The following is a 56,929-nucleotide window of genomic DNA, read 5'->3' as shown; positions in this document are numbered from 1 at the left end:
GTTGCCGCCGCGCACGTGGATGCGCACCTTGTCGATGAACATGGGACCTCCTTCGGCCCGTGGTAACGAAAAGTGCCCCCTGGCGAGCAGAGGGCACCTATATAACAGAGATGATACGCAGTCGTTCGGGCTGGATGCGTTTATGCCTGCGGACGGACGTGAACCTTGCGCTTGACGCCCTTGGTGAACTCCAGGGTGCCGTCGCACAGGGCGAACAGGGTGTCGTCGCTGCCACGGCCGACGTTCTCGCCGGGGTGGAAGTGGGTGCCGTGCTGACGGACGATGACGTTGCCCGTCTTCACGAACTCGCCGCCGAACTTCTTGACGCCCAGGCGCTGAGCGCGGGAGTCGCGGCCGTTACGGGTAGAGCCCAAGCCCTTCTTGTGTGCCATGTCTAAACCTCCCTTGCCCTTCTACTCGGCCTTAGCGGAGCCGACGGACTCGATCTTCACGCGCGTGAGCTGCTGGCGATGGCCGCGCAGCTTCTTGTAGTTCTTGCGCTTCTTGAACTTGAAGACCAGCTGCTTCTCGCCCTTGAACTGCTCGAGGACGGTGGCGACGACCTTGGTGGCCGCGGCCTTGGCCGGGTCAGCCTCGACCTTGTCGCCGTCGACGACGCAGATGGCCTCGAGCTCCACCTTGTCGCCGGGCTCGACGTCGAGCTTCTCGATGTTCAGCTTGTCACCGGGGGCGACCTTGTACTGCTTGCCGCCCGTCTTTACGATTGCGTACATGTTATATATCTCCTTGAATGTGACTAAACGCAAGGCGATATCTTACCAGCTGAAAGTTAGCCCGTCAACAGGAAGATCCGCTTTTTTAGTGGGCTTCGGCCCAGGTGGGCCCCCACGACACGTCGACGTCGAGCGGCACCGCCAGCGACACCACGTTCTCCATCACCTCGCGCACGAGCGCGGCCAGGCGCTCCACCTCGCCCTCGGGCACCGAGAAGTCCAGCTCGTCGTGCACCTGGATCATCAGCTTGGCGGCCAGCCCCTCCTCGCGCAGGCGCCGGTCGACCTCGTTCATCGCCATCTTGATGATGTCCGCGGCGCTGCCCTGCATGGGGTGGTTCATGGCCGTGCGCTCGCCGAAGCCGCGCTGCTGGGCGTTGCGCGCCTTGAGCTCGGGGATATGGCGCTTGCGACCGAACATCGTCTCGGCGAAGCCGTCCTCGGCGGCTCGGGCCACCGTGTCGTCCAGGTAGGAGCGCACGCCGGGGTAGGCCTCGAAGTAGCGGTCGATCATCTCCTTGGCCTCGCCGAAGGGGATGTCCAGGCTCTGGGACAGCCCGTAGGCCTGCTGGCCGTAGACGATGCCGAAGTTGACGGCCTTGGCGCGGCTGCGCAGCTCGGGCGTCACCTCCTCCACCGGCAGCCCGAAGACGCGCGCCGCCGTCGAGGCGTGGAAGTCGGCGCCGGAGTTGAACGCCGCCACCAGGTGCTCGTCGCCGGAGAGGTGCGCGAGCAGCCGGAGCTCGATCTGGGAGTAGTCGGCCGATAGGAACAGCTCACCGGGCTCGAGCGGCACGAAGCAGGCGCGGATGCGGCGGCCCAGCTCGGTGCGGACGGGGATGTTCTGGAGGTTGGGGTCGGACGACGACAGGCGCCCGGTGGTGGTGACCGTCTCGTTGAAGCGGGTGTGCACGCGCCCGTCGCCGGCGCGCATGCGCGGCAGGGCGTCGAGGTAGGTGGACTTGAGCTTGGCCTGCTCGCGGTAGCGCAGCACGAGCGCCGGCAGCTCGCTTTCCTTGGCGAGCTCCTTCAGGACGCTCGCGTCGGTGGAGTAGCCGCGCTGGTTCTTCTTGAGGGGCGTGAGCCCCAGCACCTCGAACAGGATGCGCGCGAGCTGCTTGGGCGAGTCGATGTTGAAGGGCTCGCCGGCCAGCTCGAAGATGCGCTGGGACAGCTCGTCCAGCTCGGCCTGGGCGGCGCGGCCCATCTCGGCCAGGCGCTCCACGTCGATGGCCGCGCCCGTGCGCTCCATGGTCGCGAGCACGCCCACGAGCGGCAGGTCGATGTCGCGGTAGGCCTTAAGCGACCCCTCGCGCTCCATGGCGGCGCGCAGGGGCTCCACCAGGTGGCGCGCGGCGGCCGCGGCCACGGCGGCGCGGGCCTCGTCGCCCTCGGCCTCGGGCAGCGCCCCGCCGCCGTGGGCCTCCATCAGCGCCTCGAGGGTGTAGGCCGATACCGACGAGTTGAGCACGTAACCGGCCAGCCCCAGGTCGAAAGCGTCCATGGCGGCCAGGTCGTCGGCGGTGACGAGCGCCGGCAGCGACGTGTCGGCCGGGAAGACGCGGTGGACGGCCTCCTTGGCGTCGAGCACGGCGAAGGAGCCCTCGCGCACCACCTGGGCGAACAGGGCCAGCGCCTCGTCGCCGGCGAGCACGGCGGTGCCGCGCGAGGTGGCGAAGGCGCCGGTCACGGCGTTGTCGAACAGCGACACCTGCTCAGGCTCCATGAGGGCCACGCCCACGGTCTCGCCGGCGCGCAGGGCGTCGGCGACGAGGGGGCCGGCCGCCTCCCCGGCCACCACCGGCTCCCACACGAGCCGCGCCTCGGCGCGCGTGGCCTCGGCGCCCACCAGCTTGAGCACCCGCGCAAGGTGGCTCGTCAGCTGGTAGCGCCCGAAGGCCTCCTCCACCGCCTCGGCCGAGAACGAGGGGAAGGCCGCGTCCTCCAGGTCGAGGGCGAAGTCCAGGTCGCGCACGATGGTGGCGATGTCGCGGCTGAGGAAGGCGGCGTCCTCGTTGTCGCGCAGGTTCTCGAGCTGCTTGCCCTTGAGCTCGGAGAGGTGCTCGTAGATGCCCTCCATGGTGCCGAAGCGCTGGAGCAGCTTGGCGGCGCCCTTCGCGCCGATGCCCGGCACGCCGGGGATGTTGTCGGAGGAGTCGCCCATGAGCCCGAGGAAGTCGGGGAACTGCGCCGGCGTGACGCCGTAGCGCTCCTCCACCTGGTCGGGGCCGTAGATGGCGATGTCGGTGACGCCCTTCTTGGTGGTGACGATGCGCGTGGCGCCGCTGGCCAGCTGGTAGGCGTCCTTGTCGCCGGTGACGAGCAGGGTCTCGAAGCCCAGCTCCTCGTCGCGGGCGGCGATGGTGCCCAGGATGTCGTCGCCTTCCCAGCCCTTCACCTTCACCACCGGCACGTTCATGGCGCCGAGCAGCTCCTCCATGATGGGGAACTGCACGCGCAGCTCGTCATCCATCGGCGGGCGCTGGGCCTTGTACTGCTCGAGGGCCTCCATGCGGAAGGCCGGCTTGCCGGCGTCGAAGGCGCACACCAGCGCGTCGGGCTTGGCCATGTCGATGAACTTGAGGAGCATGGCGAGGAAGCCGAAGACGGCGTTGGTGGGGGTGCCGTCGGGCGCGTTCATGGTGGGCGGCACCGCGTGGTAGGCGCGGTGCATGAGCGAGTTTCCGTCGATGACGGCGATCTTCTTCGTCATGGGCATCCTTACGGGTCGCGTGCCAGTCGAGCGTCCAGTATAGCGCCCCGGGCCCCCGCCCCGCCCCGCGCGCCCCAACCCCCGCGGGAAAACCTTCCGAGAAGGAGAAGGCGCCCCCGGAAACCGAGGGCGCCTTTCTGCGCGGATGATGGCAACCCCGTCGGCGGAGGCGTCGTTTGCGACGGAGGAGGGGCTACATGCTCCAGAGGTAGCCGACGCCGCGGACGGTCTCGAGGCGCTGGGCCAGCTCGGGGCCGAGCTTGGCGCGGACGCGGCGGACGTGGACGTCCACCGTGCGGCTGCCGCCGTAGTAGTCGAAACCCCACACGCGCCGCAGCAGCGCGTCGCGCGAGTAGGTGCGGCCCGGGTGCGTCACCAGGAAGGCCAGAAGCGCGTACTCCAGGTAGGTGAGGTCGAGGGGCTCGCCGTCCACCTTCACCTGGTAGGTGGCCAGGTTGATGGTCATGGAGTCCACGGCGATGAAGTCGCCGGCGCCGCCCTCGTTGCCGGGCCACAGAAGCTGGCGGATGCGCGCCGCGCACTCGTCGGCCGAGGCGCCGTGCACCACGAAGTCGGACTTGACCTGCACCGGCAGCCGAAACTCGCCGAGCTGGTCCTCCCCCACTATCACGAGCATCGACGCCGACCCGTCCTCCACCAGCGTCGACTCCACCGACGCCACGTTGGCCAGCGCGTCGCCACGCGCCTCGTAGATGACCAGGTCGTGGCTGGGATGCTGGGCGAGCAGCTTCTTGAACTGCACTGACGAGCCCGCCGCCACGTCCACGTCGAAGCCGGAGAGCACCTGCTGGAACTTGTGCGCGTTGTCCAGGCTGTCCGCGATGAAGATGACCGTCTTGCGCTGCATGGCTAGAGCACCGCCAGGTTGCGCTCGAGCTCCCAGGGGGTCACGGCGCGCTGGTACTCGTCCCACTCGCGGCGCTTGGCGGCCACGAGGTAGCCGTGGATGTGCTCGCCGAGCGTCTCGCGCATGAGCTCGCTGCCGGCCAGGAGCTCCACGGCCTCGCCGAGGGTCTGGGGCAGAAGCGGCACGCCGCGCTCGCGCAGCTGCTGGGCCGTCATCCGCGAGAAGTCCTCGTCGTCCACGGGGGCGGGCAGCTCGAGCCCGTCCTCGATGCCCTTGAGGCCCGCGGCCAGCATGGCGGCGAAGGCCAGGTAGGGGTTGGCGGCCGGGTCGGGGCTGCGCAGCTCGATGCGGCAGCCGGCCTCGCTGTCGGGCCGGTAGCCGGGCACGCGCACCACGGTGCCCCGGTTGCGGCGCGACCACCCGAGGCACGCCGGGCCGCCGCTGCCGGGCACGAGGCGCTTGTAGGAGTTGACGTGCTGGTTGGTGACGGCGCAGAACTCCGGGGCGTAGCGCAGGATGCCGGCCAGATAGCGCTTGGCCACCTCCGACAGGTTGCAGCCCGACGGGTCGTCCGGGTCGAAGAAAGCGTTGGCGCCGTCGAGGTCGGACAGGCTCTGGTGGACGTGCATCGACGAGCCGGGCGCGTCGGCCATCGGCTTGGGCATGAACGACGCGTACACGCCGTGCTTGAGCGCGATCTCCTTGACCACCAGCTTGTAGGTCATCACCGCGTCGGCCATGGAGAGCGCGTCGGCGTAGCGCAGGTCGATCTCGTGCTGCGAGGGCCCCACCTCGTGGTGCGAGTACTCCACGGGAATGCCCATCTTCTCCAGCGTGAGGACGGTGTCGCGGCGCAGGTCGGACGCCGAGTCGAGCGAGGTCAGGTCGAAGAAGCCGCCGCGGTCGAGCACCTCGGTGGCATCGGGGGTGCGGAAGTAGTAGAACTCCAGCTCGGGGCCCACGTTGAAGACGTAGCCCATGTCGGCGGCCTTGCGCACCACGCGGTCGAGCACGTGGCGCGGGTCGCCCTCGAAGGGCGCGCCGTCGGGGGTGCGGATCGAGCAGAACATGCGCGCCACGCCGTTGGCGGCCGGGCGCCAGGGCAGCACCTGGAAGGTGTCGGCGTCGGGGAAGGCCAGCATGTCGGACTCGAGGCCCGACGAGAAGCCCTCGACGCAGCTGCCGTCGAAGCCCATGCCGACGGAGAACGCGTTCTCCAGCTCGCTGGGGATGACGGCGAAGGACTTCATGGTGCCCAGCACGTCGGTGAACCAGAAGCGCACGAAGTGCACGTCGCGGCCCTTGATCGTCTTCAGCACGAAGTCTTGCTCGGGGTTCGTCACCATGGCAGTCCCTTCCCTCGGTACAAGCCCCGATTATAGCCGTTGCTGTTACCGTCAGGTTTCAGAAGGGGAAAACAGGCGCGCCCGCGCGGGGCGGCGCGGGCGCGAGGGCAGACGGCGCGGCTCGATCAGACGCGTCCGCGGAGGGTGCGTGAGGGCGGGGGCAGACGGCGCAGGGGTGGGCGACGAACGCGCGCGACGGGCACCCGCCCCCGGACGCAGGACGACCCGCCGGCTGGCGGGTCGTCTTCGCGGGCGCCCGGCGGGCGTCCCGTGCCCTATGCGGTGTCGCGCTACTCGGCGGCGCCGTCCACGGCGGCCTCGGCGGCAGCGGCCTCGGTGGCCACGTCGCCCTCGGTGGCGGCAGCGGCGGCCTCGGCCTCGGCGGCCGTCTCCTCGGCGCCGCGCTCGGCCTCGACGGCGCTCTCCTCGACCGCGACGGCCTTGGCGGCCTCGGCGGCGAAGGCGGCGGCACGCTCGGCCTTGGCAGCGGCCTTGGCCTCGCGCTCGGCCTTCTTGGCGGCCTCGCGCTCGGCGGCCTTAGCGGCGCGCTCGGCCTTCTTGGCGGCCTCGCGCTCGGCGACGACGTCCTTGGCGGAGCCGAAGCGGTCGGCGAAGCGCTGGACGCGGCCGCCGGTGTCGATGAGCTTCTGGGTGCCGGTGTAGAAGGGGTGGCACGCGTTGCAGATGTCGATCTTCAGCTCGGGCTTGGTGGAATGGGTGGTGAAGGTGTTGCCGCAGCTGCACTTGACGACGCACTCCACGTACTCCGGATGAATTCCCTGCTTCATTGGTTTCTCCTAGTCTCCTTGGTTTCCGACCAAGGAATCGATGCCTTGGTTTCCGACCAAGGCGAGACACAAGCCTTCATATAATAGCACCGCCCCCGCATAATGCAAGGGCGGTGCAAGGGGAATCCTCACCTGGCGGGCGGCCCGTGGGCATGTGCGGGGCTTCGCTCAGAAGCTGCGCAGCCCTCGCTTCGCCCCGCGCATGCCCACGGGCCTCCCCTGCATGAAAAGGCGCCCCTCCGGAGAGGGGCGCCCGAGACGACGGCTCGCCTACAGCTCGGCTACCCAGAGGCCGTGGAGGTTGCAGTACTCGTAGACCTTGAGGGGCGTGACGCCGGCGGCCACGTAGAAGTCGGTCGCGGGCGGGTTCTCCGGGGTGAGGGGGTGTACCTCGTAGCCCTTGTCGGTGACCAGGCAGATGAACTGGATCCAGTGCTCGGGGAGCATCGGGTGGTCGACGCTGCCGACGTTGACGTGGATGTGGCCCTCCTCGCGGGTGACGGCCGGCACGTGCTTCTCGGTGGCGGCGTCGGTGCTGTCGGCGACCAGCTCGGTCATCTTCTCGCCGCAGCAGAACAGCGGCACGTTGTGGTCGACGACCTTGACGGCGATGTTGCCGCAGTGCTCGCACTTGTAGAACTTGATGTCCATGGCAGACCTCTTTCTCGGCAGGTCCGGGGCAGCCCCGGGTTGACGCGACCCGCCGGCGTCGGGCGCGGCGGGAAGGGCGGCGTGGCCCTCAGCCGAGTATTGTACGGCGACGCGCCCCCGCCCGGGAACCCGCCGCGCGACCGATTACACGCCGTAACCTCAACCGCGCGGGGCGCGCGGGGCTCCCGCGGGGCCCGCGGCGGGCTCCACGCCGCGCTGGGGCAGCCGGCGGCGCCACGCGAAGGCGAGCACGACGACGCCCGCCAGGATGAGCGGCGCCGAGAGCACCTGGCCCATGGTGAGCCAGCCGCCCCAGAGGTACCCCAGCTGCACGTCGGGCTCGCGCACGAACTCGATGAGGAAGCGGAAGGCGCCGTACATCACCAGAAAGGCGCCGAGGAAGGTGCCGCGGGGCCGCGGGGGCACCCGGCGCGACAGGGCGTAGAGCACGCAGAAGATGACGACGCCCTCGAGCAGCGCCTCATAGAGCTGCGAGGGATGCCGGGGCATCATCCCCGCCGCGCCGCCGAAGACGACGCCCCAGGGCGCGTCGGTGGGCGCGCCCCACAGCTCGCCGTTGACGAAGTTGGCGCAGCGCCCGAAGAACAGCCCGACCGGCGCCGCGATGCAGCCCAGGTCGGCCAGGGTGAGGAACGGGATGCGCGTGAGCCGCGCGGCGGGGATGCCCGACAGAAGCGCGCCCAGAAGGCCGCCGTGGAAGCTCATGCCCCCCTGGTTGAACGCGAGGATGTCGAGCGGGTGGGCCAGGTAGTAGCCGTCGCCGTAGAACAGGACGTAGCCCAGCCGGCCGCCGACGATGATGCCGATGATGACGCAGATCATGATGGTGAGCAGCGAGTCGACGTCCACCTCGACGCGCCAGCGGCGCGCCACCCGCCAGATGATGAGGGCCGCGCAGACGAAGCCCAGCACGTAGGCGATGCCGTACCAGCGGACGGTGAGGGGCCCCAGCGAGAAGGCCACGGGGTCGATGGCGTGGTAGAGGGCGTCGAGCATGCTAGCCCTGCCCCATGCCGGCGCCCAGCTCGATGGCGGCGAAGCGCACCTCGTCGCGCAGGGCGGCGGGGATGGGCTGGAGCGACGACACCTTGGCGCCGCAGCGCGGGCAGGTGAGCGAGAAGAGCGCCACGTCGGGGCGCAGTACCATCATGGAGTCGTAGGAAGCCACGTCCAGGCCGCCCTCGCCGCACGCGGGGCACGTCACCGCCTGATGCACGTCGCTACCTCCTCCCGCTCGATCGCCGTCTGCGGCCCATTGTAGCAGAAGGCCGCGGCCCCGCGCCGGGGGCTCGCGGCCGGGCCCGCGGGGCCTACAGCAGGAAGCGGTTGGGGTTGCCCGGGCGCTCCACCTCACCCTCGCGGTCGGCCAGGTCGGGGCCGTGGACGAGGAAGTGCTCGCAGATGCGGCAGACCTCCTTCACCGCGGCCGCGTAGTCGCGGTCGGGGTTGAGGATGAGGTCGAGGTCGTCGGTGACCACGTGGGTCTTGCGGACGCAGGCGGCGAAGTTGCACTCCGACGGGCACGGCTCGCCGGGCTGGTTGTGGGGGCAGCGGCCCTGCATCTCCTCGTCGCACCCGCGACGCTCCCAGCACTTCTCCATTCCTCCCCTTCCTTCCATGACGCGAGGGGCGGGCCCGCAAGCCCACCCCTCGCTCTCAGATCGGTATGACGCGGCCTACAGGTCGGCCGGCACCACGCTGGTCACGCCGGGCACGCGCTCCTTGAGGATACGCTCCACGCCGTTGGCGAGCGTCATCTGCGACATCGGGCAGCCCTTGCAGGCGCCCTGCAGCTCCACGGTCACCACGCCGTCGTCGGTCACGTCGACCAGCTGCACGTCGCCGCCGTCGGCCTGCAGGCTGGGGCGGATGAGCTCGAGCACGGCGGCCACATCGGACTTCTCTACCATGGTTCTTCCTTTCGAAGGGGTTCGTCAATTCCTGCGCATCATAGCACAGCGGGCCGGCCCCCTACACCACCGGCACCCAATCCTGGCCCACCATCACCAGAACGTTATCGCCGAACGTGTAGAAGTCGCCGCCGTTCACCACGCGGCCCGCCCCCACGTCGGCCACGATGGCCTTGGCGGCGGCCTCGTAGGCCGGGTCCTTGTAGACGACGAGCGTCTCGGTGTAGACGCCGCCGTCGTCGGCGTTGCCGATGTCGGTCACCTGATAGCCGTCGGCCGTGAGCAGCTCGCCCATCTTGGCGCCGGCGCCGGTCACGCCGCCGCCGTTGCGGATCTCCACGGTGATCGACGCGCGGTCGAGCGCGGCCACGTCGGCGTTGGGCTCCTGGGGCGAGCCGCCGGCGCGCACGGCGTCCATCATCGCCTCCCACTCGGCGTCGCTCACCACGTAGCGGGCCTGCCCGTCGCGGTCGACCACGCGGCCCGGGACGAGCCCCGAGTAGACGGTGGCGGTGCCAAGCGGGCGCAGGGCGTCGCCGAGCGCCATGATCTGCGACGAGCTCCAGTCGGTCTCCACCCACTCGGCCATGTCGGCCAGCCGCGCGGCGAACCCGATGCCCTCCGAGGACAGCGCCTCGTCGGCCAGGCTCACCGAGAACGCCACCTGGTTGGCCGCCTGGCGCTCGATGCCCGTGGCGTAGTTGGTCGCCCGGAGGAACGCGAGCGACTCCTGGGCGTCGAGGGTGCGCTCCCCCGCCTCGATGAGGCGGGTGGAGGCCCGCGGGTCGTCGACCTCCTCGGCCACGTCGACCGTCACGCCGTCCACGATGTCCACCAGGTGCGTGATGCCCGCGGCGTCGGTGCGACCGAAGTGCGCGATGTCCACGCCGGCCAGGGCCGCCACGGCGCGCACCAGCTCGGCGTCGCCGCCGAGGGCGGTCGCCTCGTAGAGCGGGTGCGCCTCGCCGTCCGACAGGCGCACCTCGGTCATGCCGGGGATGGCGAGGAAGGTGAGCACGCGGTTGGCCGGGTCCAGGCGCACGAGCAGGTAGGACTCGGTGTCGGCGCCACCCCGCGCCGTGGCGGTGCCCAGCTCGGCGGCGGCCAGCAAATATGACGGCTCGGCCTCGCCGGCGGCCACGAGGGCCTCGGAGGCGTTGGAGTGGGCCAGCGACAGCCGCGAGTCCGACGACGCGAAGTACGTGAAGACGCCCACGCCGACGGCCACCACGGCCACCAGCGCCACGGCCGCCACGGCGAAGGTGACGCGCCGCACGCGCTTCTTGTGCTGGATCTCCTGGACGTAGCCGCGCCGCCCCGTGCGCCGCGCGTAGGCCTCGTCGCTCTCGCGGGTGCTCGTGGCGGGCGTCACCTGGTCGACGTAGCCGCGCACGGCCCGCTGGCGCTTGCGCGCGTTAGAGAACTCGACGCTCTCGGCGTTGGCGTGGCGGCCGCCCGGCCGCCCGGCCCGCGGGGCGCGGCCGTCGCGGGCCACGTGGGTCCCGATGGTCGACGCGTGCATCGAGCGCGACATCCGCTTGGACTGCGAGGGCGAGAACCCCCTCTTCTTCCTCCGGAGCATCGGCCGGGCCGCCTACGCGCCGACGACCACGCGGCGCACGTCGGCGCCGAGCGACGCCAGCTTGCCCGCGTAGTCCTCGTAGCCGCGGTCGATGTGCTCGATGTGGTGCACCTCGGTCTCGCCCTCGGCCACGATGCCGGCCAGGACGAGGGCGCCCCCCGCGCGCAGGTCGGTGGATGACACCGGCGCGCCCTGGAGCCGGTCGACGCCGCGGACGATGGCGTGGTGGTCCTCCATCTGGATGTCGGCGCCCATGCGCATGAGCTCGGCGGCGAACATGAAGCGGTTCTCGAAGACGTTCTCGGTGATGACCGAGATGCCGTCGGCCCGCGAGGCCAGCAGCATGAACTGGGCCTGGAGGTCGGTGGGGAAGCCCGGGTGCGGCAGGGTCTGGATGTCGGTGGGGGCGAGCGGATCCACGCGGCTCACGCGCACCCAGTCGTCGCCCGTGTCGACCACGCAGCCCATGGCGCGCAGCTTCATGATGGCCATGCGCAGGAAGGCCGGGTCGATGCCGTGGACGGTCACCGGGCCGCCGGTGAGCGCGCCGCCGGCCAGGAAGGTGCCCGCCTCGATGCGGTCGCCCACCGTGGTGTGCTCGCAGGGGCGCAGCGACTCGAGCGGCACGCCCTCCACCTCGATGATGGAGGTGCCCGCGCCGCTCACCTTGGCGCCCATGGCGCAGAGCATCGCGGCCAGGTCCTCGATCTCGGGCTCGCGGGCGGCGTTCTCGATGACGGTATGCCCCTCGGCCACCACGGCGGCCATGAGCAGGTTCTCGGTGGCGCCGACGCTGGGGAACTCGAGGGTGACCGCCGCGCCGTGCAGGCCGTGAGGGGTGCGGGCCTCCAGCACGCCGTGGGCCACGTCGAACTCGACGCCGAGGGCCTCGAGCCCCACCAGGTGCATGTCGATCTTGCGGGCGCCGATCTGGCAGCCGCCGGGCATGGCCACGTGGGCCTCGCCGAACCGCCCGATGAGCGGGCCCAAGACCGCGATGCTCGCGCGCATCTTCGACACGAGCTCGTAGGGGGTCTCGCAGCGGTCCACCGGCGCCGTGTCGATGATGAGCTCGTGGTCGTCGCGGCGCACCGTGGCGCCGAGGCGCTCGAGCACCTCGGCCATGATCTCGATGTCCGAGATGAGCGGCACGTTGCGGATGACCGAGGCCCCGCGTCCCAGAAGCGACGCGGCCATCAGCTTGAGCGCGGAGTTCTTCGCCCCCGAGACGGTCACGTCCCCGGTGAGGACGCCGTTGCCGCGGACGATGATGATTTCTTCAGCCATGCCCTGCTCCTCCATACGATAAGGCCCCCGGATGCCGGGGGCCTGGTTGCGCGACGGTGCGGGGAGGGGCTACTCGCCCTCGCCCAGGGCGAAGCGCACGAAGCCGGTGATGGCGATGGTGCCGCCCAGCTCCTTGCCGCACTGCTCGACGTACTGGGCCACGGTGACGTCGGGGTTCTTCACGAAGGCCTGCTCGGTGAGGCAGTTCTCCTTGTAGAACTTCTCCATGCGGCCCTCGGCCATCTTCTCCTGGATGTGCTCGGGCTTGCCGGACTCGGCGGCCTGGGCCTTGTAGATCTCCTTCTCGTGGGCGACCACGTCAGCCGGCACGTCGTCGCGGGTGGCGGAGACGGGGTTGACGGCGGCCACCTGCATGGCCACGTCGCGGCCGCACTTCTGGAACCCGTCGGCGGTGGCGGCGATGCCCTCCAGCGCGAAGGTCACCAGGACGCCGATCTTGCCGCCGCCGTGGATGTAGGCGGACACGCCGTCGGCCTCGACCACGGAGAAGCGGGCCAGGCTCGTGTTCTCGCCCATCACGTGGATGCAGTCGGTGAGGATGGCGGACACGGCCTCGCCGTCCACCTCGGCCGCCTGCAGGGCGTCCAGGTCGGCCGGCTTGGCGTCGAGCGCCGCGCGGGTGATCTTCTCGGCGTAGGCCTTGAACTTGTCGTTGATGGCCACGAAGTCGGTCTCGCAGTTGAGCTCGATCATGGCGCCGGAGGTGCAGTCCTCGGACAGCACGGTCATGACGGTGCCCTCGTTGGTGGCGCGGCCGGCCTTCTTGGCGACGGCGGCCAGGCCGCGGGTGCGCAGGACGTCGACGGCCTTCTCCAGGTCGCCGTCGACCTCGGCGAGCGCCTTCTTGCACTCCATCATGCCGGCGCCGGTCATCTCGCGCAGCTCCTTGACCATGGAAGCGGTGATGTTAGCCACGGTGGGCTCCTTTCTCGCGATGCGTTCGGAAGGTGAGGGGCGCTCGCGCGCCCCGGGCAGGGCGGTTACTCGGCGAAGGTCTCGGAGGCCTCGACGTCCTTCGGGCCCTCCTCGACGGCCTCGACGGCAGCCTCGGTCGCGGCCTCGGCGGCCACGTCGGCGGCGGTCTCGACCGGCGCGGTCTCGACCTCGGCGACGACGGCGCCGTCGGCCATCTCGGCCACGGTCACCTCGGCGCCGGAGCCGGCGATGACGGCGTCGGCGATGAAGTCGGCCAGCAGGCGCACCGAGCGGATGGCGTCGTCGTTGGCCGGGATGCCGTAGTCGACGTCATCGGGGTCGCAGTTGGTATCGAGGGTGCCGACCACGGGCACGGCCAGGCGCTGGGCCTCGTGGATGGCGATCTCCTCGCGGTTGGTGTCGATGATGAACACGGCGTCAGGCACGCGCTTCATGTTGCGGATGCCGTTGAGGTTGGCCTGGAGCTTGGAGAGCTCCTTGCGCAGCAGGATCTGCTCCTTCTTCGGCAGCAGCGCCATGCGGCCGTCAGCCTCCATGGCCTCGAGCTCCTCCATGCGGTTCACGCGGGTGCGGATGGTCACGAAGTTGGTGAGCATGCCGCCCAGCCAGCGGTTGTTCACGTAGGGCATGCCGCAGCGGTTGGCGGCGTCGGCGACGGCCTCCTGGGCCTGCTTCTTGGTGCCCACGAACAGGATGGTGCCGCCCTTGCGAGCCAGGTCGGACACGAAGCTGTAGGCCTGGTCGAGGCCGATGAGCGTCTGCTTGAGATCGATGATGTAGATGTCGCCGCGGTTGCCGAAGATGTAGGGCTTCATCTTCGGGTTCCAGCGACGGGTCTGGTGACCGAAGTGGCTGCCCGCGTCGAGCAGCGTGGTGATGCTGACTTTCGCCATTGCTTTCTCCATTCGTTAGTCCTCTGCCCGCGGTCATCCCCGATACCGCAGCCTTTTCCGGTGGCCACTGGCGGCTCGGGTCGCGCGAGCATGCGTGATAGTTTTCGCCGCGCGTGAACGCAGCCCGCCTAAGATAGCAGGACGGGCCCCCGAATGCAAGGAGAAGCGGCTCCTACGCGGCCAAAGCGCACAATCCCGCCACGTCGCGCTCCCGACGCCCGGAGCCGCGGCGCGCCGGGGCGCGGGCCTAGCGGAAGAACACCGACGAGGCGCGGTCGTAGAACGCGTCGCCGCCGACGCGCAGCAGCGTGACGGGGTGGGCCGATCGGCGCACGTAGACGCGGCGCACCGGCCGCTCGAACAGCAAAAGCTCGCCGTCGGCGAACAGCGTCGCCTCGCGGAAGGCGTCCTTGTCGTCGAGGGTCACCTCCACCACGTCGCTCTCGCCGGTGACGATGGCGCGGGTGTGCAGGGTGTGGGGCGCGAGCGGCACGGCCACGAGCCCCTGGAAGCCCGGCGCCACGAGCGGGCCGCCGGCCGACAGGGCGTAGGCGGTCGAGCCCGTGGCCGAGGCCACCACCACGCCGTCGCCGCGCATCTGGGCCACGGTCGACCCGGATATCCCCAGCGAGAACTCGATGATGCGCCCCATGGCGCCGCGGGTGACCGCCAGCTCGTTCAGGGCGTAGAAGGTACGCGCGCCGCACAGTCCCAGGCGGCTCACGCCGAAGCCGCCGTGGGGGTCGGCCTCGCTGGCGCGGGCCGCCTCGGCCCGGCAGGCCTCGTCGCAGGCCGCGGCCAGGGGCTCGTCGGGCAGCTCGCCCTCGCCGAAGGGGTCGGGCTCGCCGTCGCACGCCACGTCCACCCGCAGGGCGGCCCGGCGCTCGGCCGTGGCCTCGCCGGCGAGCGCCGCGGCCACGAGCGGCACGACACCCCCGTCGCTGCCGTTGGCGAGGAAGCCCAGGCGCCCGAAGTTGATGCCGAGGACGGGAACCTCCGCCCCGGCCAGGAGGTGCGCCGTCTGGAGGATGGTGCCGTCGCCGCCGAGCACCACCGCCAGGTCGGCCGCCTGGGGCAGCCGCTCGCGTACCGCGGCGCGCAGCGCGTCGTTGCCCAGCTCGCGCGAGTCCACCAGCGCGTAGCCGATGCCCTGGCTGCCCAGGTAGGCGCCCAGCAGCAGCGACGCGTCCGTGGCCTGGGGATTGGAGTTATTACGCACGATGAGGATGAACATGGGGGCCGTCTTTCCGCTTTTGCTATGATGGGGCATTATATCCGATGCGCGCGAAGGCCCCCACGATGCCACAGACGCCCCTGCGAGGCAGACATACCCGCGGCGATGACACCGCCCGCGCCCCGCACGCGCCCGCGGGCCCGCGCAACAACCCCCGCCTCAACGCCGAGCGCGCCGCCGACGCCCGCCGGGCCCGCCATGCCTCCCCCGGCCCCGCGGGCCCCGGCGTGGAGGGTCCCGCGGCGCGCGGGCGCCACCGCGGCCCCGAGCGGCCGCCGCGCGCCGCCGCGCCGGCGCCGGGCCTCACCGGCGCCATCCCCATCATCGGCAGCCACGCGGGGCTCGACCGCACCGACCCCGACGGCACGCTGCGCCAGCAGGCCTTCGACCTGGACGAGGTCGAGCTGCTCGACTTTCTGGCCGAGCGCGAGGCGCGCCACGCCCGGCGCCCCTCCCCCGCCCCGGCCCCCATCCGCGAGCCGGAGCCCGCCCGGGCCGCCGACGAGGCCGAGGAGGCCGCCTCCCGCGACGTGGGGGCGTCGGCCGCGCTCATCAGCATCTGCGTCATCATATCTCGCGTCACCGGCTTCGCCCGCACCTGGGCCATGGCCTTCGCCCTGGGCGCCACCTTCGTGTCGAGCTCCTACCAGGTGGCCAACAACCTGCCCAACATGCTCTACGAGCTGGTCATGGGCGGCATGCTCGTCACGGCGTTTTTGCCGGTGTACCTGAGCGTGAAGAAGAAGCTCGGCGCCGAGCAGGGCAACGCCTACGCCTCGAACCTGCTCACCATCGTCGTCGTGCTGCTCGGCGTCGTGTCGGCGCTGTGCATGCTCTTCCCCGCCCAGGTCATCTTCACCCAGACGTTCTACTCCGACCAGCAGGAGATGGCGCTCGCGGTGTTCTTCTTCCAGTTCTTCGCCATCCAGATCGTGTTCTACGGCTGCTCGTCGGTGGTGTCGGGCCTGCTCAACGCCAACCGCGAGTACTTCTGGTCGTCCATCGCGCCGGTGTTCAACAACGTCATCGTCATCGCGTCATTCATCGCCTACGCCGCCATCGCCCCGCACGACCCCGTCGGGGCCTTCTACGCCATCGCCATCGGCAACCCGCTCGGGGTGTTCGTGCAGATGGCCATCCAGGTGCCGGCCCTGCGGAGAAACGGCATCCGCATCCGCCCGCGCCTCGACCTGCGCGACCCGGCCCTGCGCGAGACGCTCGCCCTGGGCGCGCCGGCCCTCTTCGTCACCGTGTGCTCGTTCGCCACGGTGTCGGCCCAGAACGCGGCGTCGTACTGCTTCGCCGACAACGGCCCGTCGGTCATCGCCTACGCGCGCCTGTGGTTCACCTTCCCCTACTCGTTCCTCGCCGTGCCCGTGACCACCGCCATGTTCACGGAGCTCTCGGACATGCAGGCCGACGGCGACGAGCGCGGCGTGGTGCGCGGGATCATCGACGGCACGGGGCAGATCACCTTCCTCATGGTGCCCATGGCGTTCTGCCTGGCCGTGTTCGCCACGCCGCTCGTGACGCTCTACCACATCGGCGCCTTCACCGAGGACAGCATCGCCCAGATCGCCCGCTACCTGGCCGTCATGGCCGTGGCGCTGCCGTTCTACGGCGTGAACGCCTACCTCAACAAGGTGTTCAGCAGCATCCGCCGCATGGGGGTGTTCTCGATCGTCAACTTCGTAGCCGTGGCGGCCCAGGTGGCCGTCACCGTGGGGGCGGCCTGGGGCGTGCAGCACGGCTACCCCGTCACGCTCGAGGCCATCGCCGCATCCACCGTCGTGTCCTACGTGGTGGGCGACCTCATCGCCTTCGCCTACCTGCGCCGCCACTACGGGCCCATGGGGCTCGGCGCGCTGGCGGCGGCCGCGCTGCGCAGCGTGGGGCTCGGCCTGGCCGGCGCCGTGGCGGGCGGGGCGGTGCTCTGGGCCCTCCAGGCCGCCTTCGGGCCGCTCACTGGGTCGGTGCCTCAGGCGCTGGCCTACCTGGCCGCGGGCGGCGTGGCGGCGCTGGCGGCCGCCTTCGGGCCCGCCATCCGCCTGAACCTGCCCGAGGCCGCCTTCGTCACCGCCATCGCCGCCAAGGTGGGCCGCCGCCTGCATCGCTAGGCGCCGTCGCCCCGACGGGGCGACGGGCCAGGGGGACTCGGCGATACGCCGCGGCCGGCGCGTGGCGAACCGTGGCACGCGTGCGCCCGCCTCGGCGCCCGGGCGCGTCCCTACACGGGACGGCGGTGCCCCTCCTCGGTGGTGAGGATGACCGGCCCGTCCTCGGTGATGGCGACCGTCTTCTCGAAGTGCGCCGAGGGGCGCCCGTCCCGCGTGCAGACGAGCCAGCCGTCGGGCATCTGCCGCGTCTTGTGGGTGCCGGCGTTGACCATGGGCTCGATGGCCAGCACCATGCCCGGCTCCAGGCGCACGCCGGTGTGCCTGCGGCCGTAGTTGGGGACGTTGGGATCCTCGTGCATGTCGCGCCCGATGCCGTGGCCGACGTACTCGCGCACCACGCCGAAGCCGGCCGCCTCGGCCACCGACTGCACCGCGTGCCCGATGTCGCCCAGGCGGTTGCCGGGGCGCGCCGCGTCGAGGCCCGCCCACAGGCTCTGCTCCGTCACCTCCAGCAGGCGCCGCTTCTCAGGCGACACCTTCCCCACCGCGTAGGTCCAGGCGTTGTCGCCCACCCAGCCGTCCACGATGGCCCCCGTGTCGATGGAGATGATGTCGCCGTCTCTGAGCACCACCTTACGCGAGGGGATGCCATGGACGATCTGGTCGTTCACGGACGCGCAGATGGAGCCGGGGAACCCGCCGTAGCCCTTGAAGGCGGGGATGCCGCCCTCCAGCCGGATGAGGGCCTCGGCGAACTCGTCGAGCTCGGCGGTGGTGACGCCCGGCTTGATGAGCGCGCCCACCTCGCGCAGGACCTTGGCGGACACGCGGCCGGCCTCGCGCATGGCCTCGATCTCGGCCGGCGACTTCTTGATTATCATGGCGCTCCCCTCCCGAAGGCTGGGAGGGGCGCCCGCAGCGCCCCTCCACGTCGCGGGATAGTATAGCACCGGGCCCCGCCCGCCCCGGGGCCGCCGTCACGCTCGCCCGCCCCGTTCGCTCCGAGAGCCGGCGGCGGCCGCCCCCTGCGTGCCGGGCCGGCGGCGACCGCGCGGCCCGCGCGCCCGGCGGCCGCCGGTGCCGCCGCGGGCGCATCCGCCCCCGAACGCAGGAAGGCCCCGCATGATGCGGGGCCTTCCCAGGTGATGTGAGAGGTATTCGCTACTCGGCGGCCTCGGTGTAGGCGCGGGTGATCGAGGAGTCCACGGCCACGCCCGGGGTCATGGTGCCCGAGACGGTGATGGACTTCACGTACTTGCCCTTGGCCGCGGCCGGCTTCATGCGCAGGATCTCGTCGTAGACGGCGCCGTAGTTCTCGGCCAGCTGCTCCGGGGTGAAGGAGGCCTTGCCCAGGATGACATGCGCGATGCCGTAGCGGTCGGCACGGTACTCCACGCGGCCGCCCTTCAGCTCGTTGATGGCCTTGACCACGTCGTTGGTCACGGTGCCGAGCTTGGGGTTCGGCATGAGGCCACGGGGGCCGAGGATCTTGCCCAGGCGGCCGACCTTGCCCATCTGGTCGGGGGTGGCCACGGCGGCGTCGAAGTTGAACTCGCCGGCCTGGATCTGGGCCATGAGCTCGTCGGTGCCCACGATGTCGGCACCGGCCTCCTCGGCGGCGCGGGCGGCCTCACCCTCGGCGAAAACGGCCACGCGGACGGTCTTGCCGGAGCCGTTGGGCAGGCTCACGGTGCCGCGCAGCTGCTGGTCGGCCTGGCGGGTGTCGATACCCAGGCGGAAGTCGCCGGTCACGGTCTCGTCGAAGTTGGCCGTGGAGATCTCCTTCAGGAGCTTCATGGCCTCGAGCGGCGCGACGGGCGCCTCGGGGATCTGCGCCTCGGCGGCGAGGTACTTCTTGGACTTCTTGGTCATTGCGGTTCCTTTCGTGGTGATGGCGGGCGCTTCCAGCCCTTCCACTGACTAGCTACGTCGACGGCGAGGCTACTCGTCGATCGACTTGCCCTGAAGCATGGCCGCGACCTTGCGGGACGGCACGTACTTCTTCTTCATCTCGCGGCCCTCGATGCGCACGCCCATGGAGCGGGCGGTGCCGGCCACGATCTCCATGGCGGCGTCGATGTCGTTGGCGTTGAGGTCGGGCATCTTGATCTCGGCGATCTCGCGCAGCTGGTCGACGGTGAGGGTGCCCACGGTCTGGAGCTGCGGGATGCCGGCGCCGGACTGGATGCCCAGCTTCTCCTTGATGAGCACGGCCGCCGGAGGGGTCTTGCACACGAAGGTGAAGGACTTGTCCTCGTAGACGGTGATCTCGACGGGGATGATGGTGCCGGACTGATCCTGCGTCTGGGCGTTGAACGCCTGGCAGAACTGCATGATGTTGACGCCCTGGGCGCCCAGGGCCGGGCCGACGGGAGGCGCCGGGTTGGCCGCGCCGGCAGGGATCTGCAGCTTGATGAAGCCGGTGACTTTCTTTTCAGCCATCTGTGACTACCTTTCAGATGTAAGCGGATACTCTCTCTATCACAAAAGCCCGATCGGCGAGAAGCCCCGGTCCACGCGGGCGCCCATCGCGCTTAATGTGTTCAACGTTAGATCTTGGCCACCTGGTCGAACGAGAGCTCGACGGGGGTCTCGCGGCCGAAGATGGAGACCATGACCTTGACCTTGCCGGCCTCGGGCGACACCTCGGAGACGATGCCGTCGAACTCGGCCAGCGGGCCGGAGACCACCTTGACGGACTGGCCCACCTCGAGGCTGGTCGACGTCTTCTTGGGTGCCTCGCGGCTGGTGCGCTTCATGATCTTGTTGTACTCGTCGCGGGTGAGCGCCTGGGGGTTGCCCTGGCTGCCCACGAAGCCGGTGACGCCCGGCGTGTTGCGGACGGCGGCCCAGCTGCGGTCGTCGAGCTCCATGCGCACGAGCACGTAGCCCGGGAACACCTTCTTCTCGCTCTCGACGCGACGGCCTCCGTCCTTGATCTCCGTCACCATCTCGGTGGGGATCTCGATGCCGAAGACGTTGTTCTCGAGGCCCATCGTCTCGATGCGGGTCTCGAGGTTCTTGCGCACCTTGTTCTCGTAGCCCGAGTAGGTGTGCAGGACATACCACTTCTTAGTCATGGCCTAGGCTCCGATTCCCGAGATCAGCACCAGCAGCGGCGTGATGATGACATTGTCGAGCAGGGCGACGAACACGCCGAAGAAGAGCAGGGCGACCACCACGACGCCGGTCCAGCGCAGGACGTCGGTGCGGGTGGGCCACGTGACGCGCTTCATCTCGGCCTTCACGTCGCGAAGGAACTGGAAGCGCTTCTTCTTGGGCTTCTCGTCGGCCTTCTTGGCCGCCTTCTTGGGCTCCGGGGCCTCGGCAGGCTTGTCCTCGGCCTTCTTGAAGAGGCCCTTCTTGGGCTTCTCCTCCGGCTCCGGGGCGACCTCCTCGACGAGCACCTCGGTGTCGCGCTCGGCCTTGCGCTGCTGGCGGGCAGCAGACGCCTTCGCTCGTTGTGTCTTGGATTTCTTTGCCATGGAGTTCCTTATCGGAAAATCGTAAAACGTCTAAACGCCAAACAAGCAGCCTCGCTCGGGCTGCTCGCAGTTAACAAGCTGGCAGGCCAGGAGGGACTCGAACCCCCAACATGCGGTTTTGGAGACCGCCGCTCTACCAATTGGAGCTACTGGCCTATGCCTGTTTCTTCGCCTGAACCTCTATCGAGTCTCACGGTGCAGGGTGTGATGGCCACACCACTTGCAGTACTTCTTGAACTCGATGCGGTCAGGATTGTTCTGCTTGTTCTTCTTGGTCGTGTAGTTGCGGCGCTTGCAGTCAGTGCACGCCAGGGTGACCAGAGTACGCATGAATTCTCCTTTTACCGTTATTCTCGAGCAGGCTTTTCAACATACACATGAACCTGTGGGAAGGGAGCCCGCCCGAAGACGGGCTCCCCCTCAATCATGCAAGCGAAGTTACTTGATGATCTTGGTGACGCGGCCAGAGCCGACGGTGCGGCCACCCTCGCGGATAGCGAACTTGAGGCCGTCCTCCATGGCGATCGGGTGAATGAGCTCGCCCTTGATCGTCACGTTGTCGCCGGGCATGACCATCTCGGTGCCCTCGGGGAGGTGCGCCACGCCGGTCACGTCGGTGGTGCGGAAGTAGAACTGCGGACGATAGCCATCGAAGAACGGGGTGTGACGGCCGCCCTCCTCCTTGGTGAGGATGTAGACCTGGCCCTCGAACTCGGTGTGCGGGGTCACGCTGCCGGGCTTGCAGAGAACCTGGCCGCGGACGATCTCCTCGCGCTTGATGCCGCGGAGCAGGCAGCCGATGTTGTCGCCGGCCTGGGCCTCGTCAAGCAGCTTGCGGAACATCTCGATACCGGTGCAGACCGTGTTCTGGGTCTCCTTGATGCCGACGATCTCCAGCGGGTCGTTGACATGCAGGACGCCGCGCTCCACACGGCCGGTGGCGACGGTGCCGCGGCCGGTGATGGTCATGGTGTCCTCGACAGCCATCAGGAACGGCTTGTCGACGTCGCGCTCCGGGGTGGGGATGTAGGAGTCAACCGCGTCCATGAGCTCCCAGACCTTCTCCTGCCACTCCTTGTCGCCCTCGAGGGCCTTCAGAGCGGAGCCGCGGATGATCGGGGTGTCGTCGCCGGGGAACTCGTAGCTGTCGAGCAGCTCGCGAACCTCCATCTCGACGAGCTCGATGAGCTCCTCGTCGTCGACCATGTCGCACTTGTTCAGGAAGACGACGATGTAGGGCACGCCGACCTGACGGGCGAGCAGGATGTGCTCGCGGGTCTGGGCCATGGGGCCGTCGGTGGCGGCGATGACCAGGATCGCGCCGTCCATCTGAGCCGCGCCGGTGATCATGTTCTTGACGTAGTCGGCATGGCCGGGGCAGTCAACGTGAGCGTAGTGGCGGGTGTCGGTCTCGTACTCGATGTGAGCGATCGAGATGGTGATGCCGCGCTCGCGCTCCTCAGGGGCCTTGTCGATCATGTCGAAGGCGGTGAAGTCAGCGTGGGCGGTGCCGTGGGAGCCGTCGTTCTCGGACAGGGTCTTGGAGATGGCGGCGGTCAGCGTCGTCTTGCCATGGTCAACGTGGCCGATGGTGCCGATGTTAACATGCGGCTTGGAACGCTCGAACTTCTCCTTAGCCATGTTTCATCCTCCTTGGGAAAGGTTTCGTACTGCGAAAACAAACAAAATAAACGCGCCCGACGAGCGGACGCGATAATTCCAATGGTAGCGGTGACTGGATTTGAACCAGTGACGCCACGGGTATGAACCGTGTGCTCTGACCAACTGAGCTACACCGCCAAGTGGAGCCTGCGACCGGACTTGAACCGGTGACCTCTTCGTTACCAACGAAGTGCTCTACCGACTGAGCTACACAGGCGAAATGGTGGGCGCGCTAGGATTCGAACCTAGGTAGGCAGAGCCAACGGGTTTACAGCCCGTCCCCTTTAACCACTCGGGCACACGCCCATTTCGGCGCTGAATTCATGTGTACTTTTCAAGCTGCCACCCGCTTGCAAGGCCAGGCCTAACGAGCGAGCGAATGAATAATACGCTACCGCCATTAACGTGTCAACTGCTTACACGCCCCCGGGCGTGTCTCCATGATTCCTCCCGAAGTGAGCGGTTTCACGGGGCCTGCGAGAGGTACTTATATATATGTAAGGGATCACGGCGCGGCGGCACGTAATATGTAGGGGTTGCCGAGAAGCGCGCGCCCTCCCCTCGCGGCGAAGCCGCCGTGGTACCATGGAGGGCAGCCCGCGCCCCGGCGGCGCGGCACCCAGCGAACCCCGCTGCTCGATCAAGGAGGACACCCTAGTGAGCGAGCATCTTCCCCTTATCAGCCGCCGCGCCTTCGTCGGCGGCACCCTAGCCGGCCTCACGCTGCTGGCCGCCTCGCCCGCCACGGCGCTCGCCGCGCCGACGGCGGCCGAGAAGCAGGCCGAGGCGCAGTCGGCCCTCACCCAGCTCAACGCCATGTCCGAGCGCCTCTACCAGGCCGAGGCCGACTACTCCGCGGCGCTGTCCGCCCAGCAGCAGGCCCAGGCCAAGATGGACGAGGCCCAGGCGCGCATCGACGAGGCCAGCGGCCAGATCGACGACCTGCAGGGCAAGCTCGGCTCGCGCGCCCGCTCCATGTACCGCACCGGCTCGGCCACCTTCCTCGACCTGCTCCTGGGCGCCACGTCGTTCCAGGCCTTCACGTCCAACTGGGACCTGCTCAACGACATGAACCAGGACGACGCCGACATGGTCCAGCAGACCAAGGACCTCAAGGCCGAGGTGGAGGCCCAGAAGGCCACCTACGCCGAGCAGGAGCGCGTCGCCGCCGAGAAGGCCGCCGAGATGGAGGCCGTGGTGGCCGAGTCCGAGCGCCTGGTGGCCCAGACCCAGGCCGTCTACGACAACCTCTCCGCCGAGGCCGCCGAGCTCCTGGCCCAGGAGGAGGCCGCCCGCGAGGAGCAGCGGCGCCGCGAGGCCGAGGCCGAGCTAGCGCGCCAGCAGGCGGCCGATCCCACGGGCACGGGCGGCGCGCCCGCCGCGGGCACCGCCGGCAGCGGCTCGTCGAGCGGCACCGGCTCCGGCAGCTCGTCGGGCTCGTCGGGCAGCACCGGCTCCGGCAGCTCGTCCGGGTCGTCGTCGGGCGGTTCGTCCAACAACAACTCGCGCCCGCAGACGGTCACCGGCAACACCGTGGTCGACCGCGCCTACTCCCAGCTGGGCAAGCCCTACAGCTACGGCGCCGTAGGGCCGGACTCCTTCGACTGCTCGGGCCTGGTGGGCTACGCGCTCACCGGCCGCTACAGCCGCTTCTGCTCCACCGGCGACATCATCGGCTGGCCGCGGGTCACCAACCCCCAGCCCGGCGACATCTGCGTCGTGCACAACAGCCGCCGCCAGCACACCGGCGTCTACATCGGCGGCGGCCAGATGATCCACGCCCCGCGCACCGGCGACGTGGTGAAGGTGGCCTCGGTCACGAGCGACATGGTCTACGTGCGCTACTAGCGCATCCCTTCCGACGCCCGCCCCCCCGGCGGGAAGCGCATCGCCCGGCGGGGCCCCGATCGGGGCCCCGCCTGCTCTTCCTCCCCATAACCGCACCGTTCCCAGCTGGGGTTATGGAGCATGATCCGTCCTCCCGCGCCCATCCGGCAGCCGTGGTAAGATATGACGCAGTTTGCACTCAAACACACCACGTGCTCAATCTAGGAGGAACCTGACTGATGAGCGAGCATACAAGCGCACTGAGCAGACGCGCCTTCATCGGCACCGCGCTGGCGGGCACCGCCGCGCTGGCCCTCTCCCCCGCCACGGCGCTGGCCAAGCCCACCGCCGCCGAGAAGCAGGCTGAGGCGGAAAACGCGCTCAACCAGCTCAACGCCATGCAGGAGAAGCTCGACATAGCCTCTGCCAACTACTTCACCGCCCTCGACGAGCAGCAGCAGGCCCAGGCCAAGATGGACGAGGCCCAGGCGCGCATCGACGAGGCCAGCGGCCAGATCGACGACCTGCAGGGCAAGCTCGGCTCGCGCGCCCGCTCCATGTACCGCACCGGCTCGGCCACCTTCCTCGACCTGCTCCTGGGCGCCACGTCGTTCCAGGCCTTCACGTCCAACTGGGACCTGCTCAACGACATGAACCAGGACGACGCCGACATGGTCCAGCAGACCAAGGACCTCAAGGCCGAGGTGGAGGCCCAGAAGGCCACCTACGCCGAGCAGGAGCGCGTCGCCGCCGAGAAGGCCCAGGAGGCCGCCGAGGTGAAGGCCGAGGCCGAGGCGCTGGTCGACCAGATGCAGACCACCTACGACAACCTGACCGCCGAGGCCGCCCAGCTCCTGGCCGAGGAGGAGGCCGCCCGCGAGGCCGCCGCGGCCGCCGCGGCCCGCGAGGCCGAGGAGCGCGCCCGCCGCGAGGCGGAGGCCGCCGCGGCCGCGGCCAGTCGCCCGAGCAGCAACGGCGGGAGCAACGTCAACAACAGCAAGCCCCAGACGGTCACCGGCAACGTCGTGGTCGACCGCGCCTACTCCCAGCTGGGCAAGCCCTACTCGTGGGGTGCCGTCGGCCCCAACTCCTTCGACTGCTCCGGCCTGGTCAGCTACGCGCTCACCGGCAGCTACTCGCGCCTGGGCACCACCTACACGTTCATGGGCTGGACGCGCGTCACCAACCCGCAGCCCGGCGACGTCTGCACCAACGACCACCACTGCGGCATCTACATCGGCGGCGGCCAGATGATCCACGCCCCGCGCACCGGCGACGTGGTGAAGGTCTCGGGCGTCCACGCCGGCATGATCTACGTGCGCTACTAGGCGCAACCGTCCAATGAAAAGGAGAGGGGAGCCCGCCGGGCTCCCCTCTCCTTTTTGCGAGACTGACCGGCGGGGCTAGGCCATCGGGCCCTCGTCGCCGTTGGCGCGGACGAGGGAGACCACGGCGTCGTGCACCTCGGCCAGGCCCTCGGCGTCCTCGCGCCACTGGCGCGCCAGCGTGGGCAGCGGCATCTCGAAGCCCGCGGCCTCGAGCGCGGCGGCCACCTCGTCGGGGCCGGCCGGCGCCCAGCCGTAGGACCCGAAGGCGATGCCGACGCGGCCCTTGGGCGCGAGCCCGCGCAGGTAGCAGAGGAACCCGGCCACCGTGGGCATCATCGTCATGTTGAGCGTCGGCGAGCCCACGGCCACGTAGCGGGCCGGCAGCACGGCGCTCATGATGTCGGAGATGTGGTTGACCTTGAGGTCGAGCAGCCGCACGGGCACGCCGCATTCCACGAAGGCCTCGGCCACCTCGCGCGCCATGAGCTCGGTGGTGTGCCACATGGAGTCGTAGACCACCACGGCGCGGTCCTCCGGCTCGCCGGAGCACCAGGTGCGGTAGGCCGCCAGGATGTCGGCCACGTGGCTGCGCCAGATGACGCCGTGGGCCGGGGCGATCATCGCGACGTCGAGGCCCGCCACCGCGTCGAGGGCGCGCGCCACCTGCCTGCCGTAGGGCATCACGATGTTGGCGTAGTACTTCTGGGCCTGGGCCATCACCTCGGGCAGGCCCACCTCGTCGTCGAAGTGCTTGGACGTGGCGAGGTGCTGGCCGAAGGCGTCGTTGGAGAACAGGATGCGGTCGGCCTCGGAGTAGGTGGCCATGTTGTCGGGCCAGTGGACCATGGGCGTCTGGACGAAGGTGAGCGTGCGCCGGCCCAGGCTGAGCGTGTCGCCCGTCTTCACCGTCAGGAAGTCGAAGCCGTCGCCATAGTGGGCCTTGAGAACGCCGAGCCCCTGGGGCGCGCCGCAGACGAGCTGGGCGTTGGGGGCGGCGGCCATGACGGCCGGCAGCGCGCCGGAGTGGTCCGGCTCGCCGTGGTTGGCGATGACGTAGTCGATGGAGGCCGGATCGACGATGTCGGCGATGCGGGCGATGAGGTCGTCGGCGAAGGGCGCCTTGCACGTGTCGATGAGGGCGATCTTCTCGTCGACGATGAGGTAGGCGTTGTAGGTGGTGCCCCGCTCGGTGGTGTAGCCGTGGAAGTTGCGCTCGTTCCAGTCGACGCCGCCCACCCAGTACACGTCCGGCGCGATCTCGATGGCCTTCAGCATGTGTCCTCCGTTCGCTCGCTGTCGCTTCCCGCGCATTCTACTATAGCGCGCCCCCGCGCCGCCCCGCGTCCCCGCGGCACCACACGAAAAGGGGCGCCCGCACGATGCGGGCGCCCCTGGCAGCCGGATGAGGACGGCGGGCTAGACGTCGAGCTCCATGTAGGTGTCGAAGTCGTCGGTGACCTCCTTGGAGGGCTCCTTGGTGGCCAGCGACACCACGACGATCACCGCGAGCGCCAGCACGAAGCCGGGCAGCAGCTCGTAGACGGCGAACCAGCCGCCGAGCGGCGCGATGAGGTTCTTCCACACCACCACGGTCAGCGCGCCGGTGAGCATGCCGGCCACGGCGCCCGGCAGCGTGGTGCGGCGCCAGTAGAGCGAGCACAGCATGAGCGGGCCGAAGGACGCGCCGAAGCCGGCCCAGGCGTAGGACACGATGTCGAAGATCGACGAGTTCTGGTCCATGGCCAGGAAGATGCCGAGCAGGAGGATGGCCGTCAGCGTGATGCGGGCCACGATCATGACCTGGTTGTCGGTGGCGTCGCGCTTGATGAGGCCCTTGAAGATGTTGGTGGCCACCGCCGAGCCGGAGATGAGCAGGTAGCTCGAGGACGAGCTCATGGCCGCGGCGAAGATGCCCGAGACCACCAGGCCGCAGAAGAAGGACGGCAGCAGCATCTTGGACAGCACGATGAACACGCTCTCGGCGGCCGACTGGGTGAGGAACTCCGTCGGGATGACGGCGCGGCCGATGAGGCCGATGCACACGGCCGAGGACAGCGACACCACGAGCCAGATCATGGCGATCATCCGCGACTTCTTGATCTCGTCGGAGTGGCGGATGGACATGAAGCGGATGAGCACCTGGGGCATGCCGAAGTAGCCCAGGCCCCAGGCGAGCCCGCTCACGATGGTGATGACGCCGTAGGTGCCGGCCGGCCCGAACATGGGCTCGTCTCCGCGGATGATCTGGTTGCCCGCCTCGTCGAGCAGCGGCGTGGCGATCTCGGTGCCCGAGAGGAACCCGGGGATGTTCTGGAGGAACGCGACGGTGTTGTCCACGCCGCCGGCCGCGGCGACCGAGCCGATGAACACGGTGGCCAGGGCCAGGAACATGAGCGTGCCCTGCACGAGGTCGGTGGTGCACACCGACAGGTAGCCGCCCATGAAGGTGTAGAGGAACACGATGATGGCGCCGATGACCATCATCACGCCGTAGTCCCAGCCGAACAGCGTCGCGAACAGCTTGCCCACGGTGACGAAGCACGAGGCCGTGTAGATGGTGAAGAACAGAAGGATGATGACCGCGGCGATGGTCATGAGGATGTGCCTGGTGTCGTGGAAGCGGTTGGAGAAGAAGTCGGGCACCGTGATGGCGTTGCCGGCCTTCTCGGAGTACTTGCGCAGGCGCTTGGCCACGAACTTCCAGTTGAGGTACGTGCCGATGGCCAGGCCGATGGCCGTCCACATGGCATCGGACGCGCCGGTGAAGTAGGCCACGCCGGGCAGCCCCATGAGCAGCCACCCCGACATGTCGGACGCCTCGGCCGACAGCGCCGTCAGCCACGGGCCCAGCCCGCGGCCGCCCAGGAAGTACTCCTCGCTCGACGAGTTCGAGCGCTTGGCGTACACGAAGCCGATCACCACCACGACCACGAAGTACAGCAGCATGGCTATGACGACTTGGACATCGCTTTCAATCATCTTGATCCCCTATCGGCCCGCCTCGACGCACAAACGCGGGCTTGTGACAAACGTGCAATGACGACGGGATTATACTTTATTGCACTGGAGTGTCAGGAAGGGCGCGGGAAGACGCCCCCGCTTTACGGTGAAAGGAGCCGCCCCATGGCCCGCTACGTCGATCTGACCGCCGAGGAGCAGCGCGCCGAGCTCGCGCGCCTGCGCGAGGAGCACGCCGCCTTCAAGGCGCGGGGGCTCGCCCTCAACATGGCCCGGGGCAAGCCCGCCTCCGACCAGCTCGACCTGTCGCTGCCGCTGCTCGACGTCCTGCGGTCCGACTCCGACCTGACCAGCGAGGACGGCACCGACTGCCGCAACTACGGCGTGATCGACGGCATCCCCGAGGCCAAGCGGCTCATGGCTGCGATGCTCGACGACGACCCCGAAAACGTCATCGTCCTGGGCAGCTCGAGCCTGACCGCCATGTACGACGCGATGGCCCGCTGCCTCGACTTCGGCACCGGCGGCGGGGCGCCCTGGTGCACGCTGCCCGCCGTGCGGTGGCTGTGCCCGGTGCCCGGCTACGACCGCCACTTCGCCGTCTGCGAGGCCCTCGGCATCGAGATGATCCCCGTGCCCATGGGCGCGGACGGCCCGGACATGGACCTGGTGGAGCGCCTGGTGGCCGAGGACGAGGCGGTCAAGGGCATCTGGTGCGTGCCGAAGTACTCCAACCCCGGCGGCGTGACCTACTCCGACGAGGTGGTGCGCCGGCTGGCCGCCATGGAGTGCGCGGCCGACGACTTCCGCATCTTCTGGGACAACGCCTACGCGGTGCACCACCTCTTCGACGACGCGGCCGACCAGGACCGGCTGCTCGACATCGCGGACACCTGCGTGGAGGCCGGCGTGCCCGACCGCTACCTCAAGTTCGCCTCCACGTCGAAGGTGACGCTGCCCGGCGCCGGCGTGGCCGCGCTGGCGGCCAGCCCCGAGATCTGCGACGAGATACGCGCGCAGATGGGCGCCCAGGTGATCGGGTACGACAAGATCAACCAGCTGCGCCACGCCCGCTTCCTGCGCGACGCCGAGGGCATCGCCGCCCACATGCGCGGCCACGCCGCCATCCTGCGGCCGAAGTTCGCGCTCGTGCAGGCCAAGCTGCACGCCGCCCTGGACGAGGCGGCCGTCGCCACGTGGAGCGATCCGCGCGGCGGCTACTTCGTGTCCTTCGACGGGATGCCCGGGACGGCCGCGCGCACGGTGGCGCTGGCTCGCGAGGCCGGCGTGACCATGACGGGCGCGGGGGCCACCTGGCCCTACGGGCGCGACCCCGAGGACGCCAACATCCGCATCGCCCCCACCCTGCCGCCGCTCGAGGAGCTGGACGAGGCGCTCGACGTGTTCGCCTGCTGCGCCAAGATGGCCGCGCTCGAGGCGCTGCTGGCCGCGGAATAGGCGGCTTGCGGACACTTTTCGCCACCTGGTTGGCAAGATAGCGAGGTTCGGCATAGCCAACCGGGCGCAAACGGGGGCAAACGAGCCGGAATCACGCGCGAAGGGCGCCGCCTGGGGGCAAGAGCCCTACCCAGGCGGCGCCCTTCGTATGCCAAACCTCGATGGATTGCCAGCGCGCTGCCGAAAAGCGTCCGCGGAACCCTACGCCCAGGCCAGGCCGGCGGAGAGCTGGGTGGCATAGAAGGCCAGGCGCAGGGCGAGGATGCCGGCGAAGGCGAGCGCCGCGGCCAGCGCGCCCAGGGTGGCCGCCCGCCGGCCGGTGGCGCAGGCGATGGCCACGCAGGCTGCCGAGGAGGACAGCCCCGCCGCGCCGATGACGATGGCGCCGGCCACGCCGCCCACGAGGTCGGCGCCGACGGCCAGGGGGCTCGTCATCCCCGCCGCAGCCGTCAGCTGGGCGCCGGCGCCGGCCATCCCCAGCACCAGGCCGCCCACGGCGAGGGCCGTCATGGCCAGGCGCGGGGCACGGGCGGCCAGAAGCGGCCCGCAGCCGGCCATCCCGACCGCGAGCAGGCCCACGGCTGCCCCGCCGGCCAGCGCGAAGCCGACCAGCGACACGGGCACCGCCGGCGTGTTCCAGGAGGGAATGGTGTCCATCAGGTAGGCCGTGCCGATGGCGGCCGCGAACACCAGGCCGCCCACGGCCAGGACGCAGACGAGGACATGGCGCGTGCCCTGGCTCATCCGCCCGCTGAGCGCCCAGACCCAGCAGACGGCCGCGAGCAGGGCGAACGCGGCCCCGGCGGCCACCTCGTCGGACAGCGGGGACGAGCCCACCCCGGCCAGCACGCCCAGGGCGCGCCCGGGGCTGGCCAGGTGCAGGGTCGCGGCGCCGAAGCCCGCCAGCATGAGCGCGAGGGGCAGGGCGGTCGCCCGGTCGATCCGGCGGGTCTGGGCCTCGTCGGGGTCGGCCAGCGTGAACACGGCCGCCAACGCGGCGAAGGCGCCGGCGCCCATCGGGGCCAGCGTGCTGAACAGGGCCAGCGGCATCTCGGCGAGGGCCGTCTCCATGTTAGATCACCTCCAGGGGGTTGGCGACGCGCGCCTCGGCGTCGCCCGAGGGCCTCGCGGCGGCCGCGGGCCTGACGTACAGGTTGGGGCGGGTGAGGCCGGGCGGCGGCAGCGGCGCGACGGAGGCCTGGGAGCCCCTGGCGCGCAGGGCGCCCGCGGTCCCGAAGTCCAGCGCGCGGGCCGGGCAGGCGTCCACGCAGACGGGGCGGCTCCCAGCGGCGACGCGCTCGGCGCAGCCGTCGCACTTCACCGAGCAGCCGCGGTCGCGGTCGACCCGGGGCGCGCCGTAGGGGCACGCCATGGCGCAGTAGCCGCAGCCGACGCAGCGCCCCTCGTCCACCACGACGAGGCCCGACGCCGGATCCTTGCCCATGGCGCGGGTGGGGCACACGCGCGCGCAGGCCGGGTCGTCGCAGTGGTTGCAGGCCAGCGACACCGGGTAGCTGGCGCAGGTGGTGGCGAAGGTGCCGTCGTCGGCGCGGACGGTCTCCCCCGTCGTCACCTCGTAGACCCGGCGGAAGGCCGTGCCCACGTCCAGGTCATGGTAGTCCTTGCAGGCGAACTCGCAGGTCTTGCACCCGGTGCAGCGCGAGCCGTCGAAGTAGAACGCGTAGCGTCTCATAGGTCCTCCCCTCCTAGGCCTTCGTCACTTCGCAGATGTTGCTGTGCTGGGGGTTGCCCTTCGCGAGCGGCGAGGGGCGGTGGGTGGTGATGGTGTTGATGCAGCCGCCGCGGTCCACCCTGTCCCCGCCCATGTCGGCGTCGTGCCAGGCGCCCTGGGCCATGCACACGGTGCCCGGCACCACGCGCGGCGTCACCTTGGCGATAAGCTCGGTCGCGCCGAAGTCGTTGGCCACGCGCACGCGGTCTCCGGCGGCGATGCCGCGGGGCTCGGCGTCGGCGGGGTTTATCCACAGCTCCTGGGGGTTGGCCTGCCTAAGCAGCTCGATGCCGCCCCACGAGGAGTGCAGGCGCCCCCGGTAGTGGAAGCCGCTGCAGCGCAGGGGCAGCCGCTCGGTGGGCACGTCGGTCTCGGTGAAGCCGGGCGTGTAGACGGGCACCGGGGCGATCACGTCCTCGGGGCCCAGATCCCACGCCGCCGCGATCTGGGCGAGCGTCTCGGAGTAGATCTCGATCTTGCCCGAGGGGGTGGAGAGCGGGTTGGCCGCGGGGTCGGCGCGGAAGGCCTCGTGGACGATGGTGCGGCCCCGCGGGTTCTCGCGCAGGTAGACGCCGCGGGCGAGCGCCTCGGCGTAGGTCGGCAGCCCGGCGTCCTTGGCGCGCGTCTCCTCGTAGAGCTGCTCGATCCACTCCGATTCGGTCTTGCCCTCGGTGAACGCCTCCTCCACGCCCAGACGCCGGGCGAGCAGGGTGAGACACTCGTAGAGGCTCTTGCGCTCGAACTTGGGGGTGGTGCAGGCCTCGCCGGCGACCAGGTAGGCCACGTCGCCGCCGGTGCCGATGAGCGAGCGCTGCTCGAAGCGGAACAGGTCGGGCAGCAGGTAGTCGGCGTACTTGGCCGAGTCGGTCATGGCCGTCTCCCACACCACGATGAGCTCGCACTTGGACTCATCGGCCAGGATGTCGTGGGCGCGGTTGATGTTGCCGTGCTGGTTGGTCAGGCAGTTGCCCGCGTAGTTGAGGATGCACTTGATGTTCTGGGTGAGGGCCGGCGCGCCCTGGACGCCGGCGTTGAGCGCCGTCATCTCGGTGCCGTGGTCGATGGCGTCGGTGTACAGGAACACGGGGATGGACGCCTTCACCGGGTTCTGCCCGGCCGGGATGGACTTGAGCCCGATGGAGAACGAGCCCTCGCGGCCGCCGTGGTTCGTGCCCGGCAGCCCCACCTGGCCCGTCAGCAGGGGCAGCATGGTGATGGACCAGCAGTTCATCTCGCCGTTGCTGCGGCGCTGCGGACCCCAGCCCTGCACCACGAACAGCGGCTTGGCGGTGCCCACCTCGCGGGCGAGCTCGCGGATGCGCGCGGCCGGCACGCCGGTGATGGGGGCGGCCCACTCCGGCGTCTTCTCCACCTTGTCGTAGCCCGTGCCCATGAGGTAGTCGCGGTACGAGCGGTTCTGGCCGCGGGCCGACGGGGGCATGGTGTCCTCGTCGAAGCCGACGCAGTACGCGTCGAGGAACTCCTTGTCGATGAGGTCGCCCACCACCAGCTCGTGGGCGATGGCGGACACGAGCGCCGCGTCAGTGCCCGGGTTGATGGGCAGCCACTCCCCCGCCCCGCCCATGGCCGAGTCGCTCAGGCGCGGGTCGATGTAGATGATCCGGGCGCCCGCCTTCTCGCGCAGGCGCACCCAGTCGTAGTGCGACACGGCGCCGCCCTGGCGCGTCTCGACGGGGCTCGTGCCGAAGGCGAGGATGAGCTCGGCCTCCTCGGCCGCGTTGAGCGTGCTGCCGTAGAAGCCGGTCATGCCCTGGACGACGGGCAGGATGCGCTGCATCTGCATGGCGCTGTAGTCGCCGTAGCCGGCCAGGTAGCCGCCGAGGCAGTTCATGAGGCGCGGCAGGGTGCGGGCGGTGGTGGAGCTCACGCCGGTCGCGTAGGTGAGGAACACCGACTCGTTGCCGTAGGCGTCGATGATGCGGCGCAGCTCCGAGGCGATGGCGTCGAGGGCCTCGTCCCAGCTCACGCGCTCGAAGCGGCCCTCGCCGCGCCTGCCGACCCGGCGCATGGGGTAGTTCACGCGATCCGGGCCGTTCATCCAGCGGCGGTAGGTGCGCCCGCGCAGGCAGGCGCGGGGCTGCGGGTCTTCGAACCCGGCATCCGGGGTGGCGTAGGACTCCACCCAGGTGACCTCGTCGTCGACGACGTGGAACCTGAGCGGGCAGCGGCCCGGGCAGTTGATGGCGCAGTGGCCCCAGACGGTCTTCTCGTCAGGCGCGGCATGGGCGCACGGCACCCCCGACCCGAACAGCGCGTCGGTCGCGGCCACGGCTCCCCCCGCCCCGGCCAGGGCGCCGAGGGCCCCGGACGTGCGTAGGAACGAGCGGCGGCTCAAGTTGGCTTGAGGCATGGTATCCCCTTCTCCCTTGCGGTCTCGTCTTGGCGTTCGAACGGCAAGACCTTAAGGGCAAGCCGCGGCTCCTTCTGTCACATACTCCATGTGAACTTTGGAAAACGCCTGGTCAGAAGTATTTATCCTGAATTGAGAATAAATGGAGAAACCACGGGCGCCCCCAAGCGGAGCCCCGGGCTTGCCTATACTTCCGGGGACGTGACCACGCCGCCGCGCCGCCGACGGCCCGACGAGAGGACCCCCATGGCCCGCCTCGGCATCCTCCGCATCCTCGCCCCCAGCCGCATCGCGGCCGGCTACGCACTGTTCGTGGCCATCAACGCCGCCAGCGTGTGGGGCGGGGTGTTCCCCTTCCTGCCCGCGTCGCTGGCCGTCCCGGCCGTGACGTACTGGTTCTTCCTGGCCCAGACGCTGGCGTTGTGCGCCTCCTTCGCCCTGAGCGCGGCCGGGTCCTACTGGCTGCCCGGCACGCCGCGCGCCTTCTGGGTGCGCTCGGCGGGGCTGCCCTACGTGGCGGGGTGGCTCGCCCTGGCGGCGACGGCGCGGTGGCCCGCCCACGCGCCCGCCCTGGCCGTGGCGGGCGGGACGCTGGTGGGGATGGGGTCGGCCGGGTTCGCGCTCCTGTGGCAGCGGCTGCTCGCCGGCCGCGACGCCGACGCGGCCAACCGCGACCTCCTGTCGGGGACGGCCTGGGGCGTGGCGGCCTACTACGGGCTGTCGCTGCTGCCGCGCGCCGTGCTGGCGGTGCTCGTGCCGGCGGTGCTCGTGCCGCTGTTCGCGGCGGCCATCTACCTCAACGCCCGCGAGGTGCCCCGCGACCAGCCCATGTTCGCCGATCGCCCGCGCGACAACGCCCGGGTCTACCGCCGCGTGCTGCACGACCACTGGCGCAGCGCCCTGTGCGTGGGGGCGGTGGGGTTCTGCGCCGGAGTGATGCGGGCCCTCTCCGTGGGCGACCCGCCGGTCGGCGAGCTCGTCAACGGGCTGTCGATGGCGGGCGTGCTCATCATCACGCTGCTCATCGCGGGGCTGTGGGGCCGGGGCACCCTCAGCCTGTCCATCGTGGGCGGCTACAAGGTGGTGTTCCCCTTCCTCATCACGTCGTTTTTGGCGCTGCCGCTGCTCGGAGGGGGCTACGGCCGCTGGCTGGCCGCGGCGCTCTACGCCGTGTACACGGGCGGGCTGCTGCTCATGACGATGCAGTGCGCCCAGACCTCGCGCGACCGCGGGGTCAACCCGGCCTTCGCCTACGGCTACTTCGGGGCCATCGTGTTCTCGCTGAACGGAGCGGGGTTTTTGGGCGGCGCCCTGGCCGGAGCCGCGGTTCCCGGGCCGGGGGCGCCGCTCACGGCTGTGGCGCTCGTGGCCGCCTGGGCGCTCGGGCTCATGCACTTCGTCGGGTCCGGCGGCTTCTCGCGGGCGCTCGGCCGGCCGGAGGACCCGCGCGACATCGAGCTGGTGGCGCTCGGCCCGGCGCCGGCGCGCGCGGGCGCGGCGGGCGCGGGTGCGGGAGAGAGCGCGACGCGCGCGGGCGCGACGGCGTCCGGGGACGCGGAAACGCGCACGAACGTGGCGACGAGCGCGGCTTCGTGCACAGAAGGCGCCGGCGCCGTGGAGGACGCCCCGGCTGGCGAGGCATCGGCGCCCGAGGCGTCGCCCGCGCCGGGTTCGAACGCCAGGCCGCCCGCGGCCGCGCCCGCCACGCCCGCCGCGGCCGCACCGCCCGCGTCCCCTGCGCCGCCGACAGCCGCGCTCGTGGACGCCGGGGCCGCCGCGCTCACCGTGCCCGCGCCGCCGGACGCCGCCCTGGACGAGGCCCCCGCGCCGCCCGACCGCGTGGCCGCCCAGGTGGAGCTCGCCCGCGCGCGCTACCGCCTGAGCGCGCGGGAGGCCGAGGTGGTCGGCCTCATCGCCCGCGGCCACACCGTCGCGCGCACCGCCGAGACGCTCATCGTGTCCGAGAACACCGTCCGCACCCACGCCAAGCGCATCTACGCCAAGCTCGGCATCCACAAGAAGCAGGAGCTCGTCGACCTCCTCGAGGGCCTCGAGGCGGAGTGAGGGCGAAACCCCGTTTTCTGGCCGGAATCACCGCGAATTCCACAGCCTGGCGCGAAACCGCTGCGGAATTCACGGCGATTCCGGCCACATCCGCGGAATCCGGCGCCCCGAATGCGGAATTCATGCCGATTCCGGCCAGAAACCCCCGATGCGGGGCGCGCGCCGGCGGGGCCTTAATGAAAGTTAAGGGGCGTTAAGGGATTCATCAGCATTTGCTATGGGAAGGTTAAGCGGCGTCGAAGGTAGGATCGTCCCAGATCAGAGGAGGATCCCATGAACGACAACCGCACGCGTCCCCGCGCCGCGGCCGATGCCGGCGCCGCGGGCGTCCTTCCCGTCATCCTGGGCGGCGACATCGGCGCCTACAGCCTGGCCCGCGCCTTCAACGAGGCCTACGGCACGCGCCCGCTCGTCCTGAGCCAGTCGCGCACCCACCTGATCGGCGGCTCCTCCATCCTGGAGAACCGCGTCGTCGAGCGGCTGGAGAGCGAGCCGGTCTTCCTGGCCGCCCTCGCCGCCGTCGCCGAGGAGCACGCGCCCGCGCCGCTCATGCTGCTCGCCTGCGGCGACTGGTACGTGCGCCTCATCGCCGAGCACCGCGACGAGCTGGCGGCGTCCTACGCCATCCCCTACGTGCCGCTCGAGCTGCTCGACCGCCTGACGCGGAAGGACCGCTTCCTGGCGCTGTGCGCCGAGGCCGGCGTCCCCTGCCCGCGCACCGCCGTCTACGACCCGGCCGACCCGGCCGGCCTCGACGGGCTGCCGCTCACGTTCCCCCTGGTGGCGAAGGCGGCGTCCTCGGCGGACTACCACTACGCCCAGTTCCCCGGCAAGCGCAAGGTGTTCTTCCTCGACGACCGCGCGGCCCTCGATAAGGCGCTCGGCGCCCTGCGGGCCGGCGGCTACGACGGCAAGGTGCTGCTGCAAGAGCTCATCCCCGGCGACGACACGCAGATGCGCGTCCTCACCACCTACAGCGACCGCACGGGGAAGGTGCGGATGATGGCCCTCGGCCAGACACTCCTGGAGGACAAGCACCCCCTGGCCGTGGGCAACCCCGTGGCCATCCTCGGCCGCGTCGACGAGGCCGTCATGGCCGACGCGCGGCGCCTCCTAGAGTCGGTGGGCTACACGGGGTTCGCCAACTTCGACGTCAAGGTGGACCCGCGCGACGGGTCGCACCGGTTCCTCGAGCTGAACGCGCGGCTCGGGCGCAGCAGCCACTACGTCACCGCCGCCGGCCAGAACGTGGCCCGCTGGCTCGTGGAGGGGATGCGCGACGCCGACGCGCTGCCCACGGGCGTGACCGTGGCCGAGCCGGGGGCGCTCTTCTCCGTGGCGCCGCGCGACGTGGTGCTGGGCTGGGTGCGCGACCCCAAGCTGCGCGACGAGGTGCGCCGCGCCTGGGCGGAGGGGCGCGCGTGCGACCCCGTCGACAACCCCGCCGAGCGCAGGCTCGCCCGCAGGCTCTGCCCGCTCGCCCAGCGGATGCGCGCGCGGCGGGCCTTCCGCGCCGCCCGCCGCGAGCAGCGCGCCCAGCTGCGAGCCCCGGGGACCCGGGGGCTCGCCGCCGCGGCCCTGGCCGGCGCCCCGTGCGACGCCGCCGCGCCGCCGCGCCTCCCCCGCACGGCGGGGCCCTCCCCCGCCCCGGGCGACGCGGCCGCCGCGGCGGTGCGGCCGTGAGCGCGCTCGTCGGGGTGATCGGCGGCGCGGGGCCGGCGGCCACGGCCCGCTTCTCCGCGCTGCTGGTGGCCCGCGCCGACGCCCGGCGCGATCAGGACCACGTGCGCACCCTCGTGCTGAACGACGCGGCCCTTCCCGACCGCACCGCCTTCCTGCTGGGGGCGTCGGACGTCTCGCCCGCGCCGCGCCTGGCCGCCGACGCGCGCCTGCTCGCCGACGCCGGCTGCGCGCTTCTGGCCATGCCCTGCAACACGGCCCACGCCTTCGCCGACGACATCCGGCGCGCCGCGGGCGTCCCGCTCGTGTCCATGGTCGACGCGGCCGCCGACGCCTGCCGCGGGGCCGGCCTGCGCCAGGTGGGCGTGCTGGCCACCGCGGGCACCGTGGCCTGCGGCCTCTACGAGCGCGCGCTTGCGGCCCGCGGCATCGGGTGCGCCTACCCCGACGAGGCGCTCCAGGCCCGCGTCACCGCCCTCATCTACGACGAGGCGAAGGCCGGGCGCGCCCTGGACCCGTGCGCCGTCGCGTACCTGTGCGGCACGATGGCGGCCCGCGGCTGCGACGGCGTGCTGCTCGGCTGCACCGAGCTGTCATGCGACCTGCCCGCCGCGGGCGCGGCGCTGCCCGTGCCCGTCGTGGACGCCCTGGCCGTGCTGGCCGACCGCGTCATCGAGGCGGCGGGCTGCCGCACGCGCGCCGGGGCGGCGGCCCTCCCTCCCGTCGCCGCCCCGGCCGGGGCCGCTCCCGCCCCGGCGGCCGCCGCGCGGCCCGACGCCCGTCGCGAGCGCGCCCGCCGGGCCCCCGCCTCTCGCCGCATGGCCGGAAGGGAGGCGCCATGTGCGGCTTCGTAGGCTTCGCCTCGCCCGAGCGCGGCTACGACCGCGCCGCCGTCGTGCGCGCCATGGCCGACGCCATCGCGCACCGGGGCCCCGACTCGGAGGGTTACCTCGTCGACGACGCGGTGGCCCTGGGGTTCCGCCGTCTCGCCATCATCGACCTGGCCGGCGGTGACCAGCCCATGGAGACGGCCGACGGGCGGCTGGCCGTCTGCCTCAACGGCGAGGTCTACAACCACCGCGAGCTGCGCGCCGTCCTCGAGCGCGCCGGGCACCGCTTCCGCACCCGGAGCGACACCGAGGTGCTGCTCCACGGCTGGGAGGAGTGGGGGCCGGGGATGCTCGGCCGCCTGCGCGGCATGTTCGCGCTGGCCGTCTACGACCGGCCGCGCCGCGAGCTGTTCCTGGCCCGCGACGCGCTGGGCATCAAGCCGCTCTACTGGTACCGCGCCGGCGAGACGCTGCTCTTCGCCTCGGAGGTGAAGGCGCTCCTGCCCCACCCCGCCTTCGATAGGCGCCTGGACGAGCGCCTGCTGCCGGCCTACCTGTGCTTCGAGTACGTCCCCGGCGACCAGACCCTCTTCGCCGGCGTGCGCCGGCTCGAGCCGGGCTGCGCGCTCACCTGGCGCGACGGCGCCGTCGAGGTGCGCCGCTGGCACGACTTCGCCTTCGCGCCCGACGACGGCGCCGGCGGCGCGGAGGCGGCCGCGCGCATCGGCGCGGCGGTGCGCGACTCGGTGGCCGCCCACGCGACGGCCGACGTGGAGGTGGGCTGCTTCCTGTCGGCCGGCGTGGACTCGAGCCTGGTGGCCGCCGAGGCCTCCCGCCTCATGGACGCGCGCACGTTCTCCATCGGCTACGGCGAGGAGCGCTACTCCGAGCTCGCCGCCGCCTCGGAGCTGGCCGGCGCGCTCGGCCTGCGCAACACGGCGGCCACGCTCGGCCCGGCGGAGTTCTTCGCGTCGGTGCCGGCCGTGCAGTACCACATGGACGAGCCGCTGCCCAACCCCTCGGCCGTGCCGCTCTACCACCTGTGCCGGCTGGCCGCGCGCGACGTGAAGGTGGTCATGTCCGGCGAGGGCGCCGACGAGCTGTTCGGCGGCTACGGCTGGTACCAGGAGGGCCTCGCCTTCGCGCCCTGGATGCGCGTGCCCGCGCCCCTGCGGCGGCTGGCCGGCGACGCGGCCGAGGCGCTGCCACCCTTCCACGGGCGTCGCTTTCTCATGCGCGGGCGCCACGAGCTGCCCGTGCGCTACGTCCGCAACGAGTACGTGTTCTCCTTCGCGGAATGCGGGAGCTACCTGCGCGGGCCCGTGGACTGCCCGCCGCCCGCGTGGTGGACGGCCGACGCCTTCGCCGCGGCGTCCGGGCTCGACGAGCCCACGGCCATGCAGCAGGTCGACCTGCGCACGTGGCTGCCGTGCGACATCCTCCAGAAGGCGGACAAGATGTCGATGGCGGCCTCGCTCGAGCTGCGCGTGCCCTTCCTCGACCGCGTGGTGATGGCCGAGGCCCTGCGGCTGCCCACGCGCGAGCGCGTCACCCGCGACCAGACCAAGCCGGCCCTGCGCCGGGCGGCCGCCGCCGTCCTGCCGGCCAAGACGGCCCAGATGCCCAAGATCGGCTTCGTCACCCCGCTCGCCCAGTGGCTGCGCGAGGAGCCGTGGCACACGATGGTGCGCGAGAAGCTGGCCGGCCCCGAGGCGGCGCGCTTCTTCAACGTGGGCGCGCTCGCCCGGCTCCTGGACGAGCACCGGGAGGGGCGGCGGTCGAACATGCGCAAGATCTGGGCGGCCTACTGCCTCGTCACCTGGTACGAGGAGTTCTTCGTCAGGCGATAAGGACGCGAAGGGGGGCTCGTCGCGGGGCGCATGGCTGCCAGGTGCGCGCGGCGGCCGTCACGGCGCGCACGCCATCGGCGCGCTTCCGAGGAGGGGAAAGACGAGTACTCCGCGGAGGCCCCCGGAACACCCGCGCAAAAAAGGGAGGCCCCGCGGGGCCTCCCTCTCTCACGTGCCTGTCTGCCGGGGCTTACGCGTCGGCGTACATGGCCTTCAGCTTGACCAGGTGGTCGTAGCGGGCCATGGCGGCCTGCTCGTTGGCCTCGAACAGCTCCTCGGCCCGCTCGGGGAACTCGCGGGTGAGGCGGCTGTAGCGCGCCTCGTTCATGAGGAAGTCGCGGTAGCCGCCCGCCGGCTCCTTGGAGTCGAGCGTGAACTTCTTGCCCTCGGGCGCGGCCGGGTTGTAGCGCAGCAGGTTCCAGTAGCCGCACTCCACGGCGCGCTTCATCTCGCTTTGGCACTGGCCCATGCCGCCCTTGATGGAGTGCATCTCGCACGGGCTGTAGCCGATGATGAGCGAGGGGCCCGGGTAGGCCTCGGCCTCGGTGATGGCCTTCATGGTCTGGGCCTGGTTGGCGCCCATGGCCACCTGGGCCACGTAGACGTAGCCGTAGCCCATGGCCAGCTCCGCCAGGCTCTTCTTCTTGATGTCCTTGCCCGACGCGGCGAACTGCGCCACCTGGCCGAGGTTGGACGCCTTGGAGGCCTGGCCGCCGGTGTTGGAGTACACCTCGGTGTCGAAGACGAACACGTTCACGTCCTTGCCGGAGGCGAGCACGTGGTCGAGCCCGCCGTAGCCGATGTCGTAGGCCCAGCCGTCGCCGCCGAAGATCCACACCGACTTCTTGGTGAGGTAGGCGCGGTTCTCGAGCACGGCGTCGGCCAGCGCGCCCGCCTCGCCGCCGGCGGCGCTCACGCGCTCCAGCTCGGCGATGTAGGCGGCAGCGGCCTGCTTGGACGCCTCGGCGTCGAGGCGCGCGTCCTTCCAGGCCGCGGCGGCCGCGGCCAGCGCCTCGTCGGCGTCGGCGGCGAGCAGCGCCTCGGTGTCGGCGAGCACCTTCTCCTGGACGGCCTCGTAGCCCAGGAGCATGCCCAGGCCGTGCTCGGCGTTGTCCTCGAACAGCGAGTTGGACCAGGCCGGGCCGTGGCCGTCCTTGTTGACGGCGTAGGGAGAGGTGGCCGCCGGGCCGCCCCAAATGGAGCTGCAGCCCGTGGCGTTGGCGATGTACATGCGGTCGCCGAACAGCTGGGTGACCAGGCGCGCGTAGGAGGTCTCGGCGCAGCCGGCGCACGAGCCGGAGAACTCGAGCAGAGGCTCGCGGAACTGGCTCGCCTTCACCGACGTGCCGGTGAGCTCCTCCTTGACGGTCACGCTGCTGACGCAGTAGTCGAACACGGCCTGCTGGCCGGCCTCGCCCTCGGCGGGCACCATGGCCAGCGACTCAGTCGGGCACACGCCCGCGCACAGCGTGCAGCCCATGCAGTCGAGCGGGGAGATGGCCAGCGTGTACTTGAGCCCGGCCGCGGCCTTGCCCTTGGCGTCGACCAGCTTGATGGCCGCCGGCGCCGCGGCCGCCTCGGCCTCGTCGAGGGCGAAGGGGCGGATGCAGGCGTGCGGGCACACGAAGGCGCACTGGTTGCACTGGATGCAGGTGTCCGGCGTCCAGGTGGGCACCGTCACGGCGACGCCGCGCTTCTCGAAGGCCGACGCGCCCAGCGGGAACTGGCCGTCGGCGTGGTCCATGAACACCGACACGGGCAGCGAGTCGCCCTCCATGCGGGCCACCGGCTCCATGATGTCGGACACCATGCGCACGAGGCCGGGCTCGCCGGCGATCTCGGGCGCGATGACCGCGTCCGTGGCGTCGGCCCACGCGGCCGGCACCTCCACGCGCACGGCCGCCGAGGCGCCCGCCTCGATGGCGCGGTGGTTCATGTCCACCACGTCCTGGCCCTTCTTGAGGTAGGACTTGGTGGCGGCGTCCTTCATGTACTGGATGGCCTCGTCCTGGGGCATGACGCCGGCCAGCGCGAAGAAGGCCGACTGCAGGATGGTGTTGGTGCGCTTGCCCATGCCGATCTCGGCCGCCAGGTCGATGGCGTTGATGACGTAGAGCTGGATGCCGTTCTCGGCGATGTAGCGCTTGGTGGCCGCGTCGAGGTGCTGGTCGAGCTCCTCGGGCGTCCACTGGCAGTTGACCAGGAAGATGCCGCCGGGCTTGACGTCCTGCACCATGCGGAAGCCCTTGGTCACGTAGGACGGGTTGTGGCAGGCCACGAAGTCGGCCTTGTTCACGTAGTAGGGGCTGCGGATGGGCTCATCGCCGAAGCGCAGGTGGCTGATGGTCACGCCGCCGGTCTTCTTCGAGTCGTACTGGAAGTAGGCCTGGACGTACTTGTCGGTGTGGTCGCCGATGATCTTGATGGAGTTCTTGTTCGCGCCCACGGTGCCATCGCCGCCGAGGCCCCAGAACTTGCACTCGATGGTGCCGGGGGCGGCGGTGTTGGGGGCGGGAAGCTCGGGCAGCGACAGCCCCGTTACGTCGTCGACGATGCCGATGGTGAACTCGCGGCGCGGCGCGTCCTTCTTGAGCTCCTCGTAGATGGCGAACACCGAGGACGGCGGGGTGTCCTTCGAGCCCAGGCCGTAGCGGCCGCCCGTGACGGTGAGCCCGGTGACGCCCTCCTCGGCGAGCGCCGTGATGACGTCCTGGTAGAGCGGCTCGCCGATGGAGCCCGGCTCCTTGGTGCGGTCCATGACGGCGATCTTAGTGGCCGTCTTGGGCAGCGCCGCTACGAACTTGTCGGTGACGAAGGGGCGGTACAGGCGCACCTTCACCAGGCCCACCTTCTCGCCCTGGGCGTTGAGGTAGTCGACGACCTCCTCCACCACGTCGCAGAACGAGCCCATGGCCACGATCACGCGGTCGGCGTCGGGGGCGCCGTAGTAGTTGAACAGCTGGTAGTCGGTGCCGAGCTTCTCGTTCACCTTGGCCATGTACTCCTCGACCACCGCGGGCAGCGCGTCGTAGGTGCCGTTGCAGGCCTCGCGGTGCTGGAAGAAGATGTCGCCGTTCTCATGGGAGCCGCGCATGGCCGGGCGCTCCGGGTTCAGCGAGTGCTCGCGGAAGGCGCGCACGGCGTCCATGTCGCACATCTCGGCCAGGTCGTCGTAGTCCCACACGGCGATCTTCTGCACCTCGTGCGAGGTGCGGAAGCCGTCGAAGAAGTTGATGAACGGCACGCGGCCCTTGATGGCGGCCAGGTGCGCCACGGCCGACAGGTCCATGACCTCCTGGACGTTGCCCTCGGCCAGCATCGCGAAGCCGGTCTGGCGGCAGGCCATCACGTCGGAATGGTCGCCGAAGATGTTGAGGGCGTGGGTCGACACGGTGCGGGCGCTCACGTGGAAGACGCTCGGCAGCTGCTCGGCGGCGATCTTGTACATGTTGGGGATCATGAGCAGCAGGCCCTGGGAGGCCGTGTAGGTGGTGGTCAGCGCGCCCGCGGCGAGCGAGCCGTGCACGGCGCCCGCGGCGCCCGCCTCGGACTGCATCTCGCAGACCTGAACCTCGGTGCCGAAGATGTTCTTCCGGCCGGCCGCCGACCACTGGTCGACGAAGTCGGCCATGGGGCTGGAGGGGGTGATGGGGTAGATGCCCGCCACCTCCGTGAAAGCGTAGGAAACGTGCGCCGCGGCGTTGTTCCCGTCCATCGACTTGAGTTCTCTCGTCATATACTTCCTCTCCTAGAAGGTAAGGGGCGGTACATAGCCGTTGATGATACCAGCAGCGGGGCCCCGCGGCCCAAAGAGGGCCGCCGATGGCGGACGCCAGCTGGCGTCCGGCGCCTCCGCAATAACTCCACGATCCCCTTAGGCGGCCATTGTTGCCGGATTGTTACGAAAGCGGCAGGTCAGCGCCGAGCGGCGGCGCAACGCGCCCCAGGAAGCGAATCACTGGGCATTTTCGGGTCGAACCGGCTCCGGGGTTCTTTATTTCTGGCGCGTTTTCGCCCATAATGGGGCCCATGCGCACAAGCACTACTCTTATTAGATTGTTCGCGCGCATGCGGGGCAGGCGCCCCGCCAGACCACCTGTTGGAGGGAAACATGGAAAAGCACAGCCTCACCCGCCGCGGGTTCCTCGCCGGAACCGCGGCCACCGGTGCCATCGCGGCGCTCACCCTGAGCGGCTGCGGCGGCGACCAGAAGAAGGAGGAGCCCAAGAAGGACGCTCCCGCCGAGAAGAAGGTCGCCGACTCCATCACCGCGGCGCTCGCCTACACGTCCACTAACTGCAACCCCATCGGCAACAGCTCCGCGCTGATGCTGGCCGCCACCTGGCACGTGTTCGAGGGCCTCTACGACCTCGACCTGCACACCTACAAGACCTACACCGCGCTGGCCGCCGGCGAGCCGGTCAAGGTGTCCGACACCGAGTACGAGGTCGCCCTGCGTGACGGCGCCAAGTTCTCCGACGGCTCCGACGTCACCGCCGCCGACGTGGTGAACTCCTTCGAGAAGAACATGGCCGACGCCACCTACGGCGCGTTCCTGACCTTCATCGACGCCGTCGCCGCCAAGGACGACAAGACCGTCACCTTCACCCTGAAGTACCCCTTCGAGTCGCTGCTGAAGGGCCGCCTGGCCGTCGTCAAGATCTTCCCCGCCGCCTCCACCGAGGACCAGCTGAAGACCATGCCGATCGGCTCGGGCCCCTGGAAGTACGAGTCCATCAACGGCGATGACGGCGGCACCATCAAGTTCGTGCCGAACGACCAGTACAACGGCCCCATGCCGGCCACCTGCTCCGAGATGGACTGGAACGTGCTGCTCGACGGCACCGCCCGCACCACCGCCATCACCGACGGCTCGGTGCTCGCCATCGAGTCCGTGCCGGACGCCAACGCCGACCAGATCGCCAACTCCGGCGCCACCGTCGAGTACGTCCCCGGCTTCGCCCTGCCCTTCCTGATGTTCAACACCAAGAAGGCCCCCTTCGACGACGTCCGCGTCCGTCAGGCCATCTACTACGCGCTCGACATCGAGAAGCTCATCGCCAACCAGATGGACGGCCATGCCGCCCCGGCCACCAGCTTCCTGCCCGAGTCCTACGCCAACTACCACCGCGCCTCGACGGTCTACACCCACGACCCCGAGAAGGCCAAGAGCCTGCTCGCCGAGGCCAACGTGTCCGACCTGTCCTTCGAGCTCATGGTGAACAACAACTGGGTGAGCCAGCTGGCCGCCCAGATCAAGGAGGACCTCGGCGCCATCGGCGTGAACGCCACCATCAACGAGACCAAGATCGACTGGGCCGCGCTCGCTCCCTCCGAGTCGGTGCTCCCCTACGACGTCATGCTGACCCCGGGCGACCCGTCCTGCTTCGGCAACGACCCCGACCTGCTCATGACCTGGTGGTACGGTGACAACATCTGGACCGAGGGCCGCTCCTGCTGGAAGGGCACCCCGGAGTGGACCCAGCTCCAGGAGCTGCTGCAGCAGGCCCGCGAGGAGGCCGACGCCGCCAAGCAGCAGGACCTGTGGAACCAGTGCTTCGACATCATCGCCGACAACATCCCGATCTACCCGCTGTTCCACCGCGAGACCTCCACGGGCTTCGCGGCCGAGAAGCTGGAGGACTTCGCCCCCATCTCCACCACGGGCCTCGTCTTCCTGGGCACCACCCCGCTCGCCTAGGCTCGCCTTCCCGAGCGGTCGCGCACCCCGTGCGACCGAGGGGGCGCCGGTTTTCCGGCGCCCCTTTTTTCGTGTCTGAAAAGGGATGGAAGCCGCGGCGAACTATCCCATTTACCCGGGTATTTCTCCCCTTCGCCGCAGGGATTCGGTTTACAATAAGGCCAGTCTGTGCCGCGCGTCTGCCCCTAGGGAAAAGGGAGGGTGACGCGCCCCGTATCGCACGGAGTCAACGTATCAGGGGGCCGCAGCAAGGCCCGACGCGGGAAAGGGGGGTGCGGTGAACAATCTCTTGCGATTGATAGGCAATCGCCTGCTCTGGCTGCCTGTCATGATCATCGGAGTCACCATCCTCGTCTTCTTCATCATGGCGCTTTCCCCGATCGACCAGGCCTACTCGGTCTTGGGAGAGAACGCCACGGAAGCCCAGGCGCAAGCCTATCGCGAGGAGCACGGGCTGGACGACCCGGTGTTCGTGCAGTACGGCCGCTTCATGGCGGGGCTCGTCACCGGCGATCTGGGCAGCTACGGCGCCAACAGCGCGTCGGTCGCCCAGCGCGTCGCCGAGGCGCTGCCCATCACGCTGCAGCTGACCTTCCTCGGCCTCATCATCGCGGTCGTGTTCGCGGTCATCCTGGGCGTCATCTCGGCGCTCTACCGCGACAAGTGGCCCGACCAGGTGATCCGCATCTTCTCGATCGCGTGCATCGCCACCCCGTCGTTCTGGCTGGCGGTCCTGCTCATCCTGCTGTTCTCGTCGAACCTGCACCTGCTGCCGGCCTCCGGCAAGCTGCCGGACTTCTTCGTCGACCCGCAGGGGTGGCTCGCCCGCATGGCGCTGCCCGCCATCTCGCTGGCGGTGCCCGTCATCGGCCAGCTCACCCGCGTGGTCCGCACGTCCATGGTCGAGGAGCTCGACAAGGACTACGTGCGCACCGCGCTGGGCGCCGGCATCCCCAAGGGCGTCGTGGTGGCCCGCAACGTGCTGCGCAACGCGCTCATCACCCCGGTGACCGTGCTCGGCCTGCGCATCGGCTACCTGATCGGCGGCGCCGTCATCATCGAGGTCATCTTCAACCTGCCGGGCATGGGCATGGCCATCCTGTCGGGTATCCAGTCGAACTACGTGATGCTCGTCCAGGGCGTCGTGCTGTGCGTGGCGGTGGCCTTCATCATCATCAACATCATCGTGGATATGCTGTATATCCTGATCGATCCGCGCATTAGGACGGTGTAGCCCCATGGTGAAACTACGTGAGAAGACCACCCAGAAGATGGAGGGGAAGGTCCGCTTCCGCCGCTGGAAGAACATGTCCGTCGGCGCGCGCATCTCCTTCGTCGTGCTGCTGCTCGTCGTGCTGGTGGCCGTGTTCGCCAACGTGCTGGCCCCGCACAACCCCTACGAGATCTTCACCGCGCGCCAGGCGCCCGACGCCGAGTTCCTCTTCGGCACCGACGACAAGGGCCGCGACGTTCTGTCCCGCATGATGTACGGCGCCCGCTACTCGCTGGTCATCGGCCTGGGAGCCACGGCGTTCGCCCTGGTCATCGGCTCGATCATCGGCGCTCTGGCCGCCGTGGCGCGGCCGTGGCTGTCCAACCTCATCATGCGCATCCTCGACATCATCATGTCGTTCCCGGGCATCGCGCTGGCCGCCACGTTCGTCATCGTGTTCAGCGCCAACGGCACGGCGGAGAACCGCCTGCCCGCCCTCATCTTCGCGATCGGCTTCCTCTACATCCCGCAGATCGCCCGCATCGTGCGCGCCAACGTGATGAGCGAGTACAACCAGGACTACGTGCGCGCCGTCATCGTGTCCGGCGCCCAGGCCCCCTGGATCCTCACCAAGCACGTCATCCGCAACTGCATCGCACCGGTCATGGTGTTCACCATCGTGCTGGTGGCCGACGCCATCGTCTTCGAGGCGTCCCTGTCGTTCATCTCCGCCGGCATCCCCGAGCCGACGCCCACCTGGGGCAACATCCTGTCGGATGCCCGTGACGGCGTGCTGGCCGGCCGCTGGTGGCAGGCGCTGTTCCCCGGCCTGGCCATCATGATCACGGTGCTGTGCCTCAACATCCTGTCCGAGGGCATGACCGACGCCCTGGCCGCCGCGCCCAAGGCGCCCGTGGCCGCCGGCGACGACAAGCTGGCCTCCGGCCGCGAGGCCGACCGCATGGTCGCCGACCCGAAGCTGGCCTACGCCGCCCAGGCCGAGATGCTCGAGAAGCGCCTCGCCCGCCTCAAGGAGATGGAGGGCCTGCGCACCGACCGCTTCGAGGCGCGCACCGACGTGCCGCCCATCCTCGAGGTGCGCGACCTGTGCATCAAGTTCCCGCGCCACGGCGACGTGAACGTCGTCGACCACGTGTCCTTCGTGGTGCGCCCGCACCAGACCATGGGCCTGGTGGGCGAGTCCGGCTGCGGCAAGTCGATCACGTCGCTGGCCATCATGGGCCTGCTCGACAAGAAGGCGCAGATCTCCGGCGAGATCCTCTACGACGGCCGCAACCTCCTCGACCTGAGCGAGAAGCAGATGAACGAGCTGCGCGGCCGCGAGATCGCCATGATCTACCAGGACGCCCTGTCCTCGCTCAACCCGTCGATGCTCATCAAAGCCCAGATGAAGCAGCTCACCAAGCGCGGCGGCACCCGCTCCGCCGAGGAGCTGCTCGAGCTCGTGGGCCTCGACCCGAAGCGCACGCTCGACTCCTACCCCCACGAGCTCTCCGGCGGCCAGCGCCAGCGCGTGCTCATCGCCATGGCGCTCACCCGCGACCCGAAGGTCATCATCGCCGACGAGCCCACCACGGCCCTCGACGTGACGGTGCAGAAGCAGGTCGTCGACCTGCTCAACCGCCTGCAGCACGAGCTCGGCTTCGCCATGGTGTTCGTGAGCCACGACCTGGCGCTCGTGGCCGAGGTGGCCAACTCCATCACGGTCATGTACGCCGGCCAGGTGGTGGAGCAGGGCCCGGTGAAGGACATCCTCACCTCCCCCATCCACGAGTACACCCGCGGCCTGCTCGGCTCGGTGCTCTCCATCGAGGCCGGCGGCGACCGCCTGCACCAGGTGCCCGGCTCGGTCCCCAGCCCCAAGGACTTCCCCGAGGGCGACCGCTTCACCCCGCGCTCGAGCCACCCGGACAAGGTGTCCACCATCCGCCCGATGCTCAAGCGCTACGGCGACACCGACCACTACTACGCCGAGCTGCCTGACAGCGAGCTCAAGCGCCTCGGCATCGAGCCCTATGTCCCGGGAGGTCCTCTGCTATGAGTGAGAACGAGAAGCTGAACGAGGCCCACGAGGCCGACGCCGCCGAGCGGTTCCTGGCCGACGCCGCGGCCCTCGACCCCGCGCTCGACCCGGAGGCGGCCGAGATACCCGCCACCGACAAGGACACCCCCATCATCTTCCTCGATGACGTGAAGGTGACCTTCAAGACGCGCACCGGGTCCATCCTGCACCCCAACAAGGTGCAGGCCGTCAAGGGCCTGACCCTGAAGCTCATGCCCGGCGAGACCATCGGCATCGTGGGCGAGTCCGGCTGCGGCAAGTCCACCACGGCCAACGTGATGTGCGGCCTGCAGAAGCCGACGAGCGGGCGCGTGTTCTTCAAGGGCAAGGACGTCACCAACCGCACGGCCGCCGACCGCCGCGTCATCGGCCGCGTCATCTCGGTGGTGTTCCAGGACCCGGCCACGGCGCTCAACGCGCGCATGACCATCCACGACCAGCTCATAGACCCGATGATCGTCCACAAGGTGGGCGACACGGCCTACCGCGAGAAGCGCGTCCACGAGCTCATCGAGATGGTGGGCCTGCCCGAGTCGGTGCTCGACGCCCTGCCGGGCCAGATGTCCGGCGGCCAGCGCCAGCGCGTGGCCATCGCCCGCGCCCTGTCGCTCAAGCCCGACGCCATCATCGCCGACGAGCCCACCTCCGCGCTCGACGTGTCCGTCCGCGCGCAGATCCTCAACCTGCTGATGGACCTCAAGAAGGAGCTGGGCCTGGCCATGGTGTTCATCAGCCACGACATCCAGACCGTGCGCTACATCTCCGACCGCATCGTCGTCATGAACGGCGGCCTGGCGGTCGAGGAGGGCACCGCCGAGCAGATCTTCGACAACCCGAAGGACGACTACACGCGCCTGCTGCTGGGCGCCGCCCCGTCGCTGCTCCACCCCGACCTCGGCAAGACCGCCTAGGCCCGGCGATACGCGATACCCACGAAGGAGGGGCGCCCCGCGGGGCGCCCCTCCTTCGTTTTATGCCCTTGAGCAAGCCGAGCGCGCGACTTTGTGCACACTTTCTTCGACTTTGCGACCGTTTTCGGACGCCGGGGGCCATTCCCGGTGCGCCACCGTGGTCAAAACGGCCCCTGACGGGGAAGGGCCGCCGATTTCGGCGGCCCTTTGGTAGCAAAGTCGAAGAAAGTGTGCACTAATCGCCTGCTTAGCCAGGTGCCGCTCTCCTAGTGCGTGCCGGGAGGCACCGGGGCGCCGGGGGCCTTGGGCGCGCCCGGGGCGGCCGGGGCGCCAGGCGCCGCGGGGGCACCGGGGGCCGCGGGCGCGCCGAGGGCGCCGGGCATGCCGGGCAGGGCCGCGGCGGAGAGCTCGGCGCCGCACTTGACGCACGCCTTGGTGCCCGGGTCGTTCATGACGCCGCACTCGGGGCACTTGATGGGGAGCGAGATCTCGCTGGGTCTGAAGCACATGGGTGGTTCTCCTTCGTGTAGGTGGTTCTCGCCGCGCCGGCGCGCCGGGTCGGCGGCGGCGCGGCCTTATGGCCGGGAGCTAGGCGTCGCCGTCGGGCGGCAGGTCGCGCTCGCCGGCGCGCATGACGTCGGCCGGCGTGAGCCCCAGGTTGTCCAGGAAGTTGTTGAACACCGGCTGCTCGCGCACCGGGCGCGTGGAGGCGGTGCGGCCCATGGGGCCGTAGGAGCTGATGGGCGTGCGCCGCGTCTTGGCCGGCAGCACCTCCAGCACCTCCAGGTCGAAGACGAGGTCCTTGCCCGCCAGCCGGTGGTTGAAGTCCAGGTAGGCGAAGCCGTCCTCCACCTTGAGCACCTTGGCCGGCACCTTCTGGCCGACGGGGCCGAAGAAGCTGATCGTCTCCCCCACCGGCAGCTTGTCGGCATCGGGGATGTAGCGCAGGTCGCGCTTCTGGACGTTGCGCGGGTCGTAGGCCCCGTAGGCGAACTCGGCCGGGATGCGCACCGTGGCCCGCTGGCCGACCTCCATGCTCATCACGGCGTCGTCGATGCCCTTGATGACCTGGCCGCAGTCGGTCTGGAACTCCATGGGGCCGTCGGCCTCGCTGCTGTCGAAGACGGTGCCGTCCTCCAGGTAGCCGGTGTAGGCCACGCGCACGTACTGGTTCTTCCCGATCATGGGTCCTCCTTCTAGCCCCTCACGGCCTTGCCGATGGTGTTGGTCACGCCCGGGCGCAGCTCGAGCGACGCGCCGCAGGCCTCGCACGCCCGGCTCCCCCGGGGGTTCTCGTGCCCGCAGGCGACGCAGCGCGGGACGAGGATGGGCTTGGGCAGCACGCCGCGGCACTGGCCACAGTTCATGCACGCGTAGCCGCACTTGGACACCGCTCTCCTCCTTCCGCGCCCGACCGGCGAAGGGCCGGGTGGCCTGGCCCGATCCCGCCGCCGGCTCGCGGGGCGCCCTGCCGGCGGGAGGGCGCCCCGCGCCTCGTCAGGCGCCTAGCGCACGTAGATGGCCACGTCGCTCTTGCCGGCCTCGGCGGCCTTGCGCGCCAGCTCCTCCACGGTGCCGTACACCATGACGGCGTCCTGGCAGTGGTGCACGCAGCTGGGCAGCTTGCCCGCGGCCACGCGGTCGGCGCACAGGTCGCACAGGTGCGTCGGCATGGGCAGGTAGTTGTACTCCCACACGCCGTCGGTGCACTCGCGCGGGCCGTCCTGCAGAAGCACGATGCCGAAGTCCTGGGGCTCCATGCCGTGCTCCATCTTGCAGGCCGTCACGCAGGCCTTGCAGCCCGAGCAGAACTCGTAGTCGATGAACAGGCCGTACTTTCCCTTTTCCATTCTTAACTGACCTCCTTTGAGAGACCCCGCCGCCGGCTGGGCGTCCGGGCGCCGGCGCGGCGGCGGGAACGGGGTTTCGCGTCTTCGGGGCGGCTACTTGCGCTCGTGGGTCTTCCAGTACTCCTCGATGTCGAAGAATCCCTCGGGCTCGTAGTCCGGCGTCCAGCCGTCGTAGAAGCTCGGCTTGTCGGAGGCATGGGTCTTGCCGTGGGTGTAGCCGGTGGTGCACACCTGGTAGCTGGGCTGATCCTCGGGCGTGTCGTTCTCGGGCGTCACCTTGTAGACGGTGCCCATGGCGCACTTGATGGGGGCGCCGTAGCCGTTGGTGCCGTTCTCGCACTGCGGGATGAGGTTGTTCGGGTTGGAGTCGAACACGCCGAACAGGCTCGGCTCGGCCGGCTCCTGCTCGGGGAACCACCAGCCGTGCTCGGTGGAGATGACGCGCGGGTCGAGCGAGGGGTTCAGGCGGGCGCGCTGCTTCATCTTGCCCATCTGGTTCTCGATCCACACCCAGTCGCCGTCGATGATGCCGTGCTTGGCCGCGGTGTCGGGGTGGATGTCGAACATCGGGTCGGGATGCAGCTGGCGGCTGATGGTCTCGGGCTGGCGCCACTCGGAGTGGAAGAACTCGAAGGAGCGCTTGCCCGTGGTGATGATGTAGGGGTACTTCTCGGCCAGCTCGGGCGTGGCCACGGGGCTCGTCGGCGGCTCCTGGTAGTAGGGCAGCGGGTCGTCGCCGAAGGCCGCGAACAGCGTGCAGTACAGCTCGTAGCGGCCGGTGGGGGTCATGAAGCCCGGGGCGCCGTCGGGGCGCAGGCCGCCGATCTCGTACTTCTTGTAGCGGAACTTGTGGTACCACATGCCGTGGTACTTCTCCTCGACGCGGTCCATGGTCATCTGGGTGCCGTCGGTGTCGAGCACGCCATCGCGCATGAGGCGCCAGTCCATGTACTCGCGGTCGGTCTGCACGAAGTCGGGCCACTTCTCGGGCGCGATGCGATGCCCCAGCTCGATCATGATCTGCTCGTCGGACTTGGCCTCGTAGAAGGGCTTGTCAGAGGCCTTGGTAAGCGTGCGCAGCGGGTCGAACCACACGCGGATGCAGTCGCGCTCGTTGGACATGGCGCAGGGGATGACCAGGTCGGCGAAGGCCACGGCCGTCGGCGTGATGAACAGGTCCTCCACCACGAAGAAGTCGATGGTCTTGAGGGCGCGGTAGAGGCGCGGGGCGTCCTGGCCCATGTTGGCGATGGGGTTGGCAGACTCGATCCAGAGCATCTTCACCGGGTGCGGCTCCTCGGTCTCGATGGCCTGGAGGATGGAGTCGGCCTGGGACGACGCGGTGAAGCCGTACTTCTTGAGCGGGTAGCGGTCGACGCCGAGGCGCTTGGCCACCATGTCGGTGCCCTCGAGCTCCCAGATGCCGGAGTTGTAGCCGAACTCCAGGCTGGCCGCCTGGTCGACGAGCACGTTGCCGCCGGGGATGTCGATGTTGCCGGTGATGCCCACCAGACACGCGATGGCGTGCGCGGTGATGACGCCGATCTTGGCCATGTCGACGGCCAGGCCCCACTGCACGGTAGCCGGCTTGGCCTGGGCGTAGAGGCGCGCCGCGGCGACGATCTGGTCGGCGGGCACCCAGGTGATCTCGGCCACGCGCTCGGGCGTGTACTCCTGCACGCGCTCGGCCAGGGCCTCGAAGCCGTAGGTCCAGTTCTCCACGAACTCATGGTCGTAGAGGTCCTCGTTGATGATGACGTTCATCATGCCGAGGGCCAGCGCCGCGTCGGTGCCGGGGCGCAGGCGCAGCCACATCTCGGAGCGGGCGCCGATCCAGGTGAGCTGCGGGTCGATGGTGATGAGCTTGGTGCCGCGCTTCATGGCCTCGACGATCCAGTGGCCGAGGAAGGCGTCGGAGTTGCACACGACCGGGTTGGTGCCCCAGATGACGGCCACCTCGGGCAGCACGTACTCGGGGTCGTCCTCGTAGCGGCGGGCGCGGAACTGCGAGAAGTCGGCCACCCACTGGTTGCCCATGATGACGTAGCACAGCGCCGTGCGGGGCAGCATGCACGAGTCGCCGGACAGGAAGCACAGCGTCAGGTCGGCGCCGCCGAAGTTGGCGTACTGGTTGTGGGCGATGGCCTGGGACACGTTGCGGCCGGTGCCGATCATGGAAACGATGCACTCCGGGCCGTACTCCTCCTGGATGCGGCGCACGTTCTCGATGATCATGTCGTAGGCCTCGTCCCAGCTGATGCGCTGCCACTTGCCCTCGCCGCGCTCGCCGACGCGCTTGACGGGCCACTTGAGGCGGCGCTCGGAGTTGACCATCTGGGGAAGCTCCAGGCAGCGCATGCACAGGCGGCCGGCCGACAGCGGGCTGTTGGGGTCGCCCTCGGTCTTGACGAGCTTGCCGTCCTCATCGGTGTAGAAGATGATCTGGCAGCCGGAATGGCACCCCGGGCCCGACCACATGGTGGTGCGGGTGGCCGTGAGGTCGCCCTCCTTCCAGCGCACCTGGTCGGGATAGAGGTCCATGTTGTAGGTGTTGTTGTACGGCATGCCGTAGGCGATGCCCTTCTCGCGGACGAAGTCGCCGACCTGCTCGCTGTCGGAGGCCAGCTCACCGCCGGCGATGTTGGCGGTCTTGCCGTCGCTGAAGACCTCCTCCTGGGCGACTTCCTCGGCGCTCAGCTTTTCCTCACTCATACGCTTCTCTCCTTACGAATCTCAGCCGCAAACCGTCGGCTGGCCGGCATCCCGCCGCGCGGGGCCGGACGCTCGCCGGTCATCCCCCCTGTTCCACCGGATCGGGAGAAGGCAGGTAACCCGCCGGTGGGGCGCCTGGGCGCCGTGGATGACCGCTGGACTGCGTCGCCTCGCCCTCGTGCACCCCCTTGCAAGCGAGACGACCGTGAATGGGGCGGGCGGCGGGGGACGACCCCGGGCGGATGGCGCGCAACTTCGCCTCCGCCGGCTTCCCCCGGCGCCTGCCGGAACACCTCGAAGGCTACGCCGCGAAAGGATCGCCGAGAATCGGGCATAGGGTCTGACGAGGCCGCGACCTGGGAGGACAAATCAGGCTCATACCCGGGGGTTGAGTCTTGCGACCTGGGGTTTCACAGGGTGGTGAAGTCGTCCTTCTCGATGAGGTCGTAGAGGTCTTGGCGGGAGTGGATGTCGAGCTTGCGGTAGATGTTGTAGACGTGGGTCTTGGCCGTCGCGCGCGATATGGTGAAGCGGTCCATGACGTACTGGGTGTCGCGCCCGCGGGCCAGGAGGTCGAGGATCTCGCACTGGCGCGGCGAGAGCCCGTAGTGCGCCCCGATGTCGTCGAGGCGCCGACGCAGGTAGGATCCCGCCGGGATGAGCCGCGCGTCGGCATCGTCCGCCGACCCCGGGTCGGGGGCCGCGGACGGCCCCTCCCCCACCGCCGGCTCCGCGGCCCCGACGCCCGCGTCGGCCGGCTCCTCGGACACCCACTCCTCCGGGAAGCTCACCTTGTTGAGCTGCACCTGGATGACGATGGCGTAGAGGAGCACCGCCCCGCAGGCCGCCGGCAGGGGCGGCGCGGGCGCCAGCGCCCCGATGAGGGGCATGGCCAGGGCGCCGACGAACACGCCGCCGGCGAGGTAGGCGGCCTCGCTGAAGCTGTAGAGGGGCGAGAGCTCCTCGAAGCGCACGAGCTCGGCCCCGGCGAGGAAGATGATGAGGACCTGGACGAGGGCCAGGGCGACGAGGTAGCCGCACGCGACGAGCAGCGCCGCGCCGTCGAGCAGGGGCACGAGCAGGTAGCCCACGGCAAGGCTGGCCGAGAGGTAGTCCTTCGACAGCTGCTCGGCGTCGAAGGCGGGCACGAGGGCCGACGCCGCCACGAGGGCGCCGGCGACGAGGAGGGCCGCCCCGAACACCAGCACGGGCGACACGTCCGCGGGCAGGGCCCCCGCGTCGCCGAGCAGAAGCCACAGGCCCCCGTCCGCCCCCAGGATGATGCCGACGGAGAGGTAGTTGAGCTCGCCCAGGCGGCTGTGGCGCCTATCGCGCCGGCGGGCGCGGGACTCGGCGATGCTCACCCGCAGAAGCCGGTCGCGCAGGTCGTTGCGCGCCGCCAGGAGCAGCAGGCACGAGGCGAGCGCGGCCAGGTCGCGCAGGTAGTCCACGCGCGGGGAGTCGGCGGGCAGGAGGCCGGCCGCCACGAGCAGGGCCGCCGCCAGGCTGACGGCGCCGGCCAGGATGAGCCCGAGGCGCGGACGGCCCAGCGTGCAGGCGTGGGACCACCAGAGGAAGACGAGGGCCACCGCCCCGGCGGCCACGAGCGGGACGCCGACGAGCCACGCGTCCGTCTCGAGCAGCAGGGGGCAGAGCACCGTGCCGGCGAAGGCGACGCCGGCCAGGGCCCGCATGCCCGCCGCCGTCGAGAGGTAGCGGGCGAGCGCCCGCAGGCCGACGAGCCACAGCAGCGCGAAGGCCATGAGCAGCACGTCGACGAGGAACCGGTCGCTCACGCCGGCCACGCCCACCACCCGCAGCGGCGCGGTGCCGAGGGTGGCGCAGACCGCGAAGAGGGCCGAGGCCAGGCCAAGCAGGAGAAGCGCCGAGGAGCGGGCGCCGTCCTCCCGGACGGGAACCGTCCGCGCCTCCAGGCCCGCGCGAGGCTCGACGGCCGACCCAGCCGGCTCCCCCATAGGCACCCCCTTGCTCCCACGGACATCTCACGAGGTCATTATCCCCTGCCCCGCCTTCGCTGTTTTTAGAGGATCCTCTAAAAAGTGCCGTACAATGTTCCGGAATGTTCCGATGACACGAGGGAAGCGGCTACGCT

Annotated in this window: 48 protein-coding genes and 4 tRNA genes (1 of these 52 only partly in view); 12 read left to right on the top strand and 40 right to left on the bottom strand. The window is 70.1% G+C overall.

The window, feature by feature from the left end; genetic code table 11:
* From obgE to LPT13_RS09360, 17 genes are all read right to left on the bottom strand, one after another.
* Positions 1-42: the 5' end (the start) of a GTPase ObgE gene (gene obgE / locus LPT13_RS09440; RefSeq protein WP_242165966.1), read on the bottom strand. 1,350 nt of this gene lie to the left of the window's left edge; only the first 42 of its 1,392 coding nucleotides appear in the window; the start codon lies at positions 40-42; its stop codon lies beyond the left edge, outside the window.
* A gap of 98 nt (positions 43-140) precedes the next feature.
* Complete coding sequence (gene rpmA / locus LPT13_RS09435; RefSeq protein WP_160709269.1) at positions 141-392, bottom strand: 50S ribosomal protein L27; 252 nt, start codon at positions 390-392, stop codon at positions 141-143.
* Between the two features lie 21 nt (positions 393-413).
* Positions 414-734, bottom strand: a complete 321-nt coding sequence (gene rplU, locus LPT13_RS09430; RefSeq protein ID WP_160709271.1) for a 50S ribosomal protein L21 — start codon at positions 732-734, stop codon at positions 414-416.
* Positions 735-819: 85 nt separating this feature from the next.
* Positions 820-3,447 (bottom strand): DNA polymerase I, encoded by a 2,628-nt coding sequence (gene polA / locus LPT13_RS09425; RefSeq protein ID WP_242165965.1) that lies wholly within the window; start codon positions 3,445-3,447, stop codon positions 820-822.
* 193 nt (positions 3,448-3,640) lie between these two features.
* Positions 3,641-4,315 (bottom strand): winged helix family transcriptional regulator, encoded by a 675-nt coding sequence (locus LPT13_RS09420; RefSeq protein ID WP_242165964.1) that lies wholly within the window; start codon positions 4,313-4,315, stop codon positions 3,641-3,643.
* 2 nt (positions 4,316-4,317) lie between these two features.
* Positions 4,318-5,661, bottom strand: a complete 1,344-nt coding sequence (locus LPT13_RS09415) for a glutamine synthetase family protein (RefSeq protein WP_242165963.1) — start codon at positions 5,659-5,661, stop codon at positions 4,318-4,320.
* Between the two features lie 290 nt (positions 5,662-5,951).
* On the bottom strand, positions 5,952-6,449 hold the full coding sequence (gene rpmE, locus LPT13_RS09410) for a 50S ribosomal protein L31 (RefSeq protein ID WP_242165961.1): 498 nt from the start codon (positions 6,447-6,449) through the stop codon (positions 5,952-5,954).
* 270 nt (positions 6,450-6,719) lie between these two features.
* Positions 6,720-7,100 (bottom strand): desulfoferrodoxin family protein, encoded by a 381-nt coding sequence (locus LPT13_RS09405; RefSeq protein ID WP_242165959.1) that lies wholly within the window; start codon positions 7,098-7,100, stop codon positions 6,720-6,722.
* A 159-nt stretch (positions 7,101-7,259) separates the two neighbouring features.
* The gene (lgt, locus tag LPT13_RS09400; protein WP_242165957.1) at positions 7,260-8,117 is read right to left on the bottom strand and encodes a prolipoprotein diacylglyceryl transferase; all 858 of its coding nucleotides are present in this window, start codon (positions 8,115-8,117) and stop codon (positions 7,260-7,262) included.
* 1 nt (position 8,118) lies between these two features.
* Positions 8,119-8,337 carry a CpXC domain-containing protein gene (locus LPT13_RS09395; protein WP_242165955.1) on the bottom strand — a complete coding sequence of 73 codons (219 nt, stop codon included), beginning with the start codon at positions 8,335-8,337 and terminating at the stop codon, positions 8,119-8,121.
* Between the two features lie 94 nt (positions 8,338-8,431).
* Entirely contained in the window at positions 8,432-8,722 is a 291-nt protein-coding gene (locus LPT13_RS09390; RefSeq protein ID WP_242165953.1) for a hypothetical protein, read from the bottom strand.
* 75 nt (positions 8,723-8,797) lie between these two features.
* The gene (locus tag LPT13_RS09385; RefSeq protein ID WP_242165951.1) at positions 8,798-9,031 is read right to left on the bottom strand and encodes a NifU family protein; all 234 of its coding nucleotides are present in this window, start codon (positions 9,029-9,031) and stop codon (positions 8,798-8,800) included.
* 61 nt (positions 9,032-9,092) lie between these two features.
* Positions 9,093-10,613, bottom strand: a complete 1,521-nt coding sequence (locus LPT13_RS09380) for an LCP family protein (protein ID WP_242165949.1) — start codon at positions 10,611-10,613, stop codon at positions 9,093-9,095.
* Between the two features lie 12 nt (positions 10,614-10,625).
* Positions 10,626-11,900 carry a UDP-N-acetylglucosamine 1-carboxyvinyltransferase gene (murA, locus tag LPT13_RS09375; RefSeq protein ID WP_242165947.1) on the bottom strand — a complete coding sequence of 425 codons (1,275 nt, stop codon included), beginning with the start codon at positions 11,898-11,900 and terminating at the stop codon, positions 10,626-10,628.
* A gap of 69 nt (positions 11,901-11,969) precedes the next feature.
* Positions 11,970-12,836: a translation elongation factor Ts gene (tsf, locus tag LPT13_RS09370; protein ID WP_242165945.1), complete on the bottom strand. Its 867-nt coding sequence runs from the start codon at positions 12,834-12,836 to the stop codon at positions 11,970-11,972.
* A 65-nt stretch (positions 12,837-12,901) separates the two neighbouring features.
* A complete protein-coding gene (gene rpsB / locus LPT13_RS09365) occupies positions 12,902-13,750 on the bottom strand; it encodes a 30S ribosomal protein S2 (protein ID WP_242165943.1) in 849 nt (282 codons plus the stop codon).
* A 247-nt stretch (positions 13,751-13,997) separates the two neighbouring features.
* Positions 13,998-14,984, bottom strand: coding sequence for an NAD(+)/NADH kinase (locus tag LPT13_RS09360; protein ID WP_242165941.1), 987 nt, complete (start codon positions 14,982-14,984; stop codon positions 13,998-14,000).
* Positions 14,985-15,049: 65 nt separating this feature from the next.
* Here LPT13_RS09360 and murJ point away from each other — a divergent pair, with 65 nt between their 5' ends.
* Positions 15,050-17,101 carry a murein biosynthesis integral membrane protein MurJ gene (murJ, locus tag LPT13_RS09355; RefSeq protein ID WP_242165939.1) on the top strand — a complete coding sequence of 684 codons (2,052 nt, stop codon included), beginning with the start codon at positions 15,050-15,052 and terminating at the stop codon, positions 17,099-17,101.
* Between the two features lie 110 nt (positions 17,102-17,211).
* Here murJ and map read toward each other — a convergent pair whose 3' ends face one another.
* The 11 genes from map to LPT13_RS09300 all read right to left on the bottom strand — a co-directional run bounded on the left by map (position 17,212) and on the right by LPT13_RS09300 (position 22,554).
* Positions 17,212-17,982, bottom strand: a complete 771-nt coding sequence (gene map, locus LPT13_RS09350) for a type I methionyl aminopeptidase (protein WP_242165937.1) — start codon at positions 17,980-17,982, stop codon at positions 17,212-17,214.
* Between the two features lie 280 nt (positions 17,983-18,262).
* Positions 18,263-18,973 (bottom strand): 50S ribosomal protein L1, encoded by a 711-nt coding sequence (gene rplA, locus LPT13_RS09345; RefSeq protein ID WP_242165935.1) that lies wholly within the window; start codon positions 18,971-18,973, stop codon positions 18,263-18,265.
* Positions 18,974-19,042: 69 nt separating this feature from the next.
* Positions 19,043-19,543: a 50S ribosomal protein L11 gene (rplK, locus tag LPT13_RS09340; protein WP_242165933.1), complete on the bottom strand. Its 501-nt coding sequence runs from the start codon at positions 19,541-19,543 to the stop codon at positions 19,043-19,045.
* Positions 19,544-19,650: 107 nt separating this feature from the next.
* Complete coding sequence (gene nusG, locus LPT13_RS09335; RefSeq protein WP_242165931.1) at positions 19,651-20,181, bottom strand: transcription termination/antitermination protein NusG; 531 nt, start codon at positions 20,179-20,181, stop codon at positions 19,651-19,653.
* A 3-nt stretch (positions 20,182-20,184) separates the two neighbouring features.
* The gene (secE, locus tag LPT13_RS09330; protein ID WP_242165929.1) at positions 20,185-20,586 is read right to left on the bottom strand and encodes a preprotein translocase subunit SecE; all 402 of its coding nucleotides are present in this window, start codon (positions 20,584-20,586) and stop codon (positions 20,185-20,187) included.
* A 79-nt stretch (positions 20,587-20,665) separates the two neighbouring features.
* A tRNA-Trp gene (locus LPT13_RS09325) sits at positions 20,666-20,742 on the bottom strand.
* A 24-nt stretch (positions 20,743-20,766) separates the two neighbouring features.
* Positions 20,767-20,916: a 50S ribosomal protein L33 gene (gene rpmG / locus LPT13_RS09320; protein WP_160710262.1), complete on the bottom strand. Its 150-nt coding sequence runs from the start codon at positions 20,914-20,916 to the stop codon at positions 20,767-20,769.
* Between the two features lie 108 nt (positions 20,917-21,024).
* Positions 21,025-22,227 carry an elongation factor Tu gene (gene tuf, locus LPT13_RS09315; protein ID WP_242165927.1) on the bottom strand — a complete coding sequence of 401 codons (1,203 nt, stop codon included), beginning with the start codon at positions 22,225-22,227 and terminating at the stop codon, positions 21,025-21,027.
* An 82-nt stretch (positions 22,228-22,309) separates the two neighbouring features.
* Positions 22,310-22,386: transfer RNA gene (locus LPT13_RS09310), tRNA-Met, on the bottom strand.
* Positions 22,387-22,389: 3 nt separating this feature from the next.
* Positions 22,390-22,465, bottom strand: a tRNA-Thr gene (locus LPT13_RS09305).
* Positions 22,466-22,469: 4 nt separating this feature from the next.
* Positions 22,470-22,554, bottom strand: a tRNA-Tyr gene (locus tag LPT13_RS09300).
* A gap of 351 nt (positions 22,555-22,905) precedes the next feature.
* On the opposite strand from LPT13_RS09300, the gene LPT13_RS11860 reads away from it, so the two are divergent.
* A complete protein-coding gene (locus LPT13_RS11860) occupies positions 22,906-24,096 on the top strand; it encodes a coiled-coil domain-containing protein (protein ID WP_242165924.1) in 1,191 nt (396 codons plus the stop codon).
* Between the two features lie 218 nt (positions 24,097-24,314).
* Positions 24,315-25,403 carry a coiled-coil domain-containing protein gene (locus LPT13_RS09290; protein WP_242165922.1) on the top strand — a complete coding sequence of 363 codons (1,089 nt, stop codon included), beginning with the start codon at positions 24,315-24,317 and terminating at the stop codon, positions 25,401-25,403.
* Between the two features lie 75 nt (positions 25,404-25,478).
* Here the strand turns inward: LPT13_RS09290 and LPT13_RS09285 are convergent, their stop codons facing one another.
* Complete coding sequence (locus LPT13_RS09285; protein ID WP_242165920.1) at positions 25,479-26,678, bottom strand: FprA family A-type flavoprotein; 1,200 nt, start codon at positions 26,676-26,678, stop codon at positions 25,479-25,481.
* A gap of 141 nt (positions 26,679-26,819) precedes the next feature.
* Positions 26,820-28,382: a sodium/proline symporter PutP gene (gene putP, locus LPT13_RS09280; RefSeq protein ID WP_242165918.1), complete on the bottom strand. Its 1,563-nt coding sequence runs from the start codon at positions 28,380-28,382 to the stop codon at positions 26,820-26,822.
* Positions 28,383-28,526: 144 nt separating this feature from the next.
* Here putP and LPT13_RS09275 point away from each other — a divergent pair, with 144 nt between their 5' ends.
* Positions 28,527-29,819, top strand: a complete 1,293-nt coding sequence (locus LPT13_RS09275) for an aspartate aminotransferase type Ic (RefSeq protein ID WP_242165916.1) — start codon at positions 28,527-28,529, stop codon at positions 29,817-29,819.
* 201 nt (positions 29,820-30,020) lie between these two features.
* Here LPT13_RS09275 and LPT13_RS09270 read toward each other — a convergent pair whose 3' ends face one another.
* The 3 genes from LPT13_RS09270 to LPT13_RS09260 are packed head-to-tail and all read right to left on the bottom strand — an operon-like array spanning position 30,021 to position 33,922.
* Positions 30,021-30,890, bottom strand: a complete 870-nt coding sequence (locus LPT13_RS09270) for a dimethyl sulfoxide reductase anchor subunit family protein (RefSeq protein WP_242165914.1) — start codon at positions 30,888-30,890, stop codon at positions 30,021-30,023.
* A gap of 1 nt (position 30,891) precedes the next feature.
* On the bottom strand, positions 30,892-31,512 hold the full coding sequence (locus LPT13_RS09265; RefSeq protein ID WP_242165912.1) for a 4Fe-4S dicluster domain-containing protein: 621 nt from the start codon (positions 31,510-31,512) through the stop codon (positions 30,892-30,894).
* Between the two features lie 13 nt (positions 31,513-31,525).
* Positions 31,526-33,922, bottom strand: coding sequence for a DMSO/selenate family reductase complex A subunit (locus LPT13_RS09260; RefSeq protein ID WP_242165910.1), 2,397 nt, complete (start codon positions 33,920-33,922; stop codon positions 31,526-31,528).
* 246 nt (positions 33,923-34,168) lie between these two features.
* Between LPT13_RS09260 and LPT13_RS09255 the strand changes: the two genes are divergently transcribed.
* From LPT13_RS09255 to asnB, 4 genes are all read left to right on the top strand, one after another.
* Positions 34,169-35,986 carry a helix-turn-helix transcriptional regulator gene (locus tag LPT13_RS09255; protein ID WP_242165908.1) on the top strand — a complete coding sequence of 606 codons (1,818 nt, stop codon included), beginning with the start codon at positions 34,169-34,171 and terminating at the stop codon, positions 35,984-35,986.
* A 273-nt stretch (positions 35,987-36,259) separates the two neighbouring features.
* A complete protein-coding gene (locus LPT13_RS09250) occupies positions 36,260-37,669 on the top strand; it encodes a carboxylate--amine ligase (protein WP_242165906.1) in 1,410 nt (469 codons plus the stop codon).
* The gene (gene cuyB, locus LPT13_RS09245; RefSeq protein WP_242165904.1) at positions 37,666-38,520 is read left to right on the top strand and encodes a cysteate racemase; all 855 of its coding nucleotides are present in this window, start codon (positions 37,666-37,668) and stop codon (positions 38,518-38,520) included. Before LPT13_RS09250 ends, cuyB begins: the two co-directional genes overlap by 4 nt.
* Entirely contained in the window at positions 38,505-40,346 is a 1,842-nt protein-coding gene (gene asnB / locus LPT13_RS09240) for an asparagine synthase (glutamine-hydrolyzing) (RefSeq protein WP_242165902.1), read from the top strand. Before cuyB ends, asnB begins: the two co-directional genes overlap by 16 nt.
* Before the next feature lie 190 nt (positions 40,347-40,536).
* Here the strand turns inward: asnB and nifJ are convergent, their stop codons facing one another.
* Complete coding sequence (nifJ, locus tag LPT13_RS09235) at positions 40,537-44,082, bottom strand: pyruvate:ferredoxin (flavodoxin) oxidoreductase (RefSeq protein WP_242165900.1); 3,546 nt, start codon at positions 44,080-44,082, stop codon at positions 40,537-40,539.
* A 375-nt stretch (positions 44,083-44,457) separates the two neighbouring features.
* Here nifJ and LPT13_RS09230 point away from each other — a divergent pair, with 375 nt between their 5' ends.
* From LPT13_RS09230 to LPT13_RS09215, 4 genes are all read left to right on the top strand, one after another.
* Entirely contained in the window at positions 44,458-46,047 is a 1,590-nt protein-coding gene (locus LPT13_RS09230; protein WP_242165898.1) for an ABC transporter substrate-binding protein, read from the top strand.
* A gap of 277 nt (positions 46,048-46,324) precedes the next feature.
* The gene (locus LPT13_RS09225) at positions 46,325-47,281 is read left to right on the top strand and encodes an ABC transporter permease (protein WP_242165897.1); all 957 of its coding nucleotides are present in this window, start codon (positions 46,325-46,327) and stop codon (positions 47,279-47,281) included.
* A gap of 4 nt (positions 47,282-47,285) precedes the next feature.
* The gene (locus LPT13_RS09220; protein WP_242165895.1) at positions 47,286-49,322 is read left to right on the top strand and encodes a dipeptide/oligopeptide/nickel ABC transporter permease/ATP-binding protein; all 2,037 of its coding nucleotides are present in this window, start codon (positions 47,286-47,288) and stop codon (positions 49,320-49,322) included.
* Entirely contained in the window at positions 49,319-50,254 is a 936-nt protein-coding gene (locus LPT13_RS09215; protein ID WP_242165893.1) for an ABC transporter ATP-binding protein, read from the top strand. The genes LPT13_RS09220 and LPT13_RS09215 overlap by 4 nt, the downstream gene beginning before the upstream one ends.
* A 266-nt stretch (positions 50,255-50,520) precedes the next feature.
* Here the strand turns inward: LPT13_RS09215 and LPT13_RS09210 are convergent, their stop codons facing one another.
* The 6 genes from LPT13_RS09210 to LPT13_RS09185 all read right to left on the bottom strand — a co-directional run bounded on the left by LPT13_RS09210 (position 50,521) and on the right by LPT13_RS09185 (position 56,792).
* Complete coding sequence (locus tag LPT13_RS09210; protein WP_242165891.1) at positions 50,521-50,763, bottom strand: zinc-ribbon domain-containing protein; 243 nt, start codon at positions 50,761-50,763, stop codon at positions 50,521-50,523.
* Positions 50,764-50,842: 79 nt separating this feature from the next.
* Positions 50,843-51,439, bottom strand: coding sequence for an FKBP-type peptidyl-prolyl cis-trans isomerase (locus tag LPT13_RS09205; RefSeq protein ID WP_242165887.1), 597 nt, complete (start codon positions 51,437-51,439; stop codon positions 50,843-50,845).
* An 11-nt stretch (positions 51,440-51,450) separates the two neighbouring features.
* Positions 51,451-51,645, bottom strand: coding sequence for a zinc-ribbon domain-containing protein (locus LPT13_RS09200; protein WP_242165884.1), 195 nt, complete (start codon positions 51,643-51,645; stop codon positions 51,451-51,453).
* A gap of 114 nt (positions 51,646-51,759) precedes the next feature.
* Entirely contained in the window at positions 51,760-52,104 is a 345-nt protein-coding gene (locus LPT13_RS09195; RefSeq protein WP_242165882.1) for a 4Fe-4S binding protein, read from the bottom strand.
* Positions 52,105-52,197: 93 nt separating this feature from the next.
* Positions 52,198-54,816 carry a molybdopterin-dependent oxidoreductase gene (locus tag LPT13_RS09190; RefSeq protein ID WP_242165880.1) on the bottom strand — a complete coding sequence of 873 codons (2,619 nt, stop codon included), beginning with the start codon at positions 54,814-54,816 and terminating at the stop codon, positions 52,198-52,200.
* Positions 54,817-55,226: 410 nt separating this feature from the next.
* Entirely contained in the window at positions 55,227-56,792 is a 1,566-nt protein-coding gene (locus tag LPT13_RS09185; protein WP_242165877.1) for a helix-turn-helix transcriptional regulator, read from the bottom strand.
* Positions 56,793-56,929: the final 137 nt, after the last annotated feature.

It is taken from the genome of Adlercreutzia faecimuris (genome assembly GCF_022669055.1).
In the GTDB taxonomy this organism is placed as follows: Bacteria; Actinomycetota; Coriobacteriia; order Coriobacteriales; family Eggerthellaceae; genus Enterorhabdus; species Enterorhabdus faecimuris.
This window is presented reverse-complemented; position numbering and strand designations above follow the sequence as displayed.

Excerpts from the sequence above, each read along its gene's own strand:
- rpmA (WP_160709269.1), bottom strand. The coding sequence starts at position 392 with ATGGCACACAAGAAGGGCTTGGGCTCTACCCGTAACGGCCGCGACTCC.
- rplU (WP_160709271.1), bottom strand. The coding sequence starts at position 734 with ATGTACGCAATCGTAAAGACGGGCGGCAAGCAGTACAAGGTCGCCCCC.
- polA (WP_242165965.1), bottom strand. The coding sequence starts at position 3,447 with ATGACGAAGAAGATCGCCGTCATCGACGGAAACTCGCTCATGCACCGC.
- LPT13_RS09420 (WP_242165964.1), bottom strand. The coding sequence starts at position 4,315 with ATGCAGCGCAAGACGGTCATCTTCATCGCGGACAGCCTGGACAACGCG.
- LPT13_RS09415 (WP_242165963.1), bottom strand. The coding sequence starts at position 5,661 with ATGGTGACGAACCCCGAGCAAGACTTCGTGCTGAAGACGATCAAGGGC.
- rpmE (WP_242165961.1), bottom strand. The coding sequence starts at position 6,449 with ATGAAGCAGGGAATTCATCCGGAGTACGTGGAGTGCGTCGTCAAGTGC.
- LPT13_RS09405 (WP_242165959.1), bottom strand. The coding sequence starts at position 7,100 with ATGGACATCAAGTTCTACAAGTGCGAGCACTGCGGCAACATCGCCGTC.
- lgt (WP_242165957.1), bottom strand. The coding sequence starts at position 8,117 with ATGCTCGACGCCCTCTACCACGCCATCGACCCCGTGGCCTTCTCGCTG.
- LPT13_RS09390 (WP_242165953.1), bottom strand. The coding sequence starts at position 8,722 with ATGGAGAAGTGCTGGGAGCGTCGCGGGTGCGACGAGGAGATGCAGGGC.
- LPT13_RS09385 (WP_242165951.1), bottom strand. The coding sequence starts at position 9,031 with ATGGTAGAGAAGTCCGATGTGGCCGCCGTGCTCGAGCTCATCCGCCCC.
- LPT13_RS09380 (WP_242165949.1), bottom strand. The coding sequence starts at position 10,613 with ATGCTCCGGAGGAAGAAGAGGGGGTTCTCGCCCTCGCAGTCCAAGCGG.
- murA (WP_242165947.1), bottom strand. The coding sequence starts at position 11,900 with ATGGCTGAAGAAATCATCATCGTCCGCGGCAACGGCGTCCTCACCGGG.
- rpsB (WP_242165943.1), bottom strand. The coding sequence starts at position 13,750 with ATGGCGAAAGTCAGCATCACCACGCTGCTCGACGCGGGCAGCCACTTC.
- LPT13_RS09360 (WP_242165941.1), bottom strand. The coding sequence starts at position 14,984 with ATGTTCATCCTCATCGTGCGTAATAACTCCAATCCCCAGGCCACGGAC.
- murJ (WP_242165939.1), top strand. The coding sequence starts at position 15,050 with ATGCCACAGACGCCCCTGCGAGGCAGACATACCCGCGGCGATGACACC.
- map (WP_242165937.1), bottom strand. The coding sequence starts at position 17,982 with ATGATAATCAAGAAGTCGCCGGCCGAGATCGAGGCCATGCGCGAGGCC.
- rplA (WP_242165935.1), bottom strand. The coding sequence starts at position 18,973 with ATGACCAAGAAGTCCAAGAAGTACCTCGCCGCCGAGGCGCAGATCCCC.
- rplK (WP_242165933.1), bottom strand. The coding sequence starts at position 19,543 with ATGGCTGAAAAGAAAGTCACCGGCTTCATCAAGCTGCAGATCCCTGCC.
- nusG (WP_242165931.1), bottom strand. The coding sequence starts at position 20,181 with ATGACTAAGAAGTGGTATGTCCTGCACACCTACTCGGGCTACGAGAAC.
- secE (WP_242165929.1), bottom strand. The coding sequence starts at position 20,586 with ATGGCAAAGAAATCCAAGACACAACGAGCGAAGGCGTCTGCTGCCCGC.
- rpmG (WP_160710262.1), bottom strand. The coding sequence starts at position 20,916 with ATGCGTACTCTGGTCACCCTGGCGTGCACTGACTGCAAGCGCCGCAAC.
- tuf (WP_242165927.1), bottom strand. The coding sequence starts at position 22,227 with ATGGCTAAGGAGAAGTTCGAGCGTTCCAAGCCGCATGTTAACATCGGC.
- LPT13_RS09290 (WP_242165922.1), top strand. The coding sequence starts at position 24,315 with ATGAGCGAGCATACAAGCGCACTGAGCAGACGCGCCTTCATCGGCACC.
- LPT13_RS09285 (WP_242165920.1), bottom strand. The coding sequence starts at position 26,678 with ATGCTGAAGGCCATCGAGATCGCGCCGGACGTGTACTGGGTGGGCGGC.
- putP (WP_242165918.1), bottom strand. The coding sequence starts at position 28,382 with ATGATTGAAAGCGATGTCCAAGTCGTCATAGCCATGCTGCTGTACTTC.
- LPT13_RS09275 (WP_242165916.1), top strand. The coding sequence starts at position 28,527 with ATGGCCCGCTACGTCGATCTGACCGCCGAGGAGCAGCGCGCCGAGCTC.
- LPT13_RS09270 (WP_242165914.1), bottom strand. The coding sequence starts at position 30,890 with ATGGAGACGGCCCTCGCCGAGATGCCGCTGGCCCTGTTCAGCACGCTG.
- LPT13_RS09265 (WP_242165912.1), bottom strand. The coding sequence starts at position 31,512 with ATGAGACGCTACGCGTTCTACTTCGACGGCTCGCGCTGCACCGGGTGC.
- LPT13_RS09260 (WP_242165910.1), bottom strand. The coding sequence starts at position 33,922 with ATGCCTCAAGCCAACTTGAGCCGCCGCTCGTTCCTACGCACGTCCGGG.
- LPT13_RS09255 (WP_242165908.1), top strand. The coding sequence starts at position 34,169 with ATGGCCCGCCTCGGCATCCTCCGCATCCTCGCCCCCAGCCGCATCGCG.
- LPT13_RS09250 (WP_242165906.1), top strand. The coding sequence starts at position 36,260 with ATGAACGACAACCGCACGCGTCCCCGCGCCGCGGCCGATGCCGGCGCC.
- asnB (WP_242165902.1), top strand. The coding sequence starts at position 38,505 with ATGTGCGGCTTCGTAGGCTTCGCCTCGCCCGAGCGCGGCTACGACCGC.
- nifJ (WP_242165900.1), bottom strand. The coding sequence starts at position 44,082 with ATGACGAGAGAACTCAAGTCGATGGACGGGAACAACGCCGCGGCGCAC.
- LPT13_RS09230 (WP_242165898.1), top strand. The coding sequence starts at position 44,458 with ATGGAAAAGCACAGCCTCACCCGCCGCGGGTTCCTCGCCGGAACCGCG.
- LPT13_RS09220 (WP_242165895.1), top strand. The coding sequence starts at position 47,286 with ATGGTGAAACTACGTGAGAAGACCACCCAGAAGATGGAGGGGAAGGTC.
- LPT13_RS09215 (WP_242165893.1), top strand. The coding sequence starts at position 49,319 with ATGAGTGAGAACGAGAAGCTGAACGAGGCCCACGAGGCCGACGCCGCC.
- LPT13_RS09210 (WP_242165891.1), bottom strand. The coding sequence starts at position 50,763 with ATGTGCTTCAGACCCAGCGAGATCTCGCTCCCCATCAAGTGCCCCGAG.
- LPT13_RS09205 (WP_242165887.1), bottom strand. The coding sequence starts at position 51,439 with ATGATCGGGAAGAACCAGTACGTGCGCGTGGCCTACACCGGCTACCTG.
- LPT13_RS09195 (WP_242165882.1), bottom strand. The coding sequence starts at position 52,104 with ATGGAAAAGGGAAAGTACGGCCTGTTCATCGACTACGAGTTCTGCTCG.
- LPT13_RS09190 (WP_242165880.1), bottom strand. The coding sequence starts at position 54,816 with ATGAGTGAGGAAAAGCTGAGCGCCGAGGAAGTCGCCCAGGAGGAGGTC.
- LPT13_RS09185 (WP_242165877.1), bottom strand. The coding sequence starts at position 56,792 with ATGGGGGAGCCGGCTGGGTCGGCCGTCGAGCCTCGCGCGGGCCTGGAG.